Below are 55922 nucleotides of genomic sequence, written 5' to 3' on the forward strand. Positions count from 1 at the left end.
TGACCCCCGGACAATTCGTGCGGCCGGTGCCGCATACGGTCGCCCAGGCCGACTCGCTCAAGGGCCACGGCCGCCCGCTTGCGGCGTTCGGCGCGCGGCAGCCCGCAGTAGAGGAGCCCCTCCGCCACGTTGTCCTGCGCGCTGATGCCCGGTACGAGGTGGAAGGCCTGGAAGACGAAGCCGATGTGCTGGGCCCGCAGCGCCGAGAGCCTCCGGTCGGTTAGGGCGGCCGCGTCGTGCCCCGCGATGGTCACGGACCCGGCGGTCGGCAGGTCGAGGGTGCCGATGATGTGCAGCAGGGTGGACTTGCCCGAGCCGGACGGGCCGACGATCGCCAGGAGTTCACCCCGCCCGACGGTGAGGTCCACCCCGCGCAACGCGGCGACCGGGCCCGGGTACTCCTTGGTCACGCCGGTCAGCTCGACGACCGGCGGCTGGGTGAGGGGGGCAGTGCTCATGTCGAGGGCACCCCGACCCGCAGCCCCGAGCGCAACCCGTCCCCGGATATCTCGACCCGCCCCTGTGCGAACATGCCGAGCCTCACCTTCACTTCGCGTGCCGTGCCGTCCGCCACCACCTGCACCCCGAACGAGCCGTCGTCGAGCGCGAGCAGCGCGCCGACCGGCACGCTCAGCACGTTCTTGCGGGTCTCGCCGCTGAGCTTCACGGTCGCGGGGGACTTGTCGATGCCCTTGACCTTGCCCGGGTCGTCGAAGGTGACGGTCACCGCGATCCGGGGCGTCTTGTCGTTCGGGTCGTCGCCCGCCTTGGCACTCGCGCCGACCGAGGACACCGTGCCCGAGGTGGCGGTCCCGTCGGGCAGCTCCACCCGCACCTTGCCGCCCGTCTTGGCGAGGGCCGCGTCCGACACCTTGAGCCGGAGCTGTACGACCCGGTCGGAACCGGTCGTCGTCATGATCTTCTGGCCGGGTGCGGTGCGGTCGCCCACGGCGGCGTCCGCGCTCTGCACCCGGACAGGACCGGTGGCGAAGGCGATCTGCTCCGGCCCCACCCGACCGCTCTGCGCAAGGCCGTGCTCCTTCTGCCAGCGCTTGACCGCATCGGCGGTTCCGGGGGTGAACGTCTCGTCGTCGGCAAGCCCGCCGCCGTATCCGAGAGCCCGCAGGTTCGCCTTCAACTGCCGCACGTCGGAGCCCTTGTCGCCGCTCTTGAGGACCCGGTACATCGGCTCCGTCCCGTACATCAGCCGGACGTCCTTCCCGTCGACCGCGTACAGCCTCTCGTCCCGTCCGATGCTGGAACCGCTGCCCGCGATCCAGGTCAGCGTGCCGCCCGCGGCCGCGTTGAGCTTGCTCTCGCGGGAGTAGCCGAGGGTGCCGTCGACGCTGGTGCTGCTCACCAGATCGCCCTGCTGGATGGGCGCGGTGGCGGGCGGAAGGCCGGTCCGGCGCTGGGCGGAGTCCTTGGGTCCGGGCTGAGCGAGGCCCGTGACGGCGAACCCGCCGCCCGTCACGGCCGCCAGCGCGACCACCGCCGCGATCATGGTCCGGGGCCTCATGCGGCGCACTCGTTGAGGGCCTTCATGAACTTGTCCTTGTCGGCGCCGTCGGGAATCCTGAAGCCGCTGCTGTGGCCGCCCTCGACCTTCGGGTCGGGCATGTCGAAGCCCTTGCCCCGCAGGCACTGGGCGATCTTGACCTGCTGGTCCTGCTGCTTCGGGTCGGGAGCGCCGGTGCCGCTGCCTCCCTCGACACCCGAGCCGCACGCATTGAGCGCCTGGTTCCACTTGTCCGCCGAGGTGCCCTGCGGCTGGGAGAGGGACTGAGCGTACGGGTTCTCGCCCGGCTTGAGGTCGGGCACGTCCATGCCCTGCTTGCGCAGGCAGCTGCGCAGCGCCTGCGCCTTGTCGGCCGCCGACGAGTCCCCGCCTGAGCCGTTCGCGGCCCCGGCGTCGGAGGCACCCGAATCCTTGCCGGAGCCGCCGCCCGACGAGCCGGAGCAGCCGGAGGCGAACAGGGCGAGACCTGCCATTCCGGATGCCAGGACCAGGGTGAGCCGGTGGTTCCTCATCGTTTCTCTCCTCGCGGACATGCGTGGACGCGGCAGCGCGCGCCGGCCGCCGAGCGGCGGCCGAGGAGAGCGTCCAGGAACCCGCTGTTTCGTTTCCCTTACGGCGCCCGCCGTCGCCCCGCGTAACAACGGCGAAAGGTCCGTTTCAGGTAGACAGGGGGCATGCGCGTACTGGTGGTGGAAGACGAGGCGTTCCTGGCCACGATGATCGCCGAGGGCCTGCGCCGCGATGCGATCGCGGTGGACGTCGCCCTCGACGGCCTCAGCGGGCTCCGCAAAGCACAGCTCGGCGACTACGACGTCCTCGTGCTGGACCGCGATCTGCCCGGTCTGCACGGCGACGAGGTCTGCCGCCGGGTCGTGGCCGAGGGACTGCTCACCCGGGTGCTCATGCTCACCGCGTCGGGCACCGTGCGCGACCGGGTCGAGGGTCTCGGCCTCGGCGCCGACGACTACCTCACGAAGCCGTTCGCGTACGACGAACTCCTCGCCCGGGTGCTCGCGCTCGGCCGCCGCGCCCGGCCCGCGCTGCCCCCGGTCATCGAACGGGCCGGCATCGTCCTGGACACCGCACGCCGCAGGGCCGGCCGTCACGGTCACGAACTCACCCTGACCCGCAAGGAGTTCGCCGTCCTGGAAACCCTGATGCGGGCCGACGGCGGGGTGGTCAGCGGCGAGGACCTCATCGAGCAGGTGTGGGAGGAACACGCCGGGTACGACACCAATCCGGTACGGGTCGCCCTCAGCCGGCTGCGCGCCAAACTCGGCGACCCACCGGTGATCGAAACAGTCCCCGGAGTGGGCTACCGCATCGCCCGGGACCCGGACGGCGTCGAGGGCGCCCGGCGGGCCGAGCGGTGATCCGCCGCTTGCTGCCCACCACCGAGCGGGCCCGGCTGACCGCCCTGTACGGCGGGCTGCTCCTGCTCGCCGGATGCGTCCTGGTCGGCGTGATCTACGTACTCGTCCAGGACGGCCTCGACAACCGAATCGGCACCGCCTTCACGGGAGTCGTGCCCGGCGGCCGGACCTCGCCGCGGCCCACCGCCACCCCGCCCGGCGACCTCATCCCGTCCGAGCAGGCGGGCGAGCACGCCAGGACGCAGGTGGTTCAGGTCGTCGCGGCGACCACCCTCAACCGCCTGCTGACCGTCTCCGGGATCGCGCTCGCCGTCTTCGCCGTGCTCTCGGTGTTCCTGGCCTGGTGGATGGCGGGACGGGTATTGCGCCCGGTCGGCCTCATCACCGCCACCGCGCGCAAGCTCTCCGGCGAGAACCTGCACCAGCGCATCGACCTGGAGGGACCGCCGGGCGAGCTCAAGCAGCTCGCCGACACCTTCGACCAGATGCTGGGCCGGATCGAGCAACTGGTCGGCGCCCAGCGGCGGTTCGCCGCGAACGCCGCCCATGAACTGCGCACCCCGCTGGCCGTTCAGCGGGCCGCCGCCGAGATCGGCCTCGTCGACCCCGACCCCGAGCGGATCAGGTGGATCCGCGGCGAACTCCTCCAAGTCGCCGACAGCAGTGAGCAGTTGATCGAGTCGCTCCTGCTGCTCGCCGCCACCGACCAGGGCCTGGAGCACCGCGAACCGGTGGCATTCGACGAGAGCGTGGCCGCCGTGGCCGGTGAACACCGCGACGAAGCGGGTGAACGCGGCATCACCCTCACGACCGCGCTGGAACCCCTGACTGTCGAGGGCGACCCCGTGCTGCTCACCCATCTGATCCGCAACCTCATCGGCAACGCGCTCCGCTACAACCACCGTGACGGCAGCGTCCACATCGTCCTCGCCGCGGCCGACCGTACGCTCAGGATCACGAACACCGGCCCGGCCGTGCCGCAGGACGCGGTGCCGGAGCTCTTCGAACCCTTCCGCCGCCTGAACGAACGCCGGCACGCGCCCGGCGAGGGCGCCGGTCTCGGCCTCGCCCTGGTCGCGTCCATCGCGCGCGCCCACGGCGGCCGGGCCACGGCCGAGGCGAACCCGGGCGGCGGCCTCACGGTGACCGTCCGCCTGCCCTGACCGGAAACCCGGTCAGGGGTGCATGCGTGCCCCCTTGAGGATCTTGTCCACCGCGTTCCGCGGCCCGTGGACGGCCAGACCGACCAGATCGAGGTCGGCCCCCGGCACGGCCCGGACCGCCGCCCGGTTGTCCGCGTCGTTGCCCGTGCTGAACATGTCGCTCGTGAACACCGCCCGGGGCAGCTCGCGGCCGAGGGCGCGGGTGTGGGCCGCGCGCAGGACTTCCTTGCTCCCCTCGAAGACGAGGACCGGCTGACGGAACAGCGGGAGGTAGGGGGTGCCGTCGGCATCGGCGTACGGCTCGCCGATGATCTCGGGCAGCGCCGTGCCGAGCCCGCTGACCAGGAAGGCCGTCACATTGAGCCGCTGCCAGGTGTGCAGGTCGTCGCGCAGCAGCACGGCGATCTTCGTGTCGAAACGTACGGGCGCGCTGTCGGATGTCATGGACTCGGATGCCATGGACTGAGACTGCCGAACCCGCCCACGCCGCGTCTTGTACGTTCCTTGCGTGACGGCAGGACAGGAGATCTCCGCCTGGCGGCCCCGGGTGGCGGGGGTCGTGGAGGTCTTCCACGCCCGGTTCACCGAGCACTCCTACCCGATGCACGTCCACGACAGCTGGACGCTGCTGATCGTCGACGACGGCGCGGTCCGCTACGACCTGGACCGCCACGAACACGGCACTCCGGGCGACGCGGTGACCCTGCTCCCGCCGGACGTGCCGCACAACGGCTCCGCGGCCACCGCCCAGGGCTTTCGCAAGCGGGTGGTCTACCTGGAGCGGACCCAGCTCGACGAGAGTTTCATCGCGCCCGCGGTCGACGGCCCCGACCTCGTGGACGCCGTACTGCGCCGCCGGGTCGGGCAGTTGCACACGGCGCTCGCGCACCGCGGTGAGGAGCTGGAGGCCGAGAGCAGGCTCGCGCTCATCGCCGAGCGGCTGCGCGGCCATCTGCGCCCGCGGCACGTGACCGGCTCGGCAGGCCCCGGCCGCTCGGTGGCGCGGCGCCTGCGCGACCTCCTCGACGCCCGGGTCGTCGACGGCGTGAGCCTGGAAGAGGCCGCGGGCCTGGTACACGCGCACCCGACACATCTGGTGCGAGCCTTCACCGCGGAGTACGGCATCGCGCCGCACCAGTATCTGACGGCCCGTCGGGTCGACCGGGCCCGGGGACTGCTCCTCGACGGACTGGCGCCCGGTGACGTGGCCCGCGCCACCGGGTTCTACGACCAGTCCCATCTGACCCGCCACTTCAAGCGCGTGGTGGGTACCGCGCCGGGCCGCTATGCCCGGCGTGCCCGGGCCTGACGCCCGGGTTCAGACGAACAGGAACGCCGCCGAAGTGACCGCGCCGAGCGCGCCGCCCGCGACCGTCTGCATGACCGTGTGGTAGGTCAGGGCGACCCGCGACCAGCACACCACGGCCGTGATCGCGTAGGCGAGCAGCCACCAGGGGGAGTGCACCACGGCGAGCAGCGCCACGACCGCCGAGGCGACGGCGGAGTCCACCGAGATCTTCCAGACCGTGTTCACGGCGAGCAGGAAGATCGTCATCACCCACAGGGCGAGCATCGCGGTCAGGATGCCGACCGGGGCGTGGCCGAGCACCATGACGACCGAGCCGGCCCCGATCGACCCGAGGATGACGAAGAAGATCGGCGCCCGCTTGGTGCGGTCGACGACATGCCGGTCGCCCCAGGTGCCGCGCTTGCGCTCCCACTCGATGTAGCCGGCCGGTATGAGCCCCGCGCACAGCGCGCCGAGCAGGCCCCACAGCAGGCCGGTCCACTCGCCGGCCGCGGCCAGGCCGATGCCGAGCATTCCGGCGAGCAGGACGTTGCGGGGCTGCAGGATGTCGGTGACGGTGCGGGCCGTGGCCGTCGTACGGTTGTCGGCCTCGGTCAGGGTGTCGCTCACGCGGTCTTCTCCAGGGAGTCCAGGACGCTGCGGGCGCGTTCGCCGCTGATGGTCCGGTAGGCGGCGGCCACCCGCACCAGCCGGGCGACTTCGCCGTCCTGGTCGGTGGCGTGCATGGTGTCGACGGCCGCGGCATCGCCCGCGGCGGCGCCGGCGGCCTTGGCGGCGAGCGCCGCCTTGATCCAGTACGCCTCGGCGAGCGGCCCCTCGCTCTCGGTGCGCGGGCTGTCGTGGGAGGCGGCCCGCTTGGCGGCCGGAAGCAGGCCGTCCGGAACGTAGTGGCGCAGCTTCTCGACGGCGTCCGCGATGTCGGCGGCCCACCGGTCGATCCGCAGGTCCGCCGGGGTGCCGAACCGGGTCAGCTCGCGGGTGAGCGAGGCCGGCGGCTCGAAGGGCTGGTCGGGGAAGGCCGTCATCAGCTCCCGCCACAGCGGATGCAGCCGGGCCTGCGCCCGCCACAGCCGCACCCGGCGCCAGCCCTTGCTGAACGCGGGGATGGACGCGCCGAGCGCGAAGAACGCGAACAGGACGACCTGGGCCGCCTCGGTGATCTCGTCGAACTTCAGGGCGAAGGACGGGCTCGGCTGGTCGGCGACGCTGATCCACAGGAACAGGGTGCGGCTGAGGGTGTAGCCGACGCCGATGAACATGGCGAACGTCATCATGCCGAGCCCGATCCGCAGATGGCGGGCCGTGGCCCCGGCGGTCGCGAGCGCCCACTGATAGGCGCAGACGGCGGAGGCGGCACCCAAGTACAGGTAGAACACGCTCATGTAGAGCGTGGCGCCCCACTGCCCGGCGTGATCGGAGACGAATCGGTCCGAGGCGTACGAGCGGTCGACCACGGTGAAGAAGAGCACGGTCAGCAGGATCAGCGTGGCGACGGACGCCTTGGCCGCCACCTGCTGGATGATCCGCGCGAACCGGACGTGGCGGGGGATGGCGCCGCCCTCCGGGAAGTGCCCGTAGATCGCCACGATGTAGCTGAGGATCGCCAGGATCGCGATGGTCGCCGTGTAGTGCTTGATCAGTACGGCGAGGTCGACGACGGGGCTGTTGTTGAGCCCGATGCGCACGACCTTGGTCTTGGTCCACAGGGCGACGGCGAAGCCGGCGTAGCAGCCCCACAGGGCGCGCCTGCGTTTGTCCTCCTCGTCGCCCCAGAGCGCTGCGGGCATGCGCCACAGGGCGACGGCGGTCATCACGCCGGCTATGAGATAGCCGGCAAGGTCAAGCGCGGTCAAGGGGATTCCTCGGGGGGACGGGGAGGGGGACAGGAGGGGGAGCGGGCTACGAACGGCGGAAGAAACCGCGGCGCCGGTGGGCGACGGGCCGGGAGAGGGAGTTGGCGAGCCGCCCGACCATGTCGTCGCTGGTCACGTCGCGGGCCATGCGGGGAATGAGCGAGGCGCCGAACTCGGCGATCCGCTCGTCGTGGGTGTCGTACTGGGCCCGCGCCTGGATGGGGCCGCCGGAGCGGAACGCCTCGGTGACCGCGGGCGGCAGGCCGTCCGGCTCATCGGCCGCGGGCTCATCGGCCGCGGGCTCGGCGGGCTCGTCCCGTGCGGTCGGCTCGTCGGTGGCGAGAACCCGGTTGATCAGCGACGTGTTGAAGACCGGAAGCAGCTGGCGCAGCTGGTCCGCGTTCAGGGTCGTACCGTGGTCGAACCACTCGTGGCACAGCTCGTGCAGGATGACGTGCTGGGTCTGGTAGAGGGTCGGGCGCTTGCGGTAGAGCACGAAACTGGTGCCGCCCGACTTGAGGCGGAGACCGCACGCGGCGTTCACGCGGGCCAGACGGTCGGGCAGTTCGTGCAGCACGATCGTGCGACCACGGGCCTCTTCCATGTTCGCCACGAGCCCCGGGATGCTGAACGGGGCCGGGATGGGCAGATCCGCCAGTCCGGCTTCGCACTCTCTCCGCAGCTCGCGCATGGACATTGAGACCTCTTGATCGTAGTCACGCGTGTGTGACAAGCGGTCTGCGATCTTAGCCAATCGTCATGAACACGCGGTGGCGGCTACCCGGGCTGTCCGCCAGGGGCGGCTTCGGGCCCGTTGTCCCGCCCGTCCTTGCCGTCCTTGTTGTCCTCAAGGAGGGAGAGGACGAACTGGAGCAGCTCCGGGTCGAGCCCGTCGTCGTCGATGCCGCGGCCCGCCAGACCGCTGATCTCCCCGGTACGCCGCTTCGCGAGGAACTGGAGCCCCGCCACGACGTCGTCGACGACCTCGGACTCGTCCTTGAAGAAGCGCCAGTCCACGCCGAAGCCGAGCCCGAGCGCCTTGAGGATCTCCTCCGAGGGGTTGGTGACCTTGCCGGCGAGGATGTTGGAGAAATAGCTGTGCGAGAGCGAGCCGCCCCGCTCCTTGACGAGATCGGCGAAGACCCGGCCGGAGATCTTCTCTCCCGGAAAGGTCTTCTCGACCATGTACTCGACCTTTTGCTGCAACGTCGTCAGCTCGGGAGTGCGCTCTTCGCCGTTGTCCATCAGGGTCCCCACGTCCACGTCCGCCGCTCGTGCGCTGTCCGACGATGCGCGATGTTCGATTCGGTCAACGGATTCGTACTTTAACTGACCTTGGTCGAGGAGCCCGGTCGACGGGGAGGCTGTCGGCCACGGCCGTCGGCGACAAAACGGAACATCTTGCTCCGTGATCGGAACCGGACTTGCGGAAACACTCTACGTCACTGTTAACTCGAAAAAACACGAACAAGGGGCCACGAGGGGAGTTCCTTGCTCGGGTGGCTGCTGTGCCCTGCGCGCTTGGCGCGTCCAGGGTGCGTGGCCGTGGCAAGCAGGTGTAGCCCTTCGCGACGGGGGACGCGCGAAGGGCTACACATGCATTATGCACCTTGTCTGCGGAGTCCGGCGACCACTCCCGGCGAGGAGTCGACCGGCTCCGCTCAACTCCAAGCCGAATACGACCGATTGTCGAGCCGGGCGCAAGATCGACGCCCCTGCGACTTGGCCGGGAAACGCCTCTCGTGAGCGGCGCCCGTGCGGGGGCGTTCGCCGCCCGCGCAGGATGCGGCCCGTGACGTGCGCGCCGGCTGACTACTCCGCCGGCGAGTTGGTGCCCGGCAGGTGGACGATCACCAGGACGATGCCCGCCACCATGAAGTTGCGGGCCGCCGCGTCGAGGCCGTTCCAGGACTTGGACTGCCACATCGAGAACCACTCCCCGCCGACGGCGATGAACCCGGCGCCGAACAGCAGCAGCACCATCAGCAGCCCCATGGTGCTCAGCCGCCGGGCCCGCCCGAAACCGGCCCCGCGCCGCAGCCCGCCGAACCACACGCCGGCCGCCGCTATGAGCACCAGGGCCGCCAGCGTCTCCCAGGCGATGATCAGGACGTACGCGATGTCCTGGAGCGTGCTCGACGTGATGGCCCGCCACATGAGATCCGGGTCCTTGAACGTGGTGTCCATCGCGAGGACGTGACGGACGAACTGGCGGTTGGTGTCGAAGTCGGTGATGTTGCCGAAGGCGACGAGCGCCATGTGCAGCGCGACGGTCGCGGTGAGCAGCGCCGCGGCGACCGGCAGCGCCGGGAGTCGTGTCCCGCTCGCGGGGCGTGCGCCACCCGCCGTACGTGCCCCGAACCTGAACCTGGACGTCATCCCGCACTCCCTCGTCGGACCGAACCCATTTCCGCGCCGAACGCACGGGCTCTGCGCGCGCCTGTGGTTCAGCCTGCCCACCATCGTGCCGCGCACCACTGACAACGAGCCCGTCGGGTTCGGACCGGTGTGGCCGAACGGGGTACGCCAGCTGCCCCGAGGAGAAGTACGGCTCCTGGCCGTAGGCGGTTCGGGCGGCCGAACTCCCTTACTGGACAAGGGCGTTGACGACAGGTGAGGCCTGGAGTTGACTCGGGACTGAAACAGCGCACCAGGGAAGGAGCTTGACCATGATTCCCGAGCAGCCTGTTCCTCCGACCGCTCCACCGACCTCACCGTTCACGACACCCCGCCCTGCGACGGCCCCGCCGATCCGCGCGGCCAACTGTTCCTGCGGGCCGAGCTGCCAGTGCGGATGCCAGAGCGGCGGCTCCTGCCAGTGCGGAGGAGGCGCCGTCCCCTGCTGACCCGCAACGACCGCGCGGCCCCGCCGAAACCGGCGGGGCCGCGAGATCTCTCGTCGCCTACTGGCTCAGCCGAGCCGGGTGAGCTTCGCGCCGAACGAGGGCTCGACCAGGTCGTCCTTGAGCGTGACCGGCACCTTCGCCTCGCCGGCTCCGCTGCCCACGGTCAGCATGCCGACCTCCGTACCGGCCCTGGCCGAGTGCGGCAGCGCCTTGCCGCCGTCCGTCAGCTTGATCGCGACCGAGGCACCGGACCACACGGGCACGGTCAGGTCCTTGGCCGCCACGACCGGGACCGTACCGCCGAGCCCGTCCTCCACCTGGCCGACCACCTCGCCCTTCTTCACCACCGTCTCGCTCCTGAGCGCCTTGTCCGCGGCCAGGATCAGGCTCTTGCTGGCCGCCGTCGCGGTGTCGATGATGGGCGTCTTGTGCTGGCCGAATACGGCGCCGATGACCAGCTGCTGGCTGTCGCCGACCGTCGTCTCGGCCGCGAACAGCAGATTGCCACCCGCCTTGGTCGTGGACCCCGTCTTGATGCCGACGACTCCGTTCAGCGGGACGAGCTTGTTGAAGTTGTACTGCGTCCTGGCCGTCTCCACCGTGCCGCCACCGGATGTCGTCGTCGACTGGTACGACGGCTGCTTGGCGATCTGCCGGAAGACGGGATCCGCCATGGCGCGCTTGGCCAGCTTCACCTGGTCCTCGGCCGTGCTGACCGTGGACTCCATGAGACCGCTCGCGTCGGTGTACGTCGTGTTGGTCATTCCGAGTTCCTTGGCGGTGTCGTTCATCTTCTTGATGAACGCCTCCTCCGTCGACGCGTCCCAACGGGCCAGCAGGCGGGCCACGTTGTTCGCCGAGGGCAGCATGACGGCCTGCAGGGCCTCCCGTTCGGAGATCTGCTGACCCGCCTTCACCTCGACGACCGACTCCTTCTCCTTGACGCCGTTGGTGTAGTCGTCCTGCGCCTTCTGGTCGACCGGGATCGAAGGCCCCTTGTCGCCGGCCTTGAGCGGGTGGTCCCGCAGGATGAGGTACGTGGTCATCACCTTGGCCACGCTGCCGATGGGCAGCGGCTTCATCTCCCCGTACGTGCCCATCCGGCCCAGGCCGTCGATGTCGACCACGGCCTGCCCCTCGGTGGGCCAGGGCAGCGACAGGGCGCCGCCGTCGGCGGTGTGGCTCGACTTGCCGGTGAGCTTGAGCGTCGGCGTCGGGAGGGGACGCAGCGCCTGGACCGCCACCAGGACCACGACGAGCAGCGCCACCAGGGTGCCCCAGATCTTGATCCTTCGCGCGACCGTACGGCCCACCGTCTCGGCCTTCGGCGGGGTGTTCGTCAGCTGCGCGAGCAGGTCGAGCGGGGGCGGCGGACCTGCCGAATCGCCGGTGCCGGACGTGGTTGCGGGCGCCGTGGCGGCGGGGGCGGGCGGCCGGGCCAGCGCCATGGTGCGGTCGCTGTCCGTGCGTGAGGGAGCGGCGAACTCCCGGGTGCGGTCCGACTCGGCGGAACTCAGGCCGGGCTTCTCGCCGGACGACGAGGGCAGGGGGGTCGGGACGACGGGGCGGGGCGATGTCGGGCTCGGCAGGTCCGGCTTCAGCGCGATGAACTCGCTGGTCCGCTCGGAATCCGACTCTCTGCGGGTGGCCCAGGAGGGGGCTGGGGGCTTCCGTACGGAGTCCGACTCCGGGACCGACTCCGGGACCGACTCCGGGACCGACTCCGGGACCGACTCCGGGACCGACTCCGGAACCGATGCCGACTCCGGGTCCGGGGCCGACTCCGGGTCTGCGTCCGGGCTGCGTACCGGTGTGGGGCCGGAGGCTGGGCTGGGCTTCGCGGGTGCCTCGGCCGACTCGGGGGCGTCGCCCTCGGGCCGCTGTTCGCCCTCTTCCTTGGGCTGCTCTTCGCGCTCTTCGCGTTGTTCGGGCTGCTCGTCGTTCGGCGGGGTGCTGGACGAGGCGCCGTCGGCGCGTGGGTCGCGGGCGGCCTCGCTGTCGTCGGCTGCGGCGTCGGCGTGGTCCTCGGCGGGCTCGGAGGCCTCTTCCGCTGTCGGGCGAGCCGGGTCCTGCCCAGACGCCGCGGGCACGGCAAGCAGGGTCTTTTCGGCCCGGTCGGTCGAATCGGCCCAGTCGGCCGGAGTCGCTCGATCCGCTTGGTCCCGAGTCGGCTCGGGGCGGCCGGAGTTGGGGCCGACCTCGTCCGCCGCCTCGCCGGCCCGGTCCGACTGCGTCGAATCCGGCCGGGCCTCGGGCCGCTCAGCCGCTTCCTCCGCCGCCTTCACCGCATCGGCCTCGTCGCCCGGTACCGCCTCCTTGTCGGAAAGCCCGCCCGCCTTTGCGCTGTTCTTCTCGTTCATACGTAGTGCAGCCCGCCTTGCTGTGCTGATCTCGCCCTGTGCTCTGCGCTGTCGGCCGCCTAGACGCCAGGAACATACGAAGGCGTTCCAGTCGGAAGTCTTCATTTCCGATCTGATCCGAAAACTTCGTGGCGCCAGGTGGCCAAGCAGGCAAGACCACGATCGCACGTCCATGTGACCAAATGATGACAAAGGCGCCGTGGGGCCTGTCATGAGTCCCGGGCTGCCGCCGACCCGGCGCATTGTCAGACCCCCTTCCTATGCTGGCAGGGCAAGATCGAACGGGGACTCGTCGGGAGGCAGAGGTGCGGATCGAGCGCCATCGAATCGGTGAGGCGGCGTTGGCCGCCGCGGAGGCCGGCTTCGCCGAGCGGATCGCGGGGGACGTACACCGGATGCGGGACGACACTCGTCCCGCCCGGGGCTGGCGCGCCATCGCCGGTGCCTTCCTCGACTACCTCGGGGCGCGGTCGACACGGCTGCCCGAGCTGGGCGGCAAGGACGCCGAGGTCGCGCTCGGATCGGCGGCGGCCGCAGCGGTGGGCGCCCTGGAGCTGACGGTGTTTCCGGGGCGGCAGTTCGACGTGTTCATCGACTACGCCGGGGCAGGCGTGTCGTACGGCGGAGAGTTCGACCGGGAAGAGGGCGACACGGACCAGGCCGGGCAGGTCCGTTCCTTCGAGTGGCTGGACGGCTTCTACCTGGCGTTCCTCTCGGACCGCGAGGCCGAGGTGTTCATCGAGGCCGCCCCGCCCTGGCGCGGCCACGAGGGGCGTGCCGACGTGGCGCTGGTCCATGCCTTGATGGCGTACGCCTTCGGGCACGAGGAAGGGCCGGACGACGCGGCCTCGCCGGGGCCGGTCCAGGACGTGGAGAAGTGCGCGCTGATCGACATGGTGACCGCGACGCTCGGCGAAGGCGACGACTGGCCGGGTCACCGGGCCGCCCTCAGCACCCTGCGGGCCCTGGCCTCGGGTGACGAAGAGGGCTTCACCCGTTGCCTGGCAACGCAGTTGGAGCAGCACCGCGGCCGCGTCGCGGGAGGAGACGCCGGGCCGCGGAGCCTCCTGCCGCTCGATGCCATAGCGCTCGCGGCAATGGCTCACCGGCGGCACGGCTGGGCCCCGCGCATCGACTCCGCATACCTTCCGCACGCACTGGTGACGGGCTTCGGCCCGGGCGCGCCGCGGGTCCGGGCGTACGGACGGGACAAGCGCGCCGATGCCGTGACCGCGCTCGCCGCCGGCCCCCTGGTGGTCGAGAGGCCGCCGCACCCCTTCGCGGCGCAGTCGACGGACCCGTCCCTGTACGACGACTTCGCCGCGCAGGAAATGCACCGCTTCCACGACCCCGGCGAAGATCCGAAGGCGCTCGCACGGGATCTGACGTCGTTCATGTCGGATCAGCGCCAGCGCTTCCTGGTGCGAGCGGCGCTCGATCCGGACGGAACGGATGATCCGTGCCAGTACGAGGCCCTGCTGCTCGGCGCCGAGGCGGGAGCGGGCGCCCTTCGGGTGGCACGGGCCGAGCCGGGTACGGAGGTCGAGGTCGCGATCGGCGGCACGACGCGGCTGTTGCCGGCGTGGCGCAGCTCCTACCGGCCCAATCCGCACCAGTGGCAACAGGCCGTGGCGCTGGCCCTGGTCGTCGGCGCGCGCAGGCCGCTGGCCGACTGCGTCCTCGTCGAGCCCGAGTTCTTCGTGGAGGACGACCACCCCTCACCCGGCGGGGCGTACTGTGCGGCGTTGCACGACTATCTGCGCGGCGTAGACCCGGAGCCCGCGATGGACCACGCGTTGACGACGGCCGCCCGGATGGCCGACGGCAGCTTCCTGGCCCCACCGGTCTCGCTGCTTTCCCAGCTCGTCCAAGGCGACCAGCAGGGCTTCGCGCTCGCGCTGGCCGACGCCTTGGAGGAGCACCGCGAGCACTACACGGTGGGCGACCGGGGCAAGGACATGGAAGCCGCCGTCAACCTCGACGTTCTGGGCCTGGCCTGCCACGCCCACCGCATCGGCTGGCCCGTCCCCATACGGTCGCCCTATCTGCCCGAGGGGCTGCTCCGGTAACGGAAGTACGGCAGCCGACCGCCAACGCGCCCGCCGATCGAGGGGACCCCGTCAACCGCGAACGCGCCCACCGGCCGAGAGGGCGCCGCTAACCGCGAGCGCGCCCCACCGATCCCGACCCCCGGACGACGAGCCGGGTCAGGAGCACCACGGAGCGGGGCGCCGAGCGGTCGCCGTCGATCCGGGAGAACAGGAGGTTCGCGGCCGTCGCGCCGAGTGCGACCGGGTCCTGGCTGACGACGCTGAGCGGCGGGCTGAGCCGGTCGGCCAGCGGGAAGTCGTCGAATCCGACGAGGGCGACGGGGCCGGGGAGCCCGAGCCCGTCCATCACGCCGATGGTGATCAGGTCGTTGGTGGTGAACAGCGCCGTGGGCGGATCGGGCAGCGCCCGCAGCTCGGCGAGGGCGGCCGCGGCGTCGGACTGTGAACGCAGTCCGTGCCGTACGAGAGCCGGGTCCTCGGGTATGTGGTGGGAAGCGAGGGCGTCGAGGTAGCCGGCGTGGCGTTCGCGCTGGGTCCAGATGTCGAACCGGTCGCCGAGATAGGCGATCCGGGTGTGTCCGTGGCCGAGCAAGTGGCTGACGGCCCGTTCGGCCCCCGCGCGGTTGTCGACGGTGACGGTGTCGACGGCCAGCCCCTTGGCGGGCCGGTCGACGCAGACGACACAAGTCCCGCCCTCCATCGGCTGCTTGAGGAAGCCGTGGCCCCCGTTGGTCGGCACCAGGATGAGACCGTCCACCTGGCGGGCGGTGAACGCGGCTATGACCTCGCGTTCGCGGCGGGGTTCGTCGTTGGTGCTGCCGACCAGGACGAGAAAGCCGCGCCGATGCGCCTCGTCCTCGACGGAGCGGGCCATGAGCGCGTAGAACGGGTTGGCCAGGTCGTCGACGACGAGACCGATGGTGGACGTGCGGAGGTTCTTCTGCCGCAGGTTGCGGGCGTTGTCGTTGCGCTGGTAGCCCAACTGCCGTATGGCCTGCTCGACTCGGGCGGCGGTGTCCGGCGAGACCCCGGGCTCGCCCGACACGGCGCGCGAGACGGTCATGGGGCTCACTCCCGCCGCGCGGGCCACGTCCTTCATCGTCGGGCGCTTCACGAGCCTCCTCATCGACCGGTCCGTGCCCGGTCCGGCACGGCGACGGCTCGATGATGGCAGACGACGCCCCATGTCAGGCGGCCAACGGGGTGCCTGGGACGGCCGGGGCGGAGCAGCCGGAGAGGACATTGCGGCCTGTTAACGTTCCCATGCATGGAACTCCGGAGGCGGCCGCAGCTGACTAGTCGTCAAAATCCGCCGAACAGGCGGTGGTTGCTCCCTCTGGCCGATGGAGGCGGAGCCTGAAGGTGAACACGAGGCCCGATTTCACCCGCGCCCCTTGACGGGTGGTCAGGGACACCTCAACAATCCTGAGTTGATTGGTAACGTTCACATGCACATCGAGCATCCCCGTCCCGAGGCCGGCCGTCGGACGGCGGGCGGTCCTTTGCGAGAAGGTGGTCCCCCCTCGTGCTCAGCTCCGTGCCTTCCTCCGGATCAGTGATCCGGCCCAGACGCCTCTCCCGATGCGTCGGCGCCTTCAGCGCTCTCGCTCTCTCCGCCTTAGGGCTCGCCGGCCTCGCCGTGGCGCCCGCCCACGCGGCGACGCTTCCGCTGACCCAGTACGTCGACCCGTTCATCGGCACCGACGACAGCAACGCCCCCAACCCCGTGCCGGGCGGTGCCGGAGGCAGCACCTACCCCGGGGCCGTGGTGCCCTTCGGCGGTGTGCAGTTCGGTCCGGACACCCCCACCGCCTCCCCGTCCGGCTACCGCTACAAGGACACCTCCGTCGAGGACTTCAGCCTCACCCACTTCGACGGCGCGGGCTGCGCCAACAACGAGGACCTGCCGCTCCTTCCGGTCACCGGCGCGCTGGGCAGCTCGCCCGGCACCAACTGGACGAGCTACGCCTCCGGTTACACCAAGGCGAACGAAGTCTCCAAGCCCGGCTACTACAAGACCCGCCTCGACCGCTATTCCACCGATGTGGAGCTGTCCGCCACCACCCGCACCGCCATGGGCAAGCTGACCTATCCCGCCTCGACCGCGTCCCGGCTGCTGATCAACACCGGCCGCAGCGCCACCGGAAACCGCGCCGGAAGCGTGCGCGTCAACGGCAACGAGCTGACCGGAAGCGTGACCGCGGGCGGATTCTGCGGCTCGTCCAAGACGTACCAGATCTACTTCGACGTGCGCTTCGACCGGGCGCCGACCGGCTTCGGAACCTGGTCCGGCGGCACCGTCCGCGACGGCTCGGCCAGCGCGTCGGGCACCAACACCGGCGCCTATGTCACCTTCGACACCACCAGCAACGCGGCGGTCCAGTTCAAGGTCGGCCTGTCCTACGTCAGCGTCGCGGGCGCGCAGGCCAACGTGGCCTCGGAGAACAACGGCTGGGACTTCGGCGCCGTCCGCACCGCGGCCGACAGCTCCTGGAACCAGATGCTCAACCGGCTCCAGGTCTCCGGCGGCAGCGCCGCCGACAAGCAGAAGTTCTACACCGCGCTCTACCACGTGCTCCAGAGCCCCAACATCTCCAGCGACGTCAACGGCGACTACCGGGGCTTCGACAACGCCGTGCACAACTCGGCCAGGCCGGTGTACCAGAACTACTCCGGCTGGGACATCTACCGGTCCTGGGCGGCGCTCATCGCGCTCATCGCGCCCACCGAGGCGAGCGACATCGCCAAGTCGATGGTCCTGGACGGACAACAAGGCGGGCTGCTGCCCAAGTGGTCGCAGCAGACCAACGAGGACTTCGTCATGACGGGCGACCCCGGCCCGATCATCGTCAGCAGCATGTACGCCTTCGGCGCCCGCGACTTCGACACCTCGGCGGCCCTGTCCCTGATGGATAAGGCGTCCAACGGCGGCACCGCACAGGGCAGCGCCATACGGGGACGCCAGTCCACATACACGAGCCTGCACTACCTCGACGACCCCTCCGACTCCCTCGAATACTCCGCGTCCGACTTCGCGGTGGCCCAGTTCGCGAAGTCCCTCGGAGCCACGTCGAGCTACACCACACATATGGGGCGCGCCCAGTGGTGGCGCAACACATTCAACTCCGAGTCGTCCTATGTGCAGCAGCACAAGAGCGACGGCTCGTGGAGCTGGCCGCTCGACCCGGCGAGCCAGTCCACCTTCACCGAGGGCAACGCCTCCCAGTACACGTGGATGGTGCCGTACGACTTCTCCGACCTGATCAACTCCATGGGCGGCCCCAAGACCGCCGTCCAGCGTCTCGACCACCACTTCACCGAGGTCAACGCCGGGCAGAGCAGGCCCTACTACTACATAGGGAATGAGCCCGAGCACGGTGTGCCGTGGGCCTACAACTATGCTCGCCACCCGGCCGGAGCCACCGACGCGGTGCGCAAGGTGATGTCCGAGTCGTTCACCACGGGAGCCGGTGGGCTGCCCGGCAACGACGACCTCGGGGCGACCTCGGCCTGGTACGTGTGGGCCGCGCTCGGCATGTATCCGGCCACGCCCGGCGCCGACACGCTCGCGCTGCACGGGCCGCAGTTCCCGTCCATCCTGATCCAGCGCGCGGCCGGGAACATCACCATCAACAGCTCCGGGACCGGCCCCTACGTGCAGGCGCTCGACGTCAACGGCGCGTCCACCAGCCACAGTTACCTGCGCTACCCGGACGTCGCGGGTGGCGCGACCCTCACCTACACGATGGGCGGCGCGCCCAGCACCACCTGGGGCACCGGCGCCCAGGACGTGCCGCCCTCGTTCCAGGAGGGCGCCACCCCGGTCCCCGCAGCACCGGAGCTCGGCACCAACCTCGCACTCGGCAAGCAGGTGACCGGATCGGCGCCTTGCGCGTCCGCCGAGACGGCCGACAAGGCGGTGGATGGCTCCCTGACGAACAACAGCAAGTGGTGCTCGTCCGCGGCGAACCCCTCACTCCAGGTCGACCTCGGGTCCGTACGGAACGTGTCCTCCTTCGTGATCAAACACGCCGGTCTGGGCGGCGAGAACACCGGCTGGAACACCGGCGCCTTCCAGCTCCAGACCAGCACCGACGGCGCCGCCTGGACCACCGCGGCCACCGTCACCGGCTCGCGCTCCAGCCGTACGTACCACCCCGTATCGGCCAGATCCGCGCGCTATGTACGCCTCGTCATCACCAGCCCCTCCAACACCGGCGGAGGCGGGAGCGACGCGGCCCGCGTCTACGAGCTGGAGGTCTACGGCACCTGACCGTCACCGGCAGCTGAGCAACGCGGGAATCGGCGCCCCGCGCGCCGATTCCCCGGATGGATTCCGGCGGCGGCCCGCCCCAACTCCCTTGGTGTGGGCCGCCGTTGACATCACCATTCACACCCGTGTCGCGATCTTGTCTGCTGAAACGATTCACACGCATAAAACGCCCGAACCTTGGGAATTCAACCACCAGAACAGGGAACACCTGTGCGACACAGGGGTGAAGGTGGGGATGTACAGATGAAGGCCATGCGGTTCGCCGGCGCGGGACGGCCGCTCAACATGGAGACCGTTCCGGACCCGGAGCCCGGACCGGAATGGGTCGTGGTCGACATAGAGGCGGCCGGCCTCTGTCACTCGGACCTCCACATCATGAGCGGCATGGATCTCGGCGACCTCACCGTCAAGTCCCCGGTGACCCTCGGCCACGAGGGTGCGGGGGTGATCTCCTCGGTGGGTGACGGTGTACGGGGCTTCGCGGTGGGCGACCGGGTGGGCATCGCCCTGGTCACGCACCCGATCGAAGCGGCCCGCTTCGCACCCGGGGTGGGACACGACGGAGCGTTCGCCGAGCAGGAACTGGCCCATGTGTCCACGCTGGTGCACATTCCGGACAACGTGACGTTCGCCGAGGCCGCGGTCGCGACCGACTCGGTGGCCACCGCCTATCACGCGGTACGGACGGCCGGTTCGGTGCGGCGCGGCCGGACCGTCGGCGTCATAGGGCTCGGCGGGCTCGGCCTCAACGGCGTACGGATCGCGAAACTGCTGGGCGCGACCGTGTACGGGGTCGACATCAACCCGGCCGCCTTCGGCCCGGCGACCGAGGCCGGGGCCTCGGCGTGCTTCCAGGACGTACGGCAGCTCACGGCCCAACACCCCGATGTGATCGTGGACTTCGCCGGGGTTCCCGCCACGGCCGCTGCCGCCGTGGAGAGCGTGCGCCCGGGCGGCTGTGTGGTGCTCGTCGGACTCGGCGGCGCCGTCGCCCCGATTTCGATCTCCTCCCTGGTGATGCGCAACGTCCAGCTCGTCGGCTCCCTCGGCGCGAGCAAGGACGAACTGCGGGAGGTGTACGACCTCATAGCGAGCGGCGCGCTCAAGCCGACGGTGCAGGAGGTCCCGTTCGCTGAACTCCCGGCAGCGATGGACCGGTTGGCCCGTGGAGAAGTGCGGGGCCGCCTCTACACGCGGCCGCGCGCCGACATCCGCGTGGCGGCGGAGGCCGCCTGAAGGACGGCCGGGGGAGCGGGCGTCGGCGGAGGGCGGAGACCCTCGGCCGACGCGTCGCGGCGATGGCCGGATCTGACAGAAAACCGTCATTGCTGACATCCGGGCCCGCCCCGATGATGGTGGCATGCCCACTCCCCATCGCGTGGTCATCGCGGTCTTCGCGGACGTCGACGTTCTGGACGTGACCGGCCCCGCCGAAGTCTTCGCGCTGGCCAACCGGGTGATCCTGGGCAGGCCCGAGTATCAGGTCCGGCTCGCCGGGCCGGTGCGGGGCGAGGTCGTCACCTCGGCCGGGGTGCGGCTGCTCGCCGACCTGGCCTTCGACGAAGTGGGCGCCGCGGTGGACACGCTGATCGTGCCGGGGGCGGTGGACATGACGCCCGAAGGCCCCATCGCCCGGATCGACGACCGGGTGGTGGCGTGGGTGCGCGACACCGCGCCCCGAGCCCGGCGGGTGGCGTCGGTGTGCGTGGGCGCGCACGTGCTGGCGGCCGCGGGGTTACTGGAGGGGCGCACCGCGACCACGCACTGGTCGACCGCGGCCCAGCTCGCCCGCGAGCACCCCGGCGTGACGGTCGACCCGGACCCCATCTTCGTACGCTCGGGACGGGTGTGGACCGGCGCGGGCATCAGCGCCTGCCTCGACCTCTCGCTCGCACTCGTCGCCGAGGACCACGGGGAGGAGGCCGCGCTGGCGGTCGCCCGGCTCCTTGTCATGTACCTCAAACGGCAGGGCGGGCAGAGCCAGTTCAGCGTGCCGCTGTCCCGGCCCGCTCCGGCCCGCCGGGACAGCGCCGAACTGCGCAGGTTCATCGCCGACCATCTGGAGGGCGACCTGTCCGCCGCCGTCCTGGCCCGGCGGATGTGCCTGAGCGAGCGGCACTTCGCCCGGGTCTTCCGCAAGGAGACCGGGACCAGCCCCGCCGCCTATGTCGAAGCGGCCAGGGTGGAGGCGGCCCGGCGCCTCCTTGAGGGCACCGACCAGTCGCTTCAGGAGATCGCGGCGGCCTCCGGCCTGGGCTCCCTGGAATCCCTGCACCGTGCGTTCCAGAGACAGCTCCGGGCCACTCCGGCGGCCTACCGCCGCCGCTTCCGCACCCTCACCTGACGCACTATCACCTGATGCAGCGTCATCTCCTGACTCCAACACACGGGTCAGCCACCCACAGAGAGGGCACACATGGACAACGCGGCCACCACCCTGCGGAACGTGATCGGCCTGGACAACCAGCTCCCGCGCCTGCGCGACACCGCCCTCATCATGATCGACTTCCAGAACACCTACACCACGGGAGTCATGGCCCTGGAAGGCTCCGAGCAGGCGCTGGACGCCGGGTCGCGGCTGCTGTCCGCCGCACGCGCCGTCGACATTCCGGTGATCCACGTCGTCAACGACGGGGGAGAGGGCACGCCGTACGACATCCGCGCCGAGATCGGGGCGATCTGCCCTCAGGTCACCCCCCTCAAGGGCGAGCCCGTAGTGGTCAAGCGGTTCCCGAACTCCTTCCACGACACCGAGTTGCAGGAGATGCTGCGCGAACTCGGCGTCGGCGGTGACCTGGTCCTCGCCGGGTTCATGACCCACATGTGTGTGACCTTCACCGCCCAGGGCGCCTTCAACCTGGGCTACCGCCCCACCGTCGTGGGCGAGGCCACCGCCACCCGCACCCTGGCGGGCTCCGACGGCAAGCCGATCCCGGCCCCGGTACTGAAGAACGCGAGCCTGACGACGATCACCGACCTGTTCGGCACGGTCGCCCCGACCGTCGACAGCCTTCCCGTCTGATCGCATCCGATCGGGGGAGAGTGCGCCGGGTGCCCGCGTCGGCACCCGGCGCACTCCTCAGCGCGGCGTGGACCTGACCAGCAGCGCGGCGACCAGCCCCGCGAGCAGCGTGATGCCGGCCGACCACCACAGGGTGTCGGTGTAGCCGGCCAGCGTCGCCTGACTCATCGCCTCCGCAAGGGGCGCCGGTAGCGCTCGCGGGTTGACGGCGTGGCCGCTTCGGGCTGCCTCGGCAAGGCTCGGCGGAAGTCCCTTGATCGCCTCCATGCGGGAGGCGACGGCCGTGGCGAGGACGCTGCCGAACAACGCGGAGCCGAGTACCCCGCCCACCTGGCCGGCCGTGTTCGTCAGTGCCGCGCCACCGCCGGAGTCCTGCGCGGCGATGCCGCCCGTCGCGATGGAGTAGAGCGGCATCAGAGCCATCCCGAGCCCGAACCCGGCGAGGAGCATGCCGGGCAGGGCGACGGCGACGTACGCGCTGTCAGCCTTGAGGAACGTCAGCAGCCCCAGTCCGACCCCGGCGAGCAGCAGGCCCGGCACGATCAGGTTGCGCGCCGGAACGCGGTGTACCAGGCGGGCGGAGACCTGGGTGGCGCCGATAACGATCGCGGCGACCGAGGGCAGCATGTACATGGCGCTCCCCGACGGGGAGTAGCCGCGGAAGTTCTGCAAGTACGCGTTCAGGACCAGGAACAGGGTGAACGCGCCGGCGCCGGTCAGGAACAACGTGACCAGGGAACCGGTGCGACTGAGATCCCTGGGGATGTACGGCGCGAGGAGCGGGGCGGCCGTGTTGAACTGCCAGAACACGAACGCCGTGAGCAGGGCGAGCCCGATCGCGAACAGGGCGAGCACCAGGAGGTCGGTCCAGCCGCGCGAGCCCGTCTCCTGGAAGCCGTAGACGAGGGCGACGATCCCGCCGGAGCCGAGCAGCAGACCCAGCGGGTCGGGGCGGCGGCGGGTACGGAGCGGGCGGTCCTGGACCAGGGCGGCCGCGCCGATCACGGCGATCACGGCGAGCGGCACGTCGACGTACAGGCACATGCGCCAGGTCATGTTCTCAAGGAGCCAGCCGCCGGTGAACAGACCCACGACGGAGCCGCCGGCGGCGATCGCGGCGTACACGCCGAAGGCCCTGCCCCGGGCCTTCCCGTCGGGGAAGTTGACCGTCACCAGGGCCAGTGCGGCTGGCGACAGGAGTGCGGCGAACGCTCCCTGCAAAGCGCGGGCCACGACCAGCACGTCGAACGACGGGGCCGCGCCACCGACCGCCCCGGCCACCGCGAAGCCGACGAGGCCGACGATCAGCATCCGCTTGCGGCCGATCAGGTCCGCGAGCTGACCGCCGAGCAGCAGCAGCCCGCCAAAGGCCAGTTCGTACGCGGAGAACACCCAGCTCAGGCCGGATGACGACACATGCAGATCCGACATGATGGCGGGCAGCGCCATGCGCAGGGACGCCGCGTCGAGCAGCACGAAGAGCTGCACCAGAGCCACCACCGCGAGGCCCCACCAGCGTCTGGGGTGCGGGACCGGCGACTTCTGGAGGTCCGCCGGGGCGGGAGCCGCACCCGGCGGGGATACGGGATGCGCCGGGGTCGTGGGCGCGTACGCGGGTGGTGGCGGCAGCGGCTGCCCGGACGGTACGCGCGGGTCGGCGGGGACCCTCGGCGCGGGAACCGGTTGCTGCGGCGCGAAGTCCAGCAACTCGGCCGCGTGACGGCCGAGTTGGGCGAGGACCGCGCCCGGCAGCCACTCCTCGCCCGCGTCCGCCGCCGTGTGGTCCGCCACCTGCTGGAGAGTGGGCCGCCGGGCCGGGTCCTTGTCGAGACACGCGCGTACGAGACCGGTCAGCGACTCCGGTACGCCGGTCAGGTCCGCCTCCTCCTCGGCGATCCGGAAGAGGTGGGCGTTGAGGCCGGTCTCCGTGGCGCCGAAGAGCAGCCGGCCGGTCGCCGCGTGGACGAGGACCGCGCCCAGACAGAACACGTCGCTGGCCGGGGTGAGTTCGAGGCCGCGCACCTGCTCCGGCGACATGAAGCCGGGCGAGCCGATCAGCATGCCGGTGCGGGTGTGCAGGCTGTCCCCTGTGAGGCTGTCCATGGCCCGGGCGATACCGAAGTCGATGACGCGGGGGCCGTCCACGGTGACAAGGACATTGGACGGCTTGAGGTCGCGGTGGATCAGTCCCGCCGCGTGCACCGCCTGCAGGGCGAGGGCGAGACGGTTGGCCAGGACCCGCACGGAGTTCTCGGGCAGCGGCCCGAAGTCCTTGCCCACCACGGTGGTCAGGTCCGGCCCGGGGATGTACTGGGTCGCGACCCAAGGCACAGCGGCGTCGGTGTCGGCATCGAGCACGGCCGCCGTCCAGGAGCCGCCCACCCGCCGGGCGGCCGCCACCTCACGGGCGAAGCGCCTGCGGAACTCGGGGTGCTGAGCGTGCTCGGCCTGGACGACCTTGACGGCAACGGTCCGTCCGGCCTCGGAACGGCCCAGATACACCAGGCCCATACCGCCGGCGCCCAGGCGGGCGATCAGGCGGTACGGGCCTATGTGCGTAGGGTCTTGGGAGATCAACTGGTCCACGGGGGCACGGTATTGCAAGATCGGGGGCGCCGGTGCCGGATTCTGGCCAAGACCGGGTAAGAGCTCCGTGGGTGTGCGGTTCGTGCGGCTGCGGGCCGTGTGCGGCTGGTCACTTTCCGAGGTTCGCGGCTTCCCGCACGATGTACGCCGTCACCATGGCCCGCCGATTCACACCCGTACCCAAGGATTTCCCTGTTCAATTTGCGCTCGCGGCACGCCCGGGGGAAATGCAGGGTCCGAGTGAATTCTGCGCTGATAATCCGTCCCGTGAACGGGACAGCGGGATGGCTGAGAAAACTCGGAATGCTGGCCGCCGCAGCGGTGTGCGGCCTGGCGATTCCCGCGTGGGCGCAGCCAGCCGTACCCGCGGAATCCTCGGCGGCCGCCGCCCTCTGCCGGACGACGGTGTTCGCCGGGGTGGCGCACGAGGACGACGACCTCCTTTTCATGAGCCCCGATTTGCTGAACGACTGGGCGAGGGGCGCCTGCCTCGACATCGTCTACCTCACCGCGGGCGACGCGGGAAGCACCGGCACCTGGTACACCGAGCGGCGCGAGGTGGGCGTCGGCCGCGCGTATGCGCTGATGGCGGGCGTCCCCAACGACTGGCGCCGCCAGGACCGCAAGCACGCCGGGCGCACGGTCCGCGCCTTCGCGCTGCGAGTGCCGGCAGGCCGGCCCCGCGTGCGAGTCACCTTCCTGCGGCTGCCGGACGGCCTGCACGACGGCTCGGGCACCCGACTGCAGGCGGGCCAGAGTCTCCTCAAGCTCGAACTGGGCAGAATCCGCCGCATCACGACCATGGACCGCAGCGCGCGTTACGACGTTAAGGAGCTCACCGCGATGCTGTCCTGGCTCGTCGCGGATTCGCACGCCAAGGTCGTACGGACCCTGGACTATCGCAACGTCGACCGCGGAAGCGGCCCCAAGAGCGACCACAGCGATCACGAAGTCGCGGCACGCCTGGTGAAAAAGGCGGCCGCTTCTGTTCCGGGCCCGAAACCATTCGTCGTCGGATACCGGGGATATTCCATCAACGCGCTGCCGCCGAATCTGGCCCTTCAGCCGGCCCGGCGAAAGGAATCCGTGTTCCGGCGGTATCTGTCCACGACGCTGTGCACCAGGGCGTGCGCCGACTACACCGGACCCCTGTGGTCGTCGTACCGGCATTGGATGGTCCGTCAGTACCGGGGGAAGTAGCGGCCTTCCCGTTCCTGTTGGAGCGCCAGTTCCCTTGAGTGAGGGTCGATATGGACAGGAGGGGCCGTTAGCGGAGTGTTAGGCCGGGTGTGCCAGAGTCATCCGTATGGTTCTTCTCGATCAGGCACCGGAATACGTGTCCCATCAAGGCCCCTCCCGCCGGAACCTCCTGATAGCCCTCGCGGCCGGCATCGCCGTCTGTCTCGGCATCGGGGCCGTGGCCGTCTCGAAGTTCAACGACAAGCCGCTCTTCCACGACCAGGTCGCCTACGAAGGCGGCTACGTCGTCGCCCTTGCCGGTATGAAGGCGGACCCGACCGGACGCACCCAGGACTTCCTCAAGAACGGCGGCTGCGAGCAGTGGCGCGGCGAGCAGGGCGGCGCCAAGGCCGAGGGGTCGCCCGAGCAGTGGCTCCGGGGCTGCCGGGACGCGGCCGCCGACGGGGACTGCCGGAAGGGACAGGCGGTCGCCAAGCCCAAGGGCTCGGCCGGGATCAGGGGCCTGGTCTGCGACAGCAACAAGGGCGTCAAGAAGCCGACCGCCGCGCAGTAGTCGCCCGCTCCGCTCCGGTGCGGCGCGCGCCGGGCAGCCACGTACTACGAGTGACCTCGTGCGCGCCCCTGTCGTCTAGGCAGCCCCGCACGTCACCCAGTACAACGGGGGAGTCGGGACGGGTGGCGGACCGGGTGGAGGCATGTGTGCGCAGGATCGCGATCATCGGGGCGGGGCAGGCCGGGCTGCAGCTGGCGCTGGGACTCCAGGCCGCGGACTACGACGTGACGCTGGTGTCGGAGCGGACCGCGGAGCGGCTCCGCGACGGCCGGGTCACCTCGACGCAGCTGATGTTCGGGCCGGCCCTGGCACTGGAGCGGGCGGCCGGGCTGAACCTCTGGGACGACCGGGCGCCGGTGATGGGCGGCCTGGAGATGAACCAGTGGGACCCGACGGCCGAAGAGCCTTGGTCGGCGCGGTTCACCACCACCTATGACGCGGAGGTCCGCTCGGTCGACCAGCGGGTCAAACTCTCCGCGTGGCTGGAGCTGTTCGAGGCGCGCGGCGGCCGGGTGGAATTCCGGGCGGCCGACGCCGACGACCTCGCGGGGATCGCCGCCCGCCATGAGCTCACCGTCGTCGCCACCGGCCGCGGCGCACTCTCGTCGCTGTTCGGCCGCGACGAGGCACGCTCGGTGTACGACCGCCCCCAGCGCGCCCTCGCCGCGTTCTACGCGTGCGGCGTCACACCGCGGGGCGACGAGAGCGACGCGTATCTGCGCGTCACGGGCATGCCCTCGGCCGGGGACGCGATCGCGCTGCAGGCGCTGACCGTGGGCGGGCCGTGCGAGATCCTGCTCCTTGAAGCCAAGTTCGGTGGCCCGTACGACTGTTGGGAGGACCGCCCCGAGCCGCGCGAGGGGCTGCGGCGTGCGGTGGAACTGCTGCGGACGTACGCGCCGTGCGAGCACGAGCGCTTCGCCCGCGCCGAACCCACCGACGGAGGCGCCGCGTTGTACGGCGCGATCACCCCGACGGTCCGGCACGGGGTGGCCTCGCTCGGGGCAGGCCAGTACGTCCTGGGCATGGCGGACGCGGTCGTCGTCAACGACCCGATCACCGGCCAGGGCGCCAACAACGCGGCCCGCGCAGCCGCCGCATACCTCGACGCGATCGTGCGGCGCGGCGAGCTGCCGTACGACGAGCGGTGGATGCGGGAGACCTTCGACGCGTACTGGGAGCACGCGCGGTACGTGCACGCCTTCACCGATCTGATGCTGCGTCAGCCGCCGGCCGAGCACGTCTCGCGCCTGGTGCGGGCCACCTTCGAATACCCCGAGCTCGCCCACCGCTTCGCCAACGGCTACGCGGACCCGCTCGACTACCACGACTGGCTGATGGATCCCGAGCGGGCCGACGCCTGTCTCGCCAAGCTCGCCGGGTCCCGCTGAGGGCGGACCTCTTGCGCCGGACGTCAGACTTCAGATGTACGGCACACGAGCTCTGAGGCTGACTCCTCGGGGCCCGGTTGTCTCATAGCTTCGTGATCAAGGCCGGAGCGCTCTGCTCCGCATTCCGATCCGAAGCGAGACAACCATGTACGGCAAGGCATTCGCCCCCGAGTACCGGGGATCCTTGGGTGAACTCTCGGTCAACACCTCCCTGGAGGAAGTGCTCGCCAAGGCCGTCGAGGAGCGGCGACGGGCCCAACTCGGCGGTGACGCCGTGGAGTTGGCGCACGCGGGGCTCGCCGTCGCCGAGGCGAGCAGGCGGCTCGGCCGAGTCGAGGAGGCCGAGCGGGCGTGGAAGGACAGCTACCGCGCGGCCCGCCGGGCGGGCGACCGGGGCGCGATGGCGTGGGCGGTGTGGAGCGGTGGCACCCTGGCCCGCCAGCGTGGCGACCTCGCGCTGGCCCGGCGCTGGCTCGCCACCGCGGCCGAACTCGCCGAACAGGGCGGTGACATCGTGGCCCGCGGCTACTGTCTGGCCGGGCTCGCCGAGACCGGTCGCATCCAGGGCGACTACGAGGCCGTGGGCAGGCTCCACGAGAAGCTGCTCGCCGAGGCGCGCAAGCGCGGCGAGGCCCGGCACACCGTGTGGGCGCTCGAAGGCATCGCCCAGATGCACCGCAACACCGGCTCCTTCGACAGTGCGCTCGCCCTCTTCGAGGAGGCCGCGCAGATAGCCGGCGACGCGGGTGACGACCGCGGCCGAGCCTGGGCGCTGCGGGGCATCGCCGATGTGCGATCCGCCCAGGGAGACCCGGAGGGGGCGTTGGCCCTGCTCACCGAGGCGGAGGCCCTCTGCCGCGAGATCCAGCTGGTCAGCGCGCTCGCCTACAACCACAAGATGCGGGGCAACGTGCTGTATCGCGCGGGGCGTTACGCCGAGGCGGAGGAGTGCTACAGCGGGGCGCTGGCGGAGTTCCGCGCGATGGGCGAGCCGCGCGGCGAGGCGCTGTCCCGGCTCGGCCTGGTGAAGGCGAAGGCCCGGCAGGGGCGTGTGCCGACCGAGACGGCGGCCGACCTCGACGTGCTGGAGCGTGCGCTCGGCGCCATCGGGTTGCAGCACGCCAAGACCATGATCGACAAGGCCCGCGCCGAGCTGGGCGTCAACACGGCCACCGATGCCGTACCCGCCCGCTGAGCGCGGCCCCGCGATGTCCTCAGCGTTCTCCGCAAGGCCCACGACAGGAACAGAGCCCATGTCCACCCAGGCCGGTCTGCACACCCCCATGTCCCTGAAGGCCAGGCCGTCCGCGCCCGCCACCCTCGCCCGCTGCCGGGAACTCGTCGAGCCGGCGCTGCGCAAGGCCGTGCTGGGGCTGCATCCCGGGCCCGGCCGCATCGCGTCGCACGCGTTCGGGTGGTGCGACGCGGACGGTACACCGATGTCCGGGGGCGGCGGCAAGGGGGTGCGGCCGGCGCTCGCCGTGCTCGGGGCGGAGGCGGTGGACGCGGGCGAGGACGTGGCGGTACCGGCGGCCGTGGCGATCGAGCTGATCCACACCTTCTCGCTGATGCACGACGACATCATGGACGGCGACGAGCGCAGGCGGCACCGCGACAGCGCCTGGAAGGCCTTCGGTACGGGGCCCGCCGTCCTGGCGGGCGATGCCCTGTTCGCTCTCGCGGTCCGTACGCTGGCCGAGGCGGGAGGCGCGGGAGGCGGGGCCGCTGTGCGCCAACTGACCGTGATGTTGGGCGAGTTGGTGCACGGTCAGGCCGACGACGTGCTGTTCGAGTCCCGGCCGTGGACCGGCCCCGGGGCGGTGGGCCTGGCCGAATACCGGGCCATGGCGGCGCGCAAGACCGGCGCCCTGCTCGCCTGCGCGACAGCCCTCGGGCCGCTCCTCGCGGGCGCCCCGCCGCTGCTCACGGACGCGCTCGCGGGGGCCGGGCGGCAGTGGGGCCTCGCGTTCCAGGCGGTCGACGACGTGCTGGGGATCTGGGGCGACCCCGCCGTCACCGGAAAGCCGGTGCACAGCGATCTGCGGCGCGGAAAGAAGACGCTGCCCGTCCTCGGGGCGATGGCGCTGGATCCGTCGGTGGCGCCTCGTCTGGAGGCCCTGCTCGGCGTGCCCGCCGACGAGGCCGCCGTCCGGCGCGCCGCCGACCTCGTCGAGGAGGCGGGCGGCCGCGCCTACGCCCTGCGGGACGCGCGCACCCGGGTGGCCGCCGCGCGCGATCAACTGCGCGCGGTACCGCTGGTGGAGCACCGCGTGGACGAACTGGTCGCCCTCTCCGAGCTGTTCCTCGACCGCGAGCTGTAGCCGTCGGCTACGAGGTCAGGGTGGATCCGGCGAGCGGGCGTTCGGTGAGGAGCAGGTCCGCGTGGTGGCGGGCCGCGACCAGCGGGTGGGCCCGCAGCTTGCCCTTGAGCTCGTTGCGGCCGTACTCGGCGAACAGCGGGTTCGCCGGGTCGGCGGTCGCCCCGGGCGCGTGCGACGCGTACGGGAAGGGCAGCGGCTCGATGTGCGCGTCCAGGCGCGGGTTGTAGAAGAACGGCACCGAGAAGCGCTCGGTGGCCCCGGGCGGGCTCACCACGCGGTGGTTGGTGGCGAGCAGATAGCCGTTGGTCGCCACTTCGAGCAGCTCGCCCAGGTTGACGACGAAGGCGCCGGGCAGCGGCGGCACGTCGTGGAAGCGGCCGTCCTCGCGCTGCACCTGGAGCCCGCCGACGGTGTCCTGGTGGAGCAGCGTGAGGAAGCCGTAGTCCTTGTGGGCGCCGACGCCCTGGGCGGTGCCGTCCTCGGCGCTGCCCGGGTAGCGCACCAGCTTCAGGTGCAGATGGGCCCGGTCGCCGAACACGTCGTCGTAGAATTCCTGGGGTGCGCCGATCGCGGCGAGCAGCTCGTGCAGCAGCTTCTCGGCGACCGCGCTGAGCCGGTCGATCCAGGTGAGCGCGGCGCTGCGCAGCTCGGGCAGGGCGGTGGGCCACTGGTTGGGCCCCTCCAGCCACCAGTACGCGGGCTCGCCCGGACCGGGTATGTGCGCGGGGCGCTCGGCGCCGATGTCGAGCTGGTCGCGCCAGTCGCGGGAGCCGCCGGTGCGCTCGTCGCCGATGCGCGTATAGCCGCGGAAGTGGGGCGAGTTGACGTTGTCGATGGCGAGCCGGTCCGCCTCGGGCAGCCGGAAGAACGCCCGCATGGTGTCGTTGAGCGCGGCGGTCTCGGCATCGGTGACGCCGTGCCCGACGAGCTGGAAGAAGCCGACGCCGTGCGCGGCGCTGTGGAGCTCGGAGTGCAGCCGCCGCCGGGCCTCGGGGCCGCGGTCGGCGGCAGAGAGGTCGATGATCGGGAGCTGCGAGGAGGTCACGTACGACATGGGAGCCATCCGCTGGGATATGCCCCGGCCGGCGCGGGTGGGCGCGGTCACGGCTCCGCCGGGGTGAGGCGGGCGCCGCTCAGGCACGGGGAGGGTGAAGGGGGGGCCTGGATCAGCGGTAAGTGCGACAGGCCATGCTCGTAACGCGGACGAAGTCCACGTGGCGGCGTCGAACGAGCGGAGGCATGTCGCAAGGGTACTCCCGGGCGGCCCCCTGGAGCTGTGATCGCCCTCACACTCGCTGGTGAGAGCCATGATCACGACTCGGGTGCCGAAGGTCGCGCGGGGTCGGCCGGCGGGCCGGGTGAGCGGGAGCGGCACATGGGCGGCCGGTAACTCCGCTTCGGCGTCCGCCCCCGGACCCGCTCTCCCCCGCATCGCTGAAACGCCCCCATCCGCCCTGGTCGAGTGGAGAGCATCTTCGCCCCGGGGAGCGGGATTGCACCAGCCCCCCGGGGGAGTCGGCCGACCGGCCGCGCTGTCGACAGCAGGGTGGGCGAGCGGAGAAGATCGCCGTGTGAACACCCTGACGGCCGAGGCCATCGCGACCGCACGGCTCGACCTCCTGCCGCTCCGCGCCGCACACGCCGAGGAAATGGCCGCGGTGCTGTCCGATCTGGGGCTGCATGCCTTCATCGGCGGCACCCCGGACCCGCCGCAGGCCCTGCGCGCCCGCTACGAGCGCCTGGCCGCGGGCTCTCCCGAACCCGGCGTGAGCTGGCTGAACTGGGTGATCCGGCTCCGCGACGAGGGTTGTCTGGCGGGCACGGTGCAGGCGACGGTCGGCCCGTCCCCGCAAGGGGCGGTCGCCGAAGTCGCGTGGGTGGTGGGAGCTCCCTGGCAGGGCCGGGGCATCGCCACCGAAGCGGCCCGGGGACTCGTGGAGTGGCTCGGCCGACAGCCCGTACGGGAGGTGAGGGCGCACGTCCACCCCGAGCACCACGCGTCCGTCGCCGTCGCCGCGGCCGCGGGGCTCGCGCCGAGCCGTGTGTGGCAGGACGGTGAGCTCAGATGGCTGCGCCACGTGGGCTCGGAGACCGACGGCGCACGCACCAACTCCGGTTACCAGAACGGGAGTTGAGGTGCGGGTGCCGGGTGAGTCGGATGGTTCACCGCATCCTGGCGACCGTCGCGCCCCGTGCGACCGACGAGGCCTTCACGGTGTCAGGGTGACGGCGCCGGACGTCAGGTCGACCTTCGGGACTTGGTCATCAACATGCCGCCCGCGACGAGTGCGAACAGGCACACACAGGCGCCTGTGATGACGTTGCTGAGGATGGCTCCGGTGCCGGCACTGCGCGCGACGACCCACGGAGAGACGATCAGCCAGGCTCCGAGGAGCAGGACCACGAAGTTCAGGTCCGTGGACCTCTCCGGGACCATGGACATGCACAGGCCCAGGACCGCGAGGGTGATGCCGACGATCAGGTTGCTGAGGGCCAGGGTCGGCTTGGCGGCCGAGAAGTGGACCGTCCAGCCGGAGATCGCTGCGTATATGCCGGCGAGGATCACGAGTTCCTCGACCGCCGCGACGCCTCGGGTTTCCATCACCTTGGCGTAGCGGTCCCGCATCTCCGATACATCGGGGTGCCCCGAGATATCACCGGGGCGGTGTGAGACGTCGGCCATCCGACTCGCCTCCTTCTGAAAGTCTGCACGTCTGGCCGCGCTGCGACACCATGTCGCGCTCCCATTGTGCGCTTATGTCGCCTTTATGTGTAGTGGGCGGAATGCGGCAATCCAGGCACCGGCAGTGATGGTCACCCCAGGTGGCATACGAGATGCGGAGCGTACGCACCGGGGTCCTGAACCGGCATTTCCTTCGATGCCGGGGGAGTTTCAACCGGGGGGTGCCCGGGCCACGCCCCGCGGTCATCTTCCGGTCATCTGGCAGGAGTAGGACCGGGCCATGTCACAAACGACGAGTGCACCGGTGGCGTCCCCGGCAGGCTTCTCCGATGTCAAAGGCTGGTTCTGGCCGGCCGATCAACTGCTGTTCGACTGGTTCCTGAAGCGTCAGGAAAAGACCCCGGAACAATTCGGTGACCTGCTGGAACTCGGCGCCTACCTGGGCAAGAGCGCGACTTTCATCGGCGGCTATCTGCGATCCGGCGAGCAGTTCACGGTCTGCGACCTCTTCGACTCACCGGCCCCGGACGATCCCAACAGCGCCGAGATGGACAGGTCGTACTCGACGCTGACCCGCCGCGCCTTCGAGGCGAACTACCTCGCCTTCCACGAAGAGCTGCCCACCGTCGTGCAGGCGCCGACCTCCGTCATCGCCTCCCGTCTGAAGGCGGACAGCTGCCGCTTCATCCACGTCGACGCCTCGCACCTGTACGAGCATGTGCACGGCGACATCGAGGCAGCCAGGGAACTGGCCGCCCCGGACGCGATCGTGGCCTTCGACGACTTCCGGGCCGAACACTGCCCCGGCGTCGCGGCAGCGGTCTGGGGCGCCGTGGCCACCATGGAGCTGAAGCTCATCTGCATCACCGGCACCAAGGCGTACGGCACTTGGGGCGACGCCGAGCCGGTACGGGCCGAGCTCCTTGAGTGGCTGAAGTCGCGCACGGACCTGTGGCACGGAGTGGAAGAGGTGGCCGGCGCCCCGCTGATCCGGATCGACGGCAAGAAGGCCAAGGCCCCGACCCCGCCCCAGCCGCTGCGCCCGGCCCCACCGAAGGAACCGGCCGCGGCGGAGCCCGCCGTCCCGGCCCCTGTCGCCGAGCCCCGGGGCCTGTTCGCCCGGGCCCTCGCAGGCCGGCGCCGCCGCTGAGCAAGCCGCAGCCCCGGCCCTGACGCCCCGGGTGGGGCGAGGGCCGGGGCTGCGGATCCGCCGGAGCGCTCAACTCACCGGGGCAGGAACTCCCGTACGCCGTCCCCCAGTTGAGCCGAGTGGTCGACAACCACGCCGACCCCCTGCTCCTGCCCGAACAGATCCGTCCACGAGCCGAAGAACAGGAAGCTGTTGTTCGTCGCGAGCCCCACCGCGGCGAACACCAGCAGCTGAGTCGCAACCAGCAGTCCCAGCCGGCCCAGGACGGTTTTCCAGTTTTGACGTGCCATGCGCGGCCACAACCAGATGGTGACCGTGAACATCACCACCGCGCAGAGCACGGTCAGCGCCAGCACGTTGTTACTCGTGAGACCCATGGGTCGATAGAACTCTCTGCCAGAAGTACACCCGGGCACCCCCGAGTGGCACCGCTCGGGGGTGCTCAAGAAGGTAGACAGCGATGCGGGCAGATCCGTTCCAGTGCGGAGCAGGCATCCTTCGCCGTGCGGCCGGCCGGCGCGTCAGCGCGCCGCGGACACCTCGGAGGGCCGGCCGGCGCTCGCGCCGCCGCTCACCGTGTCGAGATACTCGGACACCGCGTCACGGTTGCGGGTCAGGCACTCGATGCGCTGCGTCATGCGGTCGCGTTCGAGGGTGAGCGTGGAGAGCATCTCCGGGGTGGCGTCGGGGAAGTGGATGACCCGGGGCTTGTTGAGGCAGGGCAGGATCTGCTTGATGATGCGGGTCGGAAGCCCGGCGTCGAGCAGCCCCCGGATCTGCATGACCCGGTCCACGAGGTCCTCGTCGTAACTGCGGTAGCCGTTGGGGGAGCGGCTGGAGATGATCAAGCCCTGCTCCTCGTAGTAGCGCAGCAGCCGACGCGACGTGCCGGTGCGCTCCGAAAGCTCTCCGATGCGCATGTGCTCCTCCTCGCGGATCGACGCCCTGACCCTCACACGTGTGTGAGGCCCCGGATGAGTGTACGGGCCCGGTCTTCCCCGAGGGCCGGCTATCGGTCGACTCGCAGGTCCCGTACGAAGCGAAGGCCCGGGCGGCCGTCCAACTGGAGGGCGGTGGTCGGGGTGAATCCGGTGCGGGCCAGGACGGTTCGGGAGCCGGTGTTGTCCAGGGTCGTGACCGCGGTCAGCGTGGTGAGGCCGTACTCCGCGAGGGCCAGCGCGCAGGCCTCGCGAACGGACGCCGTGGCCAGCCCCTGCCCGGCGGCCCGCTCGGCGATCCGGTACCCGAGTTCGGCCGAACCGTCAGCGGCGTCGACCAAGTTGACCCGGCCGAGCACCGAACCGTCGTCGTCCACCACGAGGTGGAAGAAGCACGTGCCCGCGTCCTGCTCGGCCAGCAGGGCGCGGTGGCGGTCGTCGAAATGGAGGAAATAGTCGTCGCCCCGGTCGGAGATCGACGCGGCGAAGTACGCGCGGTTCTCGCGCTCGAACTTCAGGAGGGCCGGGGCGTGGTCGAGGTGAAGACGCTGGAGCCGGTGCATGCGTCAAGGCTACGCAACCGGGTGCGGGCGGAAGGCGCGAGGCGCCGTCCACCGGGATGCGCGAGGGGCATCCGGAAAGGCCCGCCGGGTCGCGCTTGCCCGCGCCGGCGCGGGGCTGCTCTGATGGCGCCGTGACGCCAGCAAGCGCGACCGAGACGGTCGAAGCGGTATTCAGGATCGAGTCCGCGCGGATCATCGCGGGGGCCGCCCGCATCGTGCGGGACGTCGGCATCGCGGAGGAAATCGCGCAGGACGCCTTGGTCGCGGCGCTGGAACAGTGGCCCATGTCGGGAGTCCCGGACAAGCCGGGCGCCTGGCTCATGGCCACCGCCAAGCACCGCGCGATCGACCTGGTCCGCCGCCGGGAGACGTACGCCCGCAAGCTGGCGGAGGTCGGGCGGGCGCTCGAAGACGTGCCGCCGCCCGACCCGGCGGACTTCGACGACCCGGACCGCATCGACGACGACCTGCTGCGGCTCATCTTCACCGCCTGCCATCCCGTGCTGTCCACGCAAGCCCGGATCGCACTCACCCTGCGCCTGCTCGGCGGGCTGACCACGCAGGAGATCGCCCGCGCGTTCCTGGCCCCCGAGCCGACGGTCGCCCAGCGCATCGTCCGCGCGAAACGAGCCCTCGCGAAGGCCGGGGTCCCCTTCGAGGTGCCCTACGGAGCCGACCGGGACGCCCGCCTCGCCTCGGTCCTCGAAGTCATCTACCTCGTCTTCAACGAGGGGTACTCCGCGACGGCCGGCGACGACCTGGTGCGCCCCGCACTGTGCGAGGACGCGCTCCGCCTGGTGCGCGTGCTGTGCGCCCTGATGCCCAAGGAGCCCGAAGCGCACGGCCTGGCCGCGCTGCTGGAGTTCCAGGCCTCCCGCATCGCGGCCCGCACCGGACCCGACGGCGAGCCCGTGCTGCTCGCCGACCAGAACCGCGCCAAGTGGAACCGCCTGCTCATCCGCCGGGGCATCGAGGCCCTGCACCGCGCGGGCGACGGCCCCTACTCCGTACAGGCGGCCATCGCCGCGTGCCACGCGCAGACCATGCGCTACGAGGACACCGACTGGACGTCGATCGCCCTCCTGTACGGCCGCCTGATGACGATGACCCCGTCCCCCGTGATCGAGCTGAACCGGGCGGTGGCCGTGGCGATGTCGCAGGGTCCCGCGGCCGGTCTTGAACTGGTGGACGCGCTGAGCGACGAACCGGCCCTGAAGGGCTACCACTTGCTGCCGAGCGTACGAGGCGATCTCCTGGTCCGCCTGGGCCGGTCGGCCGAGGCGAGGGCCGAGTTCGAGCGCGCGGCAGGCCTGACCCACAACGCCCAGGAAAGGGAACTCCTCCTGAAGCGCGCGGCAGGCGCCGACCCCGGAGGCTCGGACCTCGAAGGTTCCTAATCCGCTCCGGTGATCTCCTGCGGCGGCAGCGCGGACAGGGCGCGCAGGGCGTTGAGGAAACCCCGGCGGTCCGCGGCCGGGAGGCGGGCCAGGAGTTGGTTCTCGCGGTGTTGGATCGCCGACTGGACGGTGTCGCGGAGGTGGCGGCCCTCGGGTGTCAGGGAGAGCAGCCGGGCCCGGCGGTCGGCCGGGTCCGGGCGGCGCAGGATCAAGCCGCGACGCTCCAAGTCGTCAAGGACGCCGATGATGCGGGTCTTGTCGGCGCCGATGGCCTGGGCCAGCGCGGACTGGGTGCGCACCGGCTCGTCCTCCAGGTGGAGCAGTACGGAGTAGGCCCACATGGCCAGGCCGTGGGCCTTAAGAACGGGAAGTTCGGCGGCCATCAGGGCCCGGCCGAGCGGAACCATCATCGCCGCCAGATCCTTGCGCGCGGACTGTTCGCCGCGCTCCGTCGCTCTTCCGTGCTCTGCCATGGCCAGGAAAATACCCGTTGACAGATCATGTGCTGGAGCAGATCGTATGTTCATGCTTACTAATCTGGATCGGGTGCGGGCCGCCGACGCTCAGGCCGTGCGGTACAGCGTCGAGCTCGTGAGCCACGTGATGCCCGGCGACCTCGACAGGCCCACCCCCTGCGCGGACTGGACGCTGGCCGACCTGCTCGCCCACATGACCGCCCAGCACCGGGGGTTCGCGGCCGCCGCGGCCGGCGAGGGCGAGAGCGAGGACCCCTGGCGGGTCGCGCCGGGTGGAGACGATGCTGTCGAGAGCTATATCGCGGCTTGTGAACTCGTCGTACGTGCCTTCGCGGCGGTCGACTCGGCGGAGGGGAGGTTCGCCCTGCCCGAGTTCGGTCCCGGCCTCACGTTCCCCGCCGCAACGGCCATCGGGTTCCACTTCATCGACTACGTCGTGCACGGCTGGGACGTCGCCCGCTCGCTCGGCCTCCCCTACACGCCCGATCCCTGGCTGCTCGAAGCCGCGCTGCCGATCGCCCTGGCCGTGCCCGACGGCGACGAGCGGCTCGCGCCGGGTGCGGCCTTCCGTCCCGGCTTCCTGCCGGTCGGCGACCCGAGCCTGCTCGGCCGGATCCTCTCGGCCCTCGGTCGCTCGCCGAACTGGCAGGCACATCAGGGGAGTTGATGGCCGCCGGCTCAGCGCGGGGCCAGGGAAGCGCGTGAGTTGAGGATGTCCACATCGCTTCCCGTGGTGTGCCGGTAGGTGTCGGTCATCCGGGCCAGGCCGCTCGCGGACGCGCTGCTCGACCGGTTCATCTCCCGGGCGGCCAGGACCACCGGGGCTGTCGCCTCCCGGCGCAGGCTCTCGTACCGGGCGAGACCCGTCGGCACGTCACCGGCCGCCGAGAGTTCGTGGGCCAGCACGCGGGCATCGACGATCGACTGGGACGCGCCGTTCGCGCCCACCGGATACATCGGGTGCGCGGCGTCGCCGAGCAGGGTCACCCGGCCGTGCCCCCACGCGGGCAGCGGCTCCCGGTCGACCATCGGGTACTCCAGGATCCCGGAGCTGTCCGCCAGCAGACCCGGCACATCGAGCCAGCCCAGCGACCAGTCCTCGACATGGGGCAGCACGTCCGCGAGGCGGCCCGCGCTGTTCCAGTCCGCGTCCTCGGCGAGCGGGCCCGGCTCGGACAACCGCACCAGGACCACCCAGTTGATCCGGCCGCGCCCGATCGGATAGGCGATCAGTTCCACGTCCCCCTCCTTGACGATGGCCATCGAGCGGCCGGTGAGGAACGGCTCGGCCTTTGTCACGCCCCGCCACATCCGGATGCCCGACCACAGCAACGGCCCGCCGTCCGGACGCAGCCGCTCCCGGACGGCGGAGTGCAGCCCGTCCGCGCCGACGAGCGCCGCCGCGCCGGCCTCCGTCACGGCCCCGCTCGCCCGGTTCAGCAGGCGGACGCGGACCCCGTCGCCCTCCTGGGCGAAGTCCACCAGGCGCATGCCGACCCGTACCGCGTCGGCGCCCAGCCGTTCGCGGACCGCCGCGAGGAGCAGCAGTTGCAGCTCGCCGCGGTGGACCGCGTACTGCGGCCATCGGTAGCCCTGCGCCAACCCCCGTGGTTCGGCGAAGAGTTGACGGCCCATCGCATCGCTGTACACGTTCTCCGCCATGGCCACGCCGACCTCGGCGAGCTGTTCGCCGAGGCCGAGCTCGGTCAGTTCGCGCACCGCGTGCGGCAGCAGGTTGAGGCCGACCCCCAGGGGCCGGATCTCCCGCGCGCTCTCCACCACCACGGCGTCGACGCCTGCCGCGTGCAGACTCAGCGCGGCGCTGAGACCCCCGATGCCCGCCCCCGCTATCAGTACCGTCATGTCCGGCTTCCTTTCTCCCGGCTCCACCCTGCGATGCCCGAAGTCAGAAGTCCAAGACATGTTGGATCTCGGAGTCAGAAGCAGTCCTTATCGTCCTTGCACAAGGAAGGAGGGCGAGCCGTCGCCTCCAACAGCCAGCCCCCGTGGGTCACTTGGTGCCGCAGAACTCCGCTTCGGTGATGGTCAGCGGGTCGCCCGTCCAGTCCCCGTTGAAGTTGAAGGCCAGTGCGTGCCCGGCGTCCTTCGTCACCACGGCTTCCGAGGAGGAGCCGTGGATGCCGCCGGTGTGGCCCCACACCTCGGTGCCGCAGGACAGCGTGAGCTTCATCAGGCCGAGACCGTAGGAGGAATGGGGGATCTCGTCGCTGGGGACCGTCGTCGTCATCTCCGCCAGCTGACGCGGCGGCAGCAGCTTCCCGCCGAGCAGCGCCCGGTAGAACCGGTTCAGATCAAGGGAGTTGGAGACGACCTCGCCCGCCGAGCCCGCGACCGAGGGGTTGAATTCGGTGACGTCGTACACCTGGTCCGGCGAGCCGCCCAGCGTCGAGTACGCCCGGCCGCTCGGCTTCGGCATCCGGGCGTCGGTGCCGGGGAACGAGGTGGAGCGAAGGTTCAGCGGGCGCAGGATGCGCCGCTCGGCCTCCTGCGCGTACGAACGGCCGGTGACCTTCTGGATCACCATTCCGGCGAGGATGTAGTTGGTGTTGGAGTACTTCCACCTCGTGCCGGGCGCGAAGTCGGGCTGGTGGGCCAGGGCCGTCCGCACGAGGCGCTCGGGGGTCCAGGTGTCGTAGCGGTGCTGGAAGAAGCCGGGGCCGAAGACCAGCTTCTGGAAGTCCGCGTCCGCCGTGCAGTCGTAGATCCCGCTGGTGTGGTTGAGGAGCTGGCGCACCGTGATCGCGCGCCCGTCGTTCCCGTTGCCCCGCACCAGGCCCGGCAGCCACGTGTCCACCGAGTCGTCCAGGCCGAGCTTCCCCTCCGCCTCCAGCTGGAGCAGGACGGTCGAGATGAACGTCTTGGTGAGGGAGCCGACCCGGAAGGTGTCCTGCGCCTGGCGCTCGCGGCCGGTGCGCGTGTCGGCGACGCCCGCCTCGCCGGTCCAGTGGCCGCGCCCGTCCTCGGCGACGCCGATCACGCCGGGCACACCCCCGGCGACCGTGGCGTCCATGGCCTGCTGAGTGGCCCCATGGCCGGCGGGGTGTGCCCCTGTGGTGGGGCGGGCCTGCCGCGCCGAAGCGGGCGCGACGAACGCGGTGGCGGTCACCGCGCCGGCGAGGACCGCCCCGAGGATCGCGGTCCTGACTCTCCGTGCCGTACGTACTGCCATGGGGGCCTCTTCCCGTGAGTGCTCGCGTGGTGCGCCGGTCGGCCGGTAGGACCCGGGGTCGGGTGGGGGAGTTGAGCGGGCCTGGTGCGGTTGAGCGGGATTCGGCCGTTTGCCCGGCCCTGTCGACGCCGCGGGGCGGTACTCGCCGGTACTCCGCGACACGAGGGGGCGCTTTTGCTCCGCAAGCGTGTCTGCCGCGAGCCGACGATTTAGGTTGGGCGCGCCCGATCCCTTCGCCGCGGGGGCAAGGAAATGCGCCCGGCGCATGTCCGCGGACGCGGGGAAGCCTCGACCCGAGACAGGGGACCCACGTGCGCGAGCTCGGCCGGCGCAGTTTCATGACAGCGGCAGGTTCGCTGGGGGCCCTCCTCGCCACCGGGACCCCAGCCTTCGCCACCCCGCACGCGCGGGACGCGGCGAGCGCGCGCGAGTACGTGGACGTCCAGCTGCTCAGCATCACCGACCTGCACGGCTTCCTGCAGAGCGCGCCCGGGCAGGATGCCGTGATCCGCGGGGCGGGCGGCCGGCGGTACACGGTGGGCGGGGTCGCCTACATGGCCACCCACCTGGAACGGCTGCGGGCGGGCCGGGCCAACTCGATCTTCTTCGCGCCGGGCGACCTGTTCTCGGGCTGGACGCTGGCCGCCGAGTCGATGGCGGACGAGCCGACCATCGAGGCGCTCAACCGCCTCGGCCTCGACTTCGCGACGGCCGGCAACCACGAGTTCGACCGCCCGCCCGGCTTTCTGACCGGCCATATGCAAAACGGCATCCCGTACGCCGGGATGGGGCACACCAACTCCTTCAGCGACTCCCAGGGCGAGCCGTTCCTCGGAGCGACGTTCCGCTACTACAGCGCCAACGCGGTGTGGCGGGACAGCGGCCGGACGGTGCTCCCTCCGTACAACATCGAATGGGTCACCGCGCCGGGCGGGCGGCAACTGCCGATCGGGTTCATCCACCTGACGACGCTCGGCACGGAACGCTTCTCCACCTCGTACCAGCCCGCGCTCTCGACGCTGGCCGAGGTCGCCACCGTGAACCGCTACGCCGCGGAGCTGAAGGCGCGCGGCATCAACACCATCGTCCTGAGCATGCACGACGGGGCCGTGGCCGGGGACGACTTCAACAGCGCGACCAGCCCCTCCGGCCCTGCCTACGACCTGGCCCTGGCGGTGTCGGCCGACATCGACGTGATCGTCACGGGCCACTGGCACTGTGCGTTCAACATGATGCTGCCCGACCCCCGGGGCAATCCCCGCCCGTTCGTGGAGGCCGGCTGCCACGGCCAGCTGATCAACGAGATCAACCTGCGGCTCGACCCGCGCACCGGAGCCGTCATCCGCGCGCTGACCACCTCCACCAACCACCCCAACACCCGTGACGTAGCGCCCGATCCGGTCCTCAAGGAGTGCGCCGACTACTGGGCCGGCTATGCGAACCGGCTCGGCGCCGCCCCCATCGGCCGGGTGACCGCCTCCTTCACCATGCACCTCAGCCCCACGGGCGAGAGCACGATGGGAAACCTCGTGGCCGACTGGGCGCTGTGGGCCGGTCGCCGGAAACTGGATCCCTTCGACAACTCCAACATCAACCCGAACGCGCCCGCCGATCTCGCGCTGATCGCCGTCGCCCCCCGCACCGGCCGCACCGTCATCGGCAACGGGCTGGCGCACATCCAGTCCTCGGGCGGGGTGATCACGTTCGACCGGGCCTGGAAGGCGGTGGGCTACGGCTGTCCCGTCATCACCGCCACCGTCACGGGACAGGCCATCCACGACGCGCTGGAACAGCAGTGGGCCGAGGACGACGGGGAGCTCACCTACGCGCCCCTCGCCGTCTCCGCCAACGTCCGCTACGCCTTCGACGCCGCCGCGCCGCCCGGCGAGCGCGTCAGGCCCGCCGACGTCCTGATCGACGGCGCGCCGCTCGACGTCCGCGCCTCCTACCGGCTCGCCTCGACCGCGTACACCTTCATCGGCGCCGACGGCTATCCAGCTCTGCTGAAGCACACCGAGGCGGTCCGGCACACGCGTGACTTCGAGAGCTTCAACGCCTTCGTACGAGCCAACTCCCGCCTCGTGCCAGGTCCGTTGGGCCGGGTGAGGGCGATCAACGAGTCGACGCCCGGCGCGTGCTTCGGCACCCTGCCGCCGCACCCCTACACCCGCCCGCTGCCCCGGCCGGGCCACCGCGCATGCGAGAACCCGCTGCCCGAAGGCAGGGGCGGGCCAACCCCTGGCTAGGATCACTTGATCATGGACGGGAACGCGGTGGGCAGGGAAGAAATGATCGCCGTTCCGGCGGGGCGGGTGACGTTGTCGGACCGGCGTACGCAGCGTAGTTGGCAGGTCGACGTCGCGCCGTTCCGCCTCGGCGGGTACCCGGTGACCCAGGCGGCGTACGCGCAGGTCGTCGGGGAGTGGCCCAGTACCGCGCGGGGCGAGCGAGGGCCCGTCGAGGGTGTCTCCTGGTTGGACGCCGTCCTCTACTGCAACTCCCGTTCCCGGCAGGAGGGGTTGACGCCCTCGTATCGCCAGGTCGACAGCGAGAGCGTCGCTTGGGACGCGTCCGCCGACGGCTACCGGCTCCCGACCGAGGCCGAGTGGGAGCACGCCTGCCGGGCCGGAACGACCGGGGCGCGGTACGGGCCGCTGGACGAGATCGCCTGGCACCGGGCCAACTCGGGCGAGCGGATCCACGAGGTGGGCGGCAAGCGGCCCAACGCGTGGGGCCTCCACGACATGCTGGGCAACGTGTGGGAGTGGTGCTGGGACGTCTACGACGCCGAGGTCTACAAGACCTACCGGGTGCTGCGCGGCGGTGGATGGTTCGACGAGCCCTGGAGCTGCCGCGCGTCCGTGCGGCGCCGCAGCCACCCGACGTTCCGGATCGACGACGTGGGGTTCCGCGTCGCGCGGTCCGGCACGGCTTGACGCGCGCACAGGTACGCGAGGGCGCCTCAACTGCCGCTCAGGCAGCGTCCGTTCGGGTCGCGGTGACCGCCACCGTCGCGTAGCGCATCGTGAAGCCGCCGCCCAGCGCGTCGACGGCGGCCCCCGCCTCCCGCAGCACCTCGGCCAGCTGGTCGGCGGCGAGGCCGGTGAAGATGCCCAGGGTGGGCAGCTGGTCCAGCCACGCGTCTCGGGTGTAGGTCCGCTCCCAGGGGAAGCGCCACTGCTCCGGCTCGTCGAATCCGTGCGCCTTCCGGATCCCGTCGGCGGACTTGGCGAGCACCGCCGCGTACGCGGCGAAGGTGGGCCGCGCCATGCCCTGGAGGTCGAACGCGGAGTGGGGCACCACCCGCCGGTAGCCGGTGGCCAAGGCTTCCGCCACCTCGGGCGGCAGCTGGAACGCGTTCCAGAACGCCGTGAGCAGGCCACCGGGCCGCAGCGCCCGCGCGGCCTTGGCCGCCCCCGCGACCGGGTCGATCCAGTGCCAGGCCTGCCCGGCGGTGACCGCGTCGAAGGTCCGCCCGGCCGGCTCCCACGCCTCGACGGTGGCCACGTCGACCTCGACCCCGAACCGCCGGGCCACATCGGCCATCCGCGCGTCGGGCTCGACCCCGAGCACGTGGCACCCCATCGCCTGCAACTGCCGGGCGGCGATTCCGGTGCCGCAGCCGACGTCCAGGACAGCGGGACCGGGGGCGGCGGCGACGATCCGGCGCACCAGGGCGTCGGGGTAGCGGGGGCGGGCCCGGTCGTAGCGTTCGGCGTCCGAGCCGAACGACTCGGCCATACGGCGGGCCCGATGGGGCTCGTTTCCGGCAGGGAGGGGCTGCTCCGGCGGTAGAGTGGGCATGCGCCCACTATTGTGGGCATGTGCCCACTCGTCAATGGGGGGGGCTTGACCCGAGAGGATCCGCGATGCCGACCGGTGTGGCCCTGCGCGACCCGCGCGAGCAGTTGTTCGACGCCGCCGAGCGGATCCTGCTCCGGGACGGTGCCGGCGCGCTGACCAGCCGGGCCGTCACTCTGGAGGCGGGCTGCGCCAAAGGCGTCCTGCACCGGCACTTCGAGGACTTCGACGCCTTCCTCGCCGAGCTCGTCCTCGATCGCATCGGCCGGATCGACGCCCAGGCCGCGGGCTTGCGCGACTCGGCCGGAACCGGCACCGTCGCGGACCACCTCACCGACGCGCTGACGGATCTGTTCGGGCCGGTGGCGACGGCGATCGTCGGCCTCGTCGTCTCCCGGGACGCCCTGCGCACCCGGCTGCGCAGGAGCACGCCGCGCGGCGTCCCGCTCCTGGCGGAGGCCACCGCCATGATCGCCGAGTACCTCGGTGCGGAGCGCGACCTGGGCCGCGTCGCGGCGGACGCCGACATCGACGCCCTCGCCCCCACACTGATCGGCGCCGGACACCTGCTGTTCGCCGGGCAGGAGGGCGGCCCGCCAAAGACCGAGACCGTCCGCAGAACGGTGACCACGGTCATCGCCGGAGTCGTGCGCGAGACCCCGACGGCCTCGACCTGACACGCTGTCAGGCACTTACCTTTCGGGCGTGCTGGGTAGTGTCGTGGCGCAATGGTGTCCGTGAGGGGAGACCTGGTGACCGACCCGACCGACGGCTTCGACCCGGCAGTACGGCGGATGATGTCGTCCAACGAAGCGAACTGGGATGCCCGCACCCCGGTCCATCTCGCCAGCCGTTTCTACGGCCTGGCCGACAAGACGGCCGACCCCGAGCGGTGGTTCGGGGCGTACGAATGGCAGGACCTCGGCGAGCTGGAGGGCCGCGACGTCCTGCACCTCCAATGCCATCTGGGTACGGAAACGGTGGCGTTCGCCGCGCGCGGAGCCCGCACCGTCGGGCTCGATCTCTCCGGCGCGTCCGTGTCGGCGGCACGGGCGCTGGCCGCCGAGTCCGGCTTGGACGTGGAATACGTCCAGGCCAACGTCTATGACGCGGCCCGGGCGCTGGACGGGCGCCAATTCGACGTCATTTACACCGGCAAGGGCGCCCTGTGCTACCTCCCGGACCTGCCCCGCTGGGCCGAGACGGTCGCCGCCCTGCTGCGCCCTGGCGGACGGCTCTACCTCGCCGAGTTCCACCCGCTGTTCAACTCCCTCGGCCCCTCGCCCGGTCCGGACGAAGGCACCGAACTGCTGCTGCGCCACGACTACTTGGGCGGTCGTGGCCCCGTCCGCCGCGACGCCACGTACACCTACACCGACGGTCCGGCCGTGCAGGGTGCGACCGAGTGCTTCGAGTGGATGCACGGGCTCGACGAGGTGATCAACGCCCTCCTCGGCGCCGGCCTCAGGATCACCGGGCTGCGCGAGAGCGACGAACTGCCCTGGCCCCGCTGGCCCCGGATGGTGGCGACCCCGCAGGGCTGGTGGCGGCTGCCCGACACCGCGCCGCGCATCCCGCTCCTGTATGCCCTGCTCGCGCAGCGCTGACCCGTTACCGGCGCCGACACCCTCCTCCGATCCTCCAACTCCCTTGTCCCGAGCCTGATTTGGAGGCACGGCTGCGGGGGACAATTACACCGGGTGCATCCCCCGCACCGCTCCCGCGCGGGGCGTGCGGCGAGGAACGGGGAAGGGGCGGCCTTCTATGCGGAGAGGTAAAAGCCGGTTAGCCCGGGGCGCCCCCGAGTACCGTCCCGCGAAGGGACTTCGGGGCGCCGCCGCATTCCTCGGAACACCGACGCGCATTCATGACGCTTGTGCACAAGCAGGGTTGAGGCACGCCCGTTTCCGTTCAGCAACTGGTCATGTGACGCATCCTCCGAGTTTCGCGCGTCTTTCGCTGTCCTTGTGGTTCGTGCGGTTGAGTGGTGCCTGTTGGCCGCCCGGAGTCGGCGCTCGTTCTCGGCGGCGTGTCATGGGTTCGGCCATCCTGTTGTGTTGTATTTCTTGTGCCCGCAATCAAAGGATTCGTGTCGCGTAGTTCTTCGGGCCGTCAGGTGGGGAGCCGGAACACCACTCCCGGCGTGGCTGCGTAGCTTTCGAATGAGGGAGTCGATATGTGGGGCGTGGGTCGACGCAGCTTCATGACTGTGGCGGGATCACTCGTGACGATGGCGGCGACGGGCACGCCGGCCCTGGCCAGCGGCCACGCCCGCGACGCCGCGACCGCGGCCGAGTACGTGGACGTACAACTGCTCAACATCACGGACCTGCACGGCTATCTGCAGGCGCCACCGCCGAGCGACGCGGTCATCACGGGCGCGGGCGGCCAGCAGTTCACCGTGGGCGGCGTCGCCTACCTGGCCACGCACCTGGAGAACCTGCGTGCCGGACACGCCAACTCGGTGTTCTTCGCGCCGGGGGACCTGTTCTCGGGCTGGGAGTTCCCGGCCGAGTCACTGGCCGACGAGCCGACCATCGAGGCGCTCAACCGCATGGGGCTCGACTTCGCGACGGCCGGAAACCACGAGTTCGACCGCACGCCCGGATTCATGATCGACCACATGGAGCACGGCAGACCGTACACGGGCGAGGGCTGGACGAACAGTTTCCCCGACTCCGCCGGACGGACCTTTCCCGGCGCGGACTTCCGTTACTACTGCGCCAACATGCTGTGGGGAAATTCCGGAAAGACCGTTCTTCCCCCGGTGAATGTCGAGTGGGTACAGGGTCCGGGCGGGCGGCGCCTTCCGATCGGGTTCATTCACCTCACGGTCACCGGCACCGAAACCTCGTCCACGGGATTCCAGACGGCCCTTCGCATGCTCGACGAGTTGCAGACCGCGAACCGCTATGCGGCGCTGCTCAAATCGCAGGGCGTCAACGCGATTGTGCTCAGCATGCACGACGGGGCGGTGGCCGGAAGCGATTTCAACAGCGGAACCGAACCCACGGGGCCCGCCTACGATCTCGCGCTCGCCGCGTCGCCCGACATCGACGCGATCGTCACCGGGCACTGGCACTGCGCGTTCAACATGATGGTGCCCGACCCCTCCGGCAGGCCGCGTCCGTTCGTCGAGGCGGGTTGTCACGCGCAGCTCATCAACGAGATCAACCTGCGCCTCGACCCGGTGACGGGCAAGGTCGTACGGGAACTGACGACCTCGACCAACCATCCCAACACCCACGATGTGACGCCCGATCAGGACCTCAAGGAAACCGCCGACTACTGGACCGGCTACGCCGACAACCGGGGCGCGACCCGCATCGGCCGTCAGACAGCCACGTTCACGCGCACCCTGAACAGCATGGGCGAGAGCACGATGGGGAACCTCGCGGCCGACTGGGCGCTGTGGGCCGGGGCCCAGAACCTGGACCCCTTCGACACGGGCAACATCTACCCCAACGTCCCGGCCGACCTGGCCCTGATCGCGCTGGCCCCCCGCCTGGGGCCCAGCGTCATCAACACCGACCTCACCCTCGACGCGACCACCCAGGGAGCGGTCTCCTACCGCAAGGCGTTCAACGCGGTGGGCTACGGGAACCCCATCCTGACGGCCACCGTCACCGGTCAGGTCATCCACGACACGCTGGAACAGCAGTGGAAGTTGAAGGGGACCGTGCTCACGTACGCGCCCTTCGCCGTGTCCCACAACGTGCGGTACACGTTCGACGCCGCGGGATCGGCGGGCAACCGGGTCGCCCCGGCCGATGTGCTCATCGACGGCACCCCGCTCGACCTGCACGCCACGTACCGGCTCGCCACCACGGCCTACACGCTGATCGGCGCGGACGACTACCCGGCGCTGCTCGACCACACCTCACCGGTGCGCCACACCCGTGACTTCGAGAGCTTCGTCGCCTACGTCCAGAGCCAGTCCGTCCTCACCCCCGCCCCGCTGGGCCGGGTCACCGCGCGCAACGCGGCCGCACTGCGCGCGGACACGGGCGAGCTGCTGCCGCTGCCCCGGACGCGCAGTGCGGACAGCGAGCCGAGAGTGGCCTCGGCCGGCACGGACGGCGGCGGCTCGGGGCGCTGCTGATCGCCACATCCCGCCCCCGCGCTTCGGTCGCGCGGGGGCTGCCGCCGGGCTCACGACAGCGCGCCGGTGGTGAGACGGGCGCCCGGTGTGCTTCTTGGCGCTCGTGGGGGCCGCGTTGTTCGAAATACCGCCGGGCCGGGACGCGACGTCAGTCGTCCCGGCCCGTTTCGTCGTCCAGGTGGGGATCGCGGCCCGGCAGCGGCGGAAGACTCAGGTCGCCGGGCACCGGGCCGCTGTCGACGCCGCGCCGGTAGCGCTGCACACGGACCTGAAGGTGCATGCGGCGCGCCTGCCTGCCCAGTTCGCGGCGCTCCCGACGGCCGGCCTCGTCGTTGTCGAGCTCGGCGGTCCGCCGTGGACGACTGTCTCGGTGAGGACGAACTGGCCGGCTTCGAAGAAGTCGAGCAGCCCGGAGCGGACGTCGTGAGCATGGGCGACGCCAGCTACACCAAGATGCTCGGCCGTATCTACAACTGAGCGGAAGCCGATACGGGGGCGGCGGCCTGCCTCAGCACGTCGCCGCTTTCGGGGGAAGGGGTTCGATGATCCTGCTCAGTGAGCTGCCCGTACTCGACGAATGCGACCAGGTGTACATCGCAGGGGGCGGCCCGGCGGGCGAGTGCCTGCGGCTCAATCCCGCGGCGTCCCGGCTCTGGCGCAGCACCGTCGGAACCCTGCGCGAGGACGACCTCGCCGCCCTCCCCGAACCGTCCAGAAGCTTCCTGGAGCAGCTGCTCCGGCGTGGAGTCCTGTGCTGGCAGGCCCGATGAGCGGCGCCGCGCAGCACCCGACGATCGCCCTGGTGAACCCCTCCGTGGGGTACTCGGACCGCCGCAAGTCCAAGCCCATCGGCCTGGCCTACATCGGCGCCTACCTGGCCCATCACGGCTTCCCCGCAGCCGGGTTCGACTTCGGCGACAGCCCGCAGTCCCCGGCCGCGCTCTCCGGCGAGCACGGGCTCGACCGCTTCGAGACCGTCGGGTTCTCCGTCTACAACGAGTCGCTCGACGCCACCCTGGAACACGCAGCCTGGGTGAAGCGGCGCAACCCCGAGGCCCTGGTGGTCCTCGGCGGGCCCCATGCCACGGCCGTGCACACCGAGATCATGAGGGACTGCCCCGACATCGACGCGGTGGTGCGCCGCGAGGGCGAGAAGCCGATGCTCGACCTGGTCAGGCCCCGGCACGAGAGCCGGCTCGACATTCCGGGAACCACCGTCCGTACGCCTTCGGGCGAGATCAGGGTCAACATCGATTCGCCGTCCCTCGACGATCTGGATTCCCTTCCCTTCCCCGATTTCCCCTTCGTCTCCGACTCCGGCTACCCGCCGCTGACGTACTTCGACGCGAACCGCGGAATGGTCGTCCCGGCCCTCGCGGTCAACTCCAGCCGGAGCTGCCCCTACAACTGCTCCTTCTGCGGCGTGCTCACCATCGGACGCAAATACCGGATGCGTTCGGGAGAATCCGTCGTCGCCGAACTGGATCACTTCAGGACGTCCGACGGACTCGACCACCAGCACGTCTACTTCAGCGACGCGAATTTCTACGTCTATCCCAAACGTGCCTCTAGGGATCGTCCAGGCGCTGCACGCCTACGACCCCCGGATCACGTTCAGCTTCGGCACCCGGGTCAACCAGCTGATCAAACACCAGGACTTCATTCCGGACCTCAAGGAATGCGGGCTCCGCTTCGTCGAGCTCGGCATCGAGAGCGCATCCCCCGACGTGCTCAAGCGCCTGTCCAAAGGCGTCGATCCCTCGGACAACCTGGCCGCGGTGAAACTCCTGGAGCGGCACGGGCTCGGCGTCTCCCTCGACTTCATCATGATCGACCCGGAGACCACCCTCACCGACCTGCGGGCCAACCAGAGGTTCCTCAAGGCGGGCGGCTTCTACGACTACGTACCGCACGAACACCTCTACACCAACCTCGCGCTGTACGCGGGCACGCCCATCCGCGACTACTACCAGGAGCGGCGCGGCACCACGTTCGGCATGTCCGAACTGCCGCCCATCGAGACGCTCATCGAGGACCCGGCCACCGCCCGGGTGCGCGCCGCGCTCGTCTGGTTCCGCGACGCCTACCAGCCGGCCGTCGACCAGGTGCTCGCCGAGGCGGAGGCGCTGCTCCGGGCGCGTGCCAAACACCGCGCCGAACACCCGGTGAGCCGGGTCGAACTCGACCTCCAACTGGACGTGGTGGCCGTCCGCCACGCCCCGAACCTCTACTTCGACCGGCTCCTCGACGACTGCGAACGCCACCGGGGCGACGGCGCCGCCGACTTCGCCGCCCTGCTGCCCCGCCCCGGCTCCGGCGCACCGACCCTGGACGCCCTGCTGCGGGCCGCGGAGCGCATCAAGGCGTTGGCGCCGGACAACGCCGGTGCGGTGGACCGGGCCGCGGCCCTCCTGCCCGCCGCCTCCCTCACCACGCCCAACACCGCCGAACGGAGTGGCCCCTGATGGCAACCCCCACCCATCTCGCCCGGTCGTCGGCCCTCGCGGTGCCGGTAGCCGACGGGCGGCCGGTGCTCGGCCTGAGCACCGACTCGATGACCGAGCGCGACCTGGCAGCCGAAGTGGCTCGGCGCAGCACCCGGCCGGTGACGGCGTTCAGCGCGGCCGCGCTCTGCGGCCAGGACGACCTCGTGCAGGACCTGTGCGAGTTCAGCGAGAGCAACGGCCTGTCGATCTACTTCCACGCCCTCGACCTCGACCTGTGCGGCATCGACCCGGTCGACCCCGGCATGGTGCGGCAGATCGCGGAGTACGCGAAGATGCTCGGCTCGCCCTGGATCACCCCCGACTTCGCCATGTGGGTACTGCACGGCGAGACGCTGATCGAGAACATGGTGCCGGTGCCGGTGCCGCTCACCCGGGAGGCCGTCGACTGGGTGGGCGACCGCGTCAAACACATCCAGGACATCGCCCAGATGCCGGTGATCGGCGAGAACCCGCCCTACCCCGTCCTCGTCGGCGACCTGGACATCCTCACCTTCATGAGCGCGGTGGCCGAACGCGCCGACTGCGGCCTGTGCATGGACATCGGCCACCTCTGCATCCTGCGCCAACAGCGCGGCGAACCGATCGAACGGCCCGAGGACGCCGACTTCCCGTGGGAGCGCGTCGTCGAGGCGCACATCTCGGGCATCACCGTGCGGGACTTTGGCGCCTACCCACTCGTCCAGGACCAGCACAAGTGGCCCGTCGACGAACCGGTGTGGCGGACCACCGAGATCCTGATGCCGAAGATGACCCGACTCCAGGCCCTCATCGGGGAGTCCGAGGGCATGAGCGCGGACGATCTGATCGCCAAGCTGGAGCGCATGGACGACTGCATCGAGGCGGTGAGCCGGTGACCGCCGAAGCGCACCCCTACGTGACGCAGGTCAACGACCTGTGGCACGAGTTCTACGGACCGGAGCCCGCGGCCCGCGCGGACGACCCGAACTGCGCTGGCGCATCGTGCTGATGAGCGCCGTGGCGGCCGGGGTCTTCCTCGCGGGCGCGGCCGTCACCGGCTCCGGCTGGGTCGGCATCCCCCTCTACATCGGCTTCGTGATGGCGGGCGGGCTCTGCATGCCCGGCCTCAAAGCCGCGCTCAACGAACGGGTGCCCGCACGGGGCCGGGCCACCATGCTGTCCGCGGGCGGCCTGTTCAACTCCCTGGCGAGCGGCGTCGGGCTGTATGTGATGGGCGCGCTCGGCCTCGGTCTTGCCAACGTCAAGGGAGTGTGGACGTTCGCGGCGGCGGGCACCGTGCTGGCCGGCACCCTCGCGGCCTGGTGCTGCCTGCGCTCCTTGCGCTCCCCGGCCCGGACGGCGGACGAACCGGTGACCGCTCCGGAGGCGGCACCGCTCGCTCTCTGACCCGGGCAGCTCGCGTGTGGCACGGCGGCCCCGCGGCGCCGACATGCCGCCCCCTGCCGGAGAATGCGGTGCGGTGACCAGCACGTAGGGTCGCCTGCGGCGGTGTGGCACGGGGCCCGCGGCCGTGACCGCCCGCTGCCCGGAGGCCGACCTGAGTACCGTCACCGCCGAGATCGTCTCGGCCGTCCTCCTGCTCGGCGTGCTCGCCTTCGCCGTCGTACGCCCCCGCAACTGGCCGGAAGCGGTGGCGGCACTGCCCGCGGCCGGACTCGTGGTCGCACTCGGCGCGGTCTCGCCCGCCGAGGCGTGGCAGCAGACCCGCGACCTGCTGCCGGTGGTCGGCTTCCTGGCCGCAGTGCTCGCGCTGGCCCAACTCTGCGACGACGAGGGCCTGTTCACGGCCGCCGGAGACGCCGTGGCCCGTGTGTGCGGGGCCAGTCCCCAGCGTCTGCTCGGCGGAGTCTTCGCCGTCGCCGCCGTCATCACCGCGGTGCTCAGCCTGGACGCGACCGTCGTGCTGCTCACCCCCGTGGTGTTCGCGACGGCGGCCCGGGTCGGCGTCCGGGCCCGCCCGCACGTGTACGCCACCGCGCACCTGGCGAACTCGGCCTCCCTGCTGCTGCCCGTCTCCAACCTCACCAACCTGCTGGCCCTCGCCGCCAGCGGCCTCTCCTTCACGAGGTTCGCGGCGCTGATGGCACTGCCCTGGCTGGCCGCCATCGCCGTCGAGTACGCGATCTTCCGCGCCTTCTTCCGCACCGACCTCGCGGCCACCGCACGCGGGGCGCGGGAGCGGGCAAGCGCGGAGGTACCCGTGTTCACCCTGGTCGTCCTCGGGCTCACCCTCGGCGGGTTCGTCGTGACCTCGTTCGTGGGCCTCAGCCCCGCCTGGGCGGCGCTCGCGGGCGCACTCGTCCTCGCCGCCCGGGCCCTGTCCCGGCGGCGCACCACCGCACGCAAGCTGGTGGCCTCGGCGGGCATCCCGTTCTGCCTGTTCGTGCTCGGCCTCGGCATCGTCGTCAAGGCCGTCGTCGACAACGGGCTCGGCTCCGCCATCGGCCACCTGTTGCCCGACGGCGACTCGCTGCCCGCCCTGCTCGCGGTCGTCGCCGTCGCGGCGGTGCTGTCCAACCTCATCAACAACCTGCCCGCCGTGCTCGCCCTGCTCCCGGTGGCGGCGGCGGGCGGTCCTGGCCCGGTCCTGGCCGTCCTCATCGGGGTCAACCTCGGTCCCAACCTCACCTATGTCGGGTCGCTCGCCACCCTCCTGTGGCGGCGCATCCTGCACGAACACGACGACGCGCCCGCCCTCGGCCACTTCACCCGCCTCGGGGTCCTCACCGTTCCCGCCACACTGGTCGCGTCCACCGCCGCGCTGTGGGCGGCGCTGCACACGATCGGAGGCTGAGCGCATTCCATGAGCGTCATCATCTGGATCACCGAGGGCACCTGGCCCGCCTGCGTGGACGCCGCGCGCGAGCGCGCCGAAACCGCCGACCTCGTACTCCTGCACGTCACCGACGACGCGTTGTCCGAGGCCGCCCACGGCGCGTTCGCCGGGCTCCTCGGCCGCGGCCGTCCCGAACGCGATCCCGGCACCCGCCTCGAAGACCTCTCCCGGGCCGCCGTCGACGACCTGTTCACCGCGGCCGAGCGACGCCTGGGCCGCCCGGCCCGCCGCCTCACGCTGCACGGCCGCGCCGAGCAGCAGGTCGTACGCGCCGCGGACGGCGCCGACCTCCTGGTCTGCGCACGCGACGGCGACCGCACGCGCCTCGGCCCGCGCAGCCTCGGCCCGGCCACCCGGTTCGTCGTGGACCACGCGTCCTGCCCGGTCCTGCTGGTCTGGCCGGACGCGGCACCCGGCCTCGGCACGCTGCCGCCGCCACCGCACCACTGACCGCGCGGCCGGTACGGCACCGGTTGGCGAGCGGGTGAGGCCGGGCGCTAGCCTTGGGGAAGCGGTGATCCCTGGTGCTCGCCGCGCGGCGGTGGGGCCCGCCGTACCCGAACCGCGGCACCCGCGCCGCCAACGGTCCCTACTTGCGAGCGCGTGCGCCTGGGTCCAGGTGCCCTGCAGGTAGGAGACGTATGTCCAAGGGAGCCCAGCCGCCGGGGGCGGCCACCGAGCCCACCGATCCCGATCTCGACCTGGCCGTGCCCGCGCGACGCCGCGACGTCACGCGCGGCCTCGGCCCGGTCGTCGCGGTGGTGGCACTCGGCGGAGCGATCGGCGCCTGCGCCCGCTACGGGGCCTCACTGATGTGGACCACCCGGCCCGGCTCGTTTCCCTGGACGACGCTGCTGGTCAACGGCGTGGGCTGCGCCGTGATCGGCGTGTTCATGGTGGTGATCACCGATGTGTGGGCGGCGCACCGGCTCGTGCGCCCCTTCTTCGGGACCGGCGTACTCGGAGGCTTCACCACCTTCTCGACGTACGCCGTCGACATCCAGAAGTTCGTGGCCGCCGGGCAGCCGCGCACCGGCCTCGCCTACCTGGCGCTGACGCTGCTCGTGGCGCTCACGACGGTGTGGAGCGCGGTGTGGCTGACCCGCCGCGCACTGATGTGGAGGCAGCGATGACCGGACCGACCGCGCGGGCCCTGCGCCTCACGATCCTCATCGGCGAGAGCGACCTGTGGCACCACAAGCCTGTGTACGCCGAGATCGTGCACCGGGCGCACGCCGCCGGCCTCGCCGGTGCCAGCGTGTTCCGGGGCATCGAGGGCTTCGGCGCCTCCTCCCTCATCCACACCCAGCGGCTGCTCTCGCTGAGCGAGGACCTGCCCGTCGCCGTCGTCATCGTGGACGACGAGGAGCGCGTGCGGGACTTCCTGCCGCAGCTCGACGAGCTGGTCGCCGAGGGCCTGGTGGCGCTCGACCACTGCGAGGTCGTCCGATACGTCGGACGGGAGCGCGCCAAGTGAACTGGCTGCTCGTGGTGCTGGGGGCGGCGATCGGCGCGCCCCTGCGGTACCTCACCGACCTGACCGTGCAGAAGAGGCACGACAGCGTCTTCCCCTGGGGCACCTTCACCGTCAACGTCGTCGGCTGCCTGGTCCTCGGCGTGCTCACCGGCGCGGTCACCGCGGGCGCCGCCTCCTCACAGGTGCAGCTGTTCGTCGGCACCGGGCTCTGCGGAGCGCTGACCACGTACTCGACGTTCTCGTACGAGACGCTGCGGCTCGCCGAGGACGGGGCGAGGTTCTACGCCGCGGCGAACGTCGTCGTCAGCGTGGTGGCCGGGCTCGCCGCGGTCTTCATGGGCGTGGCGATCGCCGAGGCATGGTGGGCCTGAGGCCCGCCTTCGAGGTCGGCCGAGGCGGACAGCACGGGCAGGCAACCGATCCCGATGGTTTAACGTCTACGAGCCTGTAGACGTTCATTTTCCGCTCACGAGGCAGTTGCCCGGACTTCTGCTCCCCAACCCGTCCCGTTCGGCGCGGGGCGCGCACTGCCCGTCGAACCACCGGAGAACCGCATCCCATGACCAGTTCCACCCCCACGACGCAGGCCCTGGACGGCGCGTCCATCGACGGCGGCCTGTACGGCGACATCACCGACTTCGCCCGGCACACGCACTGGCTGAACGGGCCGGTGTCCGCCTTCACCAGTTACGGCGTCGCCCTGTTCGCGGTGTTCATGCTGGCCGGCTGGTGGTTCGCCCGGCGCAAGGACGCCTCGGTGATGGCGGCGGCGCTCGCCGCGCCGATCGCGGTCGTACTCGCGTACGTGGTCAATGACGCGATCAAGTCGGTGTTCACGGAGCCCCGCCCCTGCCGCGCGCTGCCGCACGACTTCCTGATCGAGAAGTGCCCGCCCCTGGACGACTACGCGTTCCCCAGCAACCACACCACAGTCGCCGCGGCCGCGGCCGTCGCCCTGTTCCTGGTCAACCGAAAGCTGGGCGCGATCGCCGCACTGGTGGCA

The 55922-nt window shown here is 71.1% G+C and carries 54 protein-coding genes and 2 pseudogenes (2 of these 56 only partly in view); 34 read left to right on the forward strand and 22 right to left on the reverse strand.

The window, feature by feature from the left end; all coding sequences use genetic code 11:
- The 3 genes in view from OHA17_RS36895 to OHA17_RS36905 are tightly spaced (each overlapping or abutting the next) and all read right to left on the reverse strand, a layout consistent with a single transcriptional unit that may run on beyond the window.
- Positions 1-458, reverse strand: partial view of an ABC transporter ATP-binding protein gene (locus OHA17_RS36895; RefSeq protein WP_406510125.1) — the 5' portion only. It extends 307 nt beyond the left edge of the window; the window shows 458 of its 765 coding nt (coding positions 1-458); its start codon is at positions 456-458; its stop codon lies off the left edge, out of view.
- The gene (locus OHA17_RS36900; RefSeq protein WP_406510126.1) at positions 455-1519 is read right to left on the reverse strand and encodes a peptidoglycan-binding protein; all 1065 of its coding nucleotides are present in this window, start codon (positions 1517-1519) and stop codon (positions 455-457) included. The genes OHA17_RS36895 and OHA17_RS36900 overlap by 4 nt, the downstream gene beginning before the upstream one ends.
- Entirely contained in the window at positions 1516-2031 is a 516-nt protein-coding gene (locus OHA17_RS36905; RefSeq protein ID WP_406510127.1) for a hypothetical protein, read from the reverse strand. The genes OHA17_RS36900 and OHA17_RS36905 overlap by 4 nt, the downstream gene beginning before the upstream one ends.
- Positions 2032-2193: 162 nt before the next feature.
- Between OHA17_RS36905 and OHA17_RS36910 the strand changes: the two genes are divergently transcribed.
- The gene (locus OHA17_RS36910) at positions 2194-2892 is read left to right on the forward strand and encodes a response regulator transcription factor (RefSeq protein WP_406510128.1); all 699 of its coding nucleotides are present in this window, start codon (positions 2194-2196) and stop codon (positions 2890-2892) included.
- An 8-nt stretch (positions 2893-2900) separates the two neighbouring features.
- The gene (locus tag OHA17_RS36915; protein ID WP_406510129.1) at positions 2901-4055 is read left to right on the forward strand and encodes a sensor histidine kinase; all 1155 of its coding nucleotides are present in this window, start codon (positions 2901-2903) and stop codon (positions 4053-4055) included.
- Between the two features lie 12 nt (positions 4056-4067).
- Here OHA17_RS36915 and OHA17_RS36920 read toward each other — a convergent pair whose 3' ends face one another.
- The gene (locus OHA17_RS36920) at positions 4068-4514 is read right to left on the reverse strand and encodes a DUF2000 family protein (RefSeq protein WP_406510130.1); all 447 of its coding nucleotides are present in this window, start codon (positions 4512-4514) and stop codon (positions 4068-4070) included.
- Positions 4515-4563: 49 nt separating this feature from the next.
- Between OHA17_RS36920 and OHA17_RS36925 the strand changes: the two genes are divergently transcribed.
- The gene (locus OHA17_RS36925) at positions 4564-5364 is read left to right on the forward strand and encodes an AraC family transcriptional regulator (protein WP_406510131.1); all 801 of its coding nucleotides are present in this window, start codon (positions 4564-4566) and stop codon (positions 5362-5364) included.
- A gap of 9 nt (positions 5365-5373) precedes the next feature.
- On the opposite strand, the gene OHA17_RS36930 is transcribed toward OHA17_RS36925, so the two are convergent.
- The 6 genes from OHA17_RS36930 to OHA17_RS36955 form a co-directional block, all read right to left on the reverse strand.
- Positions 5374-5973, reverse strand: coding sequence for a hypothetical protein (locus OHA17_RS36930; protein ID WP_406510132.1), 600 nt, complete (start codon positions 5971-5973; stop codon positions 5374-5376).
- Complete coding sequence (locus OHA17_RS36935) at positions 5970-7217, reverse strand: MAB_1171c family putative transporter (RefSeq protein WP_406510133.1); 1248 nt, start codon at positions 7215-7217, stop codon at positions 5970-5972. Before OHA17_RS36935 ends, OHA17_RS36930 begins: the two co-directional genes overlap by 4 nt.
- Before the next feature lie 46 nt (positions 7218-7263).
- Positions 7264-7914 (reverse strand): toxin, encoded by a 651-nt coding sequence (locus tag OHA17_RS36940; RefSeq protein ID WP_406510134.1) that lies wholly within the window; start codon positions 7912-7914, stop codon positions 7264-7266.
- An 80-nt stretch (positions 7915-7994) separates the two neighbouring features.
- Positions 7995-8462 (reverse strand): hypothetical protein, encoded by a 468-nt coding sequence (locus OHA17_RS36945; protein WP_406510913.1) that lies wholly within the window; start codon positions 8460-8462, stop codon positions 7995-7997.
- Between the two features lie 567 nt (positions 8463-9029).
- Positions 9030-9596: a DUF2165 domain-containing protein gene (locus tag OHA17_RS36950; RefSeq protein WP_406510135.1), complete on the reverse strand. Its 567-nt coding sequence runs from the start codon at positions 9594-9596 to the stop codon at positions 9030-9032.
- A gap of 532 nt (positions 9597-10128) precedes the next feature.
- Entirely contained in the window at positions 10129-12423 is a 2295-nt protein-coding gene (locus tag OHA17_RS36955; protein ID WP_406510136.1) for a D-alanyl-D-alanine carboxypeptidase, read from the reverse strand.
- A 305-nt stretch (positions 12424-12728) separates the two neighbouring features.
- On the opposite strand from OHA17_RS36955, the gene OHA17_RS36960 reads away from it, so the two are divergent.
- A complete protein-coding gene (locus tag OHA17_RS36960; protein WP_406510137.1) occupies positions 12729-14492 on the forward strand; it encodes an Imm49 family immunity protein in 1764 nt (587 codons plus the stop codon).
- 88 nt (positions 14493-14580) lie between these two features.
- Here OHA17_RS36960 and OHA17_RS36965 read toward each other — a convergent pair whose 3' ends face one another.
- Positions 14581-15588 carry a LacI family DNA-binding transcriptional regulator gene (locus OHA17_RS36965; protein ID WP_406510138.1) on the reverse strand — a complete coding sequence of 336 codons (1008 nt, stop codon included), beginning with the start codon at positions 15586-15588 and terminating at the stop codon, positions 14581-14583.
- 411 nt (positions 15589-15999) lie between these two features.
- Here OHA17_RS36965 and OHA17_RS36970 point away from each other — a divergent pair, with 411 nt between their 5' ends.
- The 4 genes from OHA17_RS36970 to OHA17_RS36985 all read left to right on the forward strand — a co-directional run bounded on the left by OHA17_RS36970 (position 16000) and on the right by OHA17_RS36985 (position 21769).
- Positions 16000-18747, forward strand: a complete 2748-nt coding sequence (locus OHA17_RS36970) for a GH92 family glycosyl hydrolase (protein WP_406510139.1) — start codon at positions 16000-16002, stop codon at positions 18745-18747.
- Positions 18748-18990: 243 nt separating this feature from the next.
- On the forward strand, positions 18991-19983 hold the full coding sequence (locus tag OHA17_RS36975) for a zinc-binding dehydrogenase (protein ID WP_406510140.1): 993 nt from the start codon (positions 18991-18993) through the stop codon (positions 19981-19983).
- A 124-nt stretch (positions 19984-20107) separates the two neighbouring features.
- Positions 20108-21091, forward strand: a complete 984-nt coding sequence (locus tag OHA17_RS36980) for a GlxA family transcriptional regulator (RefSeq protein ID WP_406510141.1) — start codon at positions 20108-20110, stop codon at positions 21089-21091.
- 72 nt (positions 21092-21163) lie between these two features.
- Positions 21164-21769, forward strand: coding sequence for a cysteine hydrolase family protein (locus OHA17_RS36985; RefSeq protein ID WP_406510142.1), 606 nt, complete (start codon positions 21164-21166; stop codon positions 21767-21769).
- A gap of 57 nt (positions 21770-21826) precedes the next feature.
- Here OHA17_RS36985 and OHA17_RS36990 read toward each other — a convergent pair whose 3' ends face one another.
- The gene (locus tag OHA17_RS36990) at positions 21827-24355 is read right to left on the reverse strand and encodes an MDR family MFS transporter (RefSeq protein ID WP_406510143.1); all 2529 of its coding nucleotides are present in this window, start codon (positions 24353-24355) and stop codon (positions 21827-21829) included.
- A 267-nt stretch (positions 24356-24622) separates the two neighbouring features.
- On the opposite strand from OHA17_RS36990, the gene OHA17_RS36995 reads away from it, so the two are divergent.
- From OHA17_RS36995 to OHA17_RS37015, 5 genes are all read left to right on the forward strand, one after another.
- A complete protein-coding gene (locus OHA17_RS36995) occupies positions 24623-25555 on the forward strand; it encodes a PIG-L family deacetylase (RefSeq protein ID WP_406510144.1) in 933 nt (310 codons plus the stop codon).
- A gap of 106 nt (positions 25556-25661) precedes the next feature.
- Positions 25662-26108, forward strand: coding sequence for a hypothetical protein (locus tag OHA17_RS37000; RefSeq protein ID WP_406510145.1), 447 nt, complete (start codon positions 25662-25664; stop codon positions 26106-26108).
- A 146-nt stretch (positions 26109-26254) separates the two neighbouring features.
- Complete coding sequence (locus OHA17_RS37005; RefSeq protein WP_406510146.1) at positions 26255-27499, forward strand: styrene monooxygenase/indole monooxygenase family protein; 1245 nt, start codon at positions 26255-26257, stop codon at positions 27497-27499.
- A 145-nt stretch (positions 27500-27644) separates the two neighbouring features.
- The gene (locus OHA17_RS37010) at positions 27645-28694 is read left to right on the forward strand and encodes a tetratricopeptide repeat protein (protein WP_406510147.1); all 1050 of its coding nucleotides are present in this window, start codon (positions 27645-27647) and stop codon (positions 28692-28694) included.
- 58 nt (positions 28695-28752) lie between these two features.
- The gene (locus OHA17_RS37015) at positions 28753-29820 is read left to right on the forward strand and encodes a polyprenyl synthetase family protein (RefSeq protein WP_406510148.1); all 1068 of its coding nucleotides are present in this window, start codon (positions 28753-28755) and stop codon (positions 29818-29820) included.
- A 7-nt stretch (positions 29821-29827) separates the two neighbouring features.
- Here the strand turns inward: OHA17_RS37015 and OHA17_RS37020 are convergent, their stop codons facing one another.
- Positions 29828-30874 (reverse strand): isopenicillin N synthase family dioxygenase, encoded by a 1047-nt coding sequence (locus OHA17_RS37020; protein ID WP_406510149.1) that lies wholly within the window; start codon positions 30872-30874, stop codon positions 29828-29830.
- Positions 30875-31391: 517 nt separating this feature from the next.
- Between OHA17_RS37020 and OHA17_RS37025 the strand changes: the two genes are divergently transcribed.
- Positions 31392-31955, forward strand: coding sequence for a GNAT family N-acetyltransferase (locus OHA17_RS37025; RefSeq protein WP_406510150.1), 564 nt, complete (start codon positions 31392-31394; stop codon positions 31953-31955).
- 104 nt (positions 31956-32059) lie between these two features.
- Here OHA17_RS37025 and OHA17_RS37030 read toward each other — a convergent pair whose 3' ends face one another.
- Positions 32060-32503 (reverse strand): SPW repeat protein, encoded by a 444-nt coding sequence (locus tag OHA17_RS37030; RefSeq protein WP_398877073.1) that lies wholly within the window; start codon positions 32501-32503, stop codon positions 32060-32062.
- A gap of 280 nt (positions 32504-32783) precedes the next feature.
- On the opposite strand from OHA17_RS37030, the gene OHA17_RS37035 reads away from it, so the two are divergent.
- On the forward strand, positions 32784-33653 hold the full coding sequence (locus OHA17_RS37035; RefSeq protein ID WP_406510151.1) for a class I SAM-dependent methyltransferase: 870 nt from the start codon (positions 32784-32786) through the stop codon (positions 33651-33653).
- A gap of 113 nt (positions 33654-33766) precedes the next feature.
- On the opposite strand, the pseudogene OHA17_RS37040 reads toward OHA17_RS37035, so the two are convergent.
- The 3 genes and pseudogenes from OHA17_RS37040 to OHA17_RS37050 all read right to left on the reverse strand — a co-directional run.
- A pseudogene (locus OHA17_RS37040) lies at positions 33767-34030 on the reverse strand (esterase); the annotation flags it as partial.
- A 144-nt stretch (positions 34031-34174) separates the two neighbouring features.
- Positions 34175-34573, reverse strand: coding sequence for a MerR family transcriptional regulator (locus tag OHA17_RS37045; protein WP_398877071.1), 399 nt, complete (start codon positions 34571-34573; stop codon positions 34175-34177).
- An 89-nt stretch (positions 34574-34662) separates the two neighbouring features.
- A complete protein-coding gene (locus tag OHA17_RS37050; protein ID WP_406510152.1) occupies positions 34663-35154 on the reverse strand; it encodes a GNAT family N-acetyltransferase in 492 nt (163 codons plus the stop codon).
- Between the two features lie 56 nt (positions 35155-35210).
- Here OHA17_RS37050 and OHA17_RS37055 point away from each other — a divergent pair, with 56 nt between their 5' ends.
- Entirely contained in the window at positions 35211-36551 is a 1341-nt protein-coding gene (locus tag OHA17_RS37055) for an RNA polymerase sigma factor (protein WP_406510153.1), read from the forward strand.
- On the opposite strand, the gene OHA17_RS37060 is transcribed toward OHA17_RS37055, so the two are convergent.
- Positions 36548-37024, reverse strand: coding sequence for a MarR family winged helix-turn-helix transcriptional regulator (locus OHA17_RS37060; RefSeq protein ID WP_406510154.1), 477 nt, complete (start codon positions 37022-37024; stop codon positions 36548-36550). The two genes, OHA17_RS37055 and OHA17_RS37060, sit on opposite strands and share 4 nt — an antisense overlap.
- 52 nt (positions 37025-37076) lie before the next feature.
- On the opposite strand from OHA17_RS37060, the gene OHA17_RS37065 reads away from it, so the two are divergent.
- On the forward strand, positions 37077-37694 hold the full coding sequence (locus OHA17_RS37065; protein WP_406510155.1) for a TIGR03086 family metal-binding protein: 618 nt from the start codon (positions 37077-37079) through the stop codon (positions 37692-37694).
- Between the two features lie 11 nt (positions 37695-37705).
- Here the strand turns inward: OHA17_RS37065 and OHA17_RS37070 are convergent, their stop codons facing one another.
- Both OHA17_RS37070 and OHA17_RS37075 read right to left on the reverse strand, forming a co-directional pair.
- Entirely contained in the window at positions 37706-38890 is a 1185-nt protein-coding gene (locus OHA17_RS37070) for a flavin-dependent oxidoreductase (protein WP_406510156.1), read from the reverse strand.
- Between the two features lie 148 nt (positions 38891-39038).
- Positions 39039-40217, reverse strand: a complete 1179-nt coding sequence (locus OHA17_RS37075) for a serine hydrolase domain-containing protein (protein ID WP_406510157.1) — start codon at positions 40215-40217, stop codon at positions 39039-39041.
- A 311-nt stretch (positions 40218-40528) separates the two neighbouring features.
- Here OHA17_RS37075 and OHA17_RS37080 point away from each other — a divergent pair, with 311 nt between their 5' ends.
- Together OHA17_RS37080 and OHA17_RS37085 are read left to right on the forward strand one after the other, a co-directional pair.
- Positions 40529-42463, forward strand: coding sequence for a bifunctional metallophosphatase/5'-nucleotidase (locus tag OHA17_RS37080; protein ID WP_406510158.1), 1935 nt, complete (start codon positions 40529-40531; stop codon positions 42461-42463).
- A 12-nt stretch (positions 42464-42475) separates the two neighbouring features.
- Positions 42476-43153 (forward strand): formylglycine-generating enzyme family protein, encoded by a 678-nt coding sequence (locus tag OHA17_RS37085; RefSeq protein ID WP_406510159.1) that lies wholly within the window; start codon positions 42476-42478, stop codon positions 43151-43153.
- 37 nt (positions 43154-43190) lie between these two features.
- Here OHA17_RS37085 and OHA17_RS37090 read toward each other — a convergent pair whose 3' ends face one another.
- Positions 43191-44021: a class I SAM-dependent methyltransferase gene (locus tag OHA17_RS37090; protein ID WP_406510160.1), complete on the reverse strand. Its 831-nt coding sequence runs from the start codon at positions 44019-44021 to the stop codon at positions 43191-43193.
- Positions 44022-44086: 65 nt separating this feature from the next.
- On the opposite strand from OHA17_RS37090, the gene OHA17_RS37095 reads away from it, so the two are divergent.
- From OHA17_RS37095 to OHA17_RS37105, 3 genes are all read left to right on the forward strand, one after another.
- Positions 44087-44695: a TetR/AcrR family transcriptional regulator gene (locus OHA17_RS37095; protein WP_406510161.1), complete on the forward strand. Its 609-nt coding sequence runs from the start codon at positions 44087-44089 to the stop codon at positions 44693-44695.
- Positions 44696-44812: 117 nt separating this feature from the next.
- Complete coding sequence (locus tag OHA17_RS37100; protein WP_406510914.1) at positions 44813-45625, forward strand: class I SAM-dependent methyltransferase; 813 nt, start codon at positions 44813-44815, stop codon at positions 45623-45625.
- 596 nt (positions 45626-46221) lie between these two features.
- Complete coding sequence (locus tag OHA17_RS37105) at positions 46222-48120, forward strand: bifunctional metallophosphatase/5'-nucleotidase (protein WP_406510915.1); 1899 nt, start codon at positions 46222-46224, stop codon at positions 48118-48120.
- Positions 48121-48268: 148 nt separating this feature from the next.
- Here OHA17_RS37105 and OHA17_RS37110 read toward each other — a convergent pair whose 3' ends face one another.
- Positions 48269-48400 (reverse strand): hypothetical protein, encoded by a 132-nt coding sequence (locus tag OHA17_RS37110; RefSeq protein ID WP_406510162.1) that lies wholly within the window; start codon positions 48398-48400, stop codon positions 48269-48271.
- Between the two features lie 74 nt (positions 48401-48474).
- On the opposite strand from OHA17_RS37110, the gene OHA17_RS37115 reads away from it, so the two are divergent.
- From OHA17_RS37115 to OHA17_RS37170, 12 genes and pseudogenes are all read left to right on the forward strand, one after another.
- Positions 48475-48597, forward strand: a complete 123-nt coding sequence (locus tag OHA17_RS37115; RefSeq protein ID WP_406510163.1) for a hypothetical protein — start codon at positions 48475-48477, stop codon at positions 48595-48597.
- Positions 48598-48662: 65 nt separating this feature from the next.
- Positions 48663-48890: a hypothetical protein gene (locus OHA17_RS37120; RefSeq protein WP_406510164.1), complete on the forward strand. Its 228-nt coding sequence runs from the start codon at positions 48663-48665 to the stop codon at positions 48888-48890.
- A pseudogene (locus tag OHA17_RS37125) lies at positions 48887-49279 on the forward strand (cobalamin-dependent protein); the annotation flags it as partial. The gene OHA17_RS37120 and the pseudogene OHA17_RS37125, both read left to right, overlap by 4 nt.
- A 403-nt stretch (positions 49280-49682) precedes the next feature.
- Positions 49683-50585: a radical SAM protein gene (locus OHA17_RS37130; protein ID WP_406510165.1), complete on the forward strand. Its 903-nt coding sequence runs from the start codon at positions 49683-49685 to the stop codon at positions 50583-50585.
- The gene (locus OHA17_RS37135; protein WP_406510916.1) at positions 50585-51481 is read left to right on the forward strand and encodes a DUF692 family multinuclear iron-containing protein; all 897 of its coding nucleotides are present in this window, start codon (positions 50585-50587) and stop codon (positions 51479-51481) included. Before OHA17_RS37130 ends, OHA17_RS37135 begins: the two co-directional genes overlap by 1 nt.
- Positions 51482-51521: 40 nt before the next feature.
- Positions 51522-51992, forward strand: a complete 471-nt coding sequence (locus tag OHA17_RS37140) for a hypothetical protein (RefSeq protein ID WP_406510166.1) — start codon at positions 51522-51524, stop codon at positions 51990-51992.
- 124 nt (positions 51993-52116) lie between these two features.
- Entirely contained in the window at positions 52117-53400 is a 1284-nt protein-coding gene (locus OHA17_RS37145; RefSeq protein ID WP_406510167.1) for an SLC13 family permease, read from the forward strand.
- Between the two features lie 9 nt (positions 53401-53409).
- The gene (locus OHA17_RS37150; RefSeq protein WP_406510168.1) at positions 53410-53892 is read left to right on the forward strand and encodes a universal stress protein; all 483 of its coding nucleotides are present in this window, start codon (positions 53410-53412) and stop codon (positions 53890-53892) included.
- A 191-nt stretch (positions 53893-54083) separates the two neighbouring features.
- On the forward strand, positions 54084-54575 hold the full coding sequence (gene crcB / locus OHA17_RS37155; RefSeq protein ID WP_406510169.1) for a fluoride efflux transporter CrcB: 492 nt from the start codon (positions 54084-54086) through the stop codon (positions 54573-54575).
- Positions 54572-54919, forward strand: a complete 348-nt coding sequence (locus tag OHA17_RS37160; RefSeq protein ID WP_406510170.1) for a DUF190 domain-containing protein — start codon at positions 54572-54574, stop codon at positions 54917-54919. Before crcB (OHA17_RS37155) ends, OHA17_RS37160 begins: the two co-directional genes overlap by 4 nt.
- Entirely contained in the window at positions 54916-55290 is a 375-nt protein-coding gene (gene crcB, locus OHA17_RS37165) for a fluoride efflux transporter CrcB (protein ID WP_406510171.1), read from the forward strand. Before OHA17_RS37160 ends, crcB (OHA17_RS37165) begins: the two co-directional genes overlap by 4 nt.
- Before the next feature lie 188 nt (positions 55291-55478).
- On the forward strand, positions 55479-55922 hold the 5' portion of the coding sequence (locus OHA17_RS37170; RefSeq protein WP_406510172.1) for a phosphatase PAP2 family protein. Its footprint extends 174 nt past the window's final position; only the first 444 of its 618 coding nucleotides appear in the window; it begins with the start codon at positions 55479-55481; its stop codon lies off the right edge, out of view.

Source organism: Streptomyces sp. NBC_00212 (genome assembly GCF_045206365.1).
Taxonomy (GTDB): Bacteria; Actinomycetota; Actinomycetes; order Streptomycetales; family Streptomycetaceae; genus Streptomyces.

What these genes read in the sequence shown, in the direction of transcription:
- OHA17_RS36975 (WP_406510140.1), top strand. Translation starts at nt 18,991, where the DNA reads ATGAAGGCCATGCGGTTCGCCGGCGCGGGACGGCCGCTCAACATGGAG.
- OHA17_RS37015 (WP_406510148.1), top strand. Translation starts at nt 28,753, where the DNA reads ATGTCCACCCAGGCCGGTCTGCACACCCCCATGTCCCTGAAGGCCAGG.
- OHA17_RS36985 (WP_406510142.1), top strand. Translation starts at nt 21,164, where the DNA reads ATGGACAACGCGGCCACCACCCTGCGGAACGTGATCGGCCTGGACAAC.
- OHA17_RS37055 (WP_406510153.1), top strand. Translation starts at nt 35,211, where the DNA reads ATGCGCGAGGGGCATCCGGAAAGGCCCGCCGGGTCGCGCTTGCCCGCG.
- OHA17_RS36980 (WP_406510141.1), top strand. Translation starts at nt 20,108, where the DNA reads ATGCCCACTCCCCATCGCGTGGTCATCGCGGTCTTCGCGGACGTCGAC.
- crcB (WP_406510169.1), top strand. Translation starts at nt 54,084, where the DNA reads ATGTCCAAGGGAGCCCAGCCGCCGGGGGCGGCCACCGAGCCCACCGAT.
- OHA17_RS37070 (WP_406510156.1), bottom strand. Translation starts at nt 38,890, where the DNA reads ATGACGGTACTGATAGCGGGGGCGGGCATCGGGGGTCTCAGCGCCGCG.
- OHA17_RS37000 (WP_406510145.1), top strand. Translation starts at nt 25,662, where the DNA reads ATGGTTCTTCTCGATCAGGCACCGGAATACGTGTCCCATCAAGGCCCC.
- OHA17_RS36945 (WP_406510913.1), bottom strand. Translation starts at nt 8,462, where the DNA reads ATGGACAACGGCGAAGAGCGCACTCCCGAGCTGACGACGTTGCAGCAA.
- OHA17_RS37090 (WP_406510160.1), bottom strand. Translation starts at nt 44,021, where the DNA reads ATGCCCACTCTACCGCCGGAGCAGCCCCTCCCTGCCGGAAACGAGCCC.
- OHA17_RS36955 (WP_406510136.1), bottom strand. Translation starts at nt 12,423, where the DNA reads ATGAACGAGAAGAACAGCGCAAAGGCGGGCGGGCTTTCCGACAAGGAG.
- OHA17_RS37150 (WP_406510168.1), top strand. Translation starts at nt 53,410, where the DNA reads ATGAGCGTCATCATCTGGATCACCGAGGGCACCTGGCCCGCCTGCGTG.
- OHA17_RS37085 (WP_406510159.1), top strand. Translation starts at nt 42,476, where the DNA reads ATGGACGGGAACGCGGTGGGCAGGGAAGAAATGATCGCCGTTCCGGCG.
- OHA17_RS37135 (WP_406510916.1), top strand. Translation starts at nt 50,585, where the DNA reads ATGGCAACCCCCACCCATCTCGCCCGGTCGTCGGCCCTCGCGGTGCCG.
- OHA17_RS36900 (WP_406510126.1), bottom strand. Translation starts at nt 1,519, where the DNA reads ATGAGGCCCCGGACCATGATCGCGGCGGTGGTCGCGCTGGCGGCCGTG.
- OHA17_RS37010 (WP_406510147.1), top strand. Translation starts at nt 27,645, where the DNA reads ATGTACGGCAAGGCATTCGCCCCCGAGTACCGGGGATCCTTGGGTGAA.
- OHA17_RS36910 (WP_406510128.1), top strand. Translation starts at nt 2,194, where the DNA reads ATGCGCGTACTGGTGGTGGAAGACGAGGCGTTCCTGGCCACGATGATC.
- OHA17_RS36950 (WP_406510135.1), bottom strand. Translation starts at nt 9,596, where the DNA reads ATGACGTCCAGGTTCAGGTTCGGGGCACGTACGGCGGGTGGCGCACGC.
- OHA17_RS37045 (WP_398877071.1), bottom strand. Translation starts at nt 34,573, where the DNA reads ATGCGCATCGGAGAGCTTTCGGAGCGCACCGGCACGTCGCGTCGGCTG.
- OHA17_RS36920 (WP_406510130.1), bottom strand. Translation starts at nt 4,514, where the DNA reads ATGGCATCCGAGTCCATGACATCCGACAGCGCGCCCGTACGTTTCGAC.
- OHA17_RS37120 (WP_406510164.1), top strand. Translation starts at nt 48,663, where the DNA reads ATGATCCTGCTCAGTGAGCTGCCCGTACTCGACGAATGCGACCAGGTG.
- OHA17_RS37030 (WP_398877073.1), bottom strand. Translation starts at nt 32,503, where the DNA reads ATGGCCGACGTCTCACACCGCCCCGGTGATATCTCGGGGCACCCCGAT.
- OHA17_RS37110 (WP_406510162.1), bottom strand. Translation starts at nt 48,400, where the DNA reads ATGCACCTTCAGGTCCGTGTGCAGCGCTACCGGCGCGGCGTCGACAGC.
- OHA17_RS37095 (WP_406510161.1), top strand. Translation starts at nt 44,087, where the DNA reads ATGCCGACCGGTGTGGCCCTGCGCGACCCGCGCGAGCAGTTGTTCGAC.
- OHA17_RS37060 (WP_406510154.1), bottom strand. Translation starts at nt 37,024, where the DNA reads ATGGCAGAGCACGGAAGAGCGACGGAGCGCGGCGAACAGTCCGCGCGC.
- OHA17_RS37065 (WP_406510155.1), top strand. Translation starts at nt 37,077, where the DNA reads ATGCTTACTAATCTGGATCGGGTGCGGGCCGCCGACGCTCAGGCCGTG.
- OHA17_RS37035 (WP_406510151.1), top strand. Translation starts at nt 32,784, where the DNA reads ATGTCACAAACGACGAGTGCACCGGTGGCGTCCCCGGCAGGCTTCTCC.
- OHA17_RS37160 (WP_406510170.1), top strand. Translation starts at nt 54,572, where the DNA reads ATGACCGGACCGACCGCGCGGGCCCTGCGCCTCACGATCCTCATCGGC.
- OHA17_RS37075 (WP_406510157.1), bottom strand. Translation starts at nt 40,217, where the DNA reads ATGGCAGTACGTACGGCACGGAGAGTCAGGACCGCGATCCTCGGGGCG.
- OHA17_RS37100 (WP_406510914.1), top strand. Translation starts at nt 44,813, where the DNA reads ATGATGTCGTCCAACGAAGCGAACTGGGATGCCCGCACCCCGGTCCAT.
- OHA17_RS37020 (WP_406510149.1), bottom strand. Translation starts at nt 30,874, where the DNA reads ATGTCGTACGTGACCTCCTCGCAGCTCCCGATCATCGACCTCTCTGCC.
- OHA17_RS37050 (WP_406510152.1), bottom strand. Translation starts at nt 35,154, where the DNA reads ATGCACCGGCTCCAGCGTCTTCACCTCGACCACGCCCCGGCCCTCCTG.
- OHA17_RS36905 (WP_406510127.1), bottom strand. Translation starts at nt 2,031, where the DNA reads ATGAGGAACCACCGGCTCACCCTGGTCCTGGCATCCGGAATGGCAGGT.
- OHA17_RS36940 (WP_406510134.1), bottom strand. Translation starts at nt 7,914, where the DNA reads ATGTCCATGCGCGAGCTGCGGAGAGAGTGCGAAGCCGGACTGGCGGAT.
- OHA17_RS37105 (WP_406510915.1), top strand. Translation starts at nt 46,222, where the DNA reads ATGACTGTGGCGGGATCACTCGTGACGATGGCGGCGACGGGCACGCCG.